At 44.0% G+C, this 57,671-nt stretch carries 43 protein-coding genes (2 of these 43 cut by a window edge); 12 read left to right on the top strand and 31 right to left on the bottom strand.

The annotated features are described in order from the left end of the window. A protein-coding gene (locus OE749_RS05795) for an RNA polymerase sigma factor (protein WP_263711406.1) crosses the window boundary here: on the top strand, positions 1-827 show its 3' portion. 403 nt of this gene lie to the left of the window's left edge; the window shows 827 of its 1,230 coding nt (coding positions 404-1,230); its start codon lies beyond the left edge, outside the window; its stop codon occupies positions 825-827. Positions 828-1,083: 256 nt separating this feature from the next. Next, positions 1,084-1,827, top strand: a complete 744-nt coding sequence (locus OE749_RS05790) for a hypothetical protein (protein ID WP_263711405.1) — start codon at positions 1,084-1,086, stop codon at positions 1,825-1,827. A 181-nt stretch (positions 1,828-2,008) separates the two neighbouring features. Here the strand turns inward: OE749_RS05790 and OE749_RS05785 are convergent, their stop codons facing one another. From OE749_RS05785 to OE749_RS05775, 3 genes are all read right to left on the bottom strand, one after another. Beyond that, positions 2,009-2,512, bottom strand: a complete 504-nt coding sequence (locus tag OE749_RS05785; protein ID WP_263711404.1) for a hypothetical protein — start codon at positions 2,510-2,512, stop codon at positions 2,009-2,011. 177 nt (positions 2,513-2,689) lie between these two features. Continuing rightward, positions 2,690-5,128 carry an efflux RND transporter permease subunit gene (locus tag OE749_RS05780; protein ID WP_263711403.1) on the bottom strand — a complete coding sequence of 813 codons (2,439 nt, stop codon included), beginning with the start codon at positions 5,126-5,128 and terminating at the stop codon, positions 2,690-2,692. Then, positions 5,121-5,981, bottom strand: a complete 861-nt coding sequence (locus tag OE749_RS05775; protein ID WP_263711402.1) for an MlaA family lipoprotein — start codon at positions 5,979-5,981, stop codon at positions 5,121-5,123. The genes OE749_RS05780 and OE749_RS05775 overlap by 8 nt, the downstream gene beginning before the upstream one ends. A 174-nt stretch (positions 5,982-6,155) precedes the next feature. On the opposite strand from OE749_RS05775, the gene OE749_RS05770 reads away from it, so the two are divergent. The 4 genes from OE749_RS05770 to OE749_RS05755 all read left to right on the top strand — a co-directional run bounded on the left by OE749_RS05770 (position 6,156) and on the right by OE749_RS05755 (position 12,088). Further along, entirely contained in the window at positions 6,156-7,283 is a 1,128-nt protein-coding gene (locus OE749_RS05770) for an alkene reductase (protein ID WP_263711401.1), read from the top strand. Between the two features lie 80 nt (positions 7,284-7,363). Continuing rightward, the gene (locus OE749_RS05765) at positions 7,364-8,863 is read left to right on the top strand and encodes a catalase (RefSeq protein ID WP_263711400.1); all 1,500 of its coding nucleotides are present in this window, start codon (positions 7,364-7,366) and stop codon (positions 8,861-8,863) included. 160 nt (positions 8,864-9,023) lie between these two features. After that, the gene (locus tag OE749_RS05760) at positions 9,024-9,881 is read left to right on the top strand and encodes a ThiF family adenylyltransferase (protein WP_263711399.1); all 858 of its coding nucleotides are present in this window, start codon (positions 9,024-9,026) and stop codon (positions 9,879-9,881) included. Between the two features lie 392 nt (positions 9,882-10,273). Further along, positions 10,274-12,088, top strand: a complete 1,815-nt coding sequence (locus OE749_RS05755) for a C1 family peptidase (protein ID WP_263711398.1) — start codon at positions 10,274-10,276, stop codon at positions 12,086-12,088. A gap of 60 nt (positions 12,089-12,148) precedes the next feature. On the opposite strand, the gene OE749_RS05750 is transcribed toward OE749_RS05755, so the two are convergent. The 10 genes from OE749_RS05750 to OE749_RS05705 form a co-directional block, all read right to left on the bottom strand. Continuing rightward, positions 12,149-13,387 (bottom strand): tyrosine-type recombinase/integrase, encoded by a 1,239-nt coding sequence (locus tag OE749_RS05750; RefSeq protein WP_263711397.1) that lies wholly within the window; start codon positions 13,385-13,387, stop codon positions 12,149-12,151. A 238-nt stretch (positions 13,388-13,625) separates the two neighbouring features. After that, a complete protein-coding gene (locus tag OE749_RS05745) occupies positions 13,626-14,864 on the bottom strand; it encodes a tyrosine-type recombinase/integrase (protein ID WP_263711396.1) in 1,239 nt (412 codons plus the stop codon). Positions 14,865-14,990: 126 nt separating this feature from the next. Next, a complete protein-coding gene (locus tag OE749_RS05740) occupies positions 14,991-18,113 on the bottom strand; it encodes an efflux RND transporter permease subunit (RefSeq protein WP_263711395.1) in 3,123 nt (1,040 codons plus the stop codon). Positions 18,114-18,173: 60 nt separating this feature from the next. Then, positions 18,174-19,145, bottom strand: a complete 972-nt coding sequence (locus OE749_RS05735) for an efflux RND transporter periplasmic adaptor subunit (protein ID WP_263711394.1) — start codon at positions 19,143-19,145, stop codon at positions 18,174-18,176. 20 nt (positions 19,146-19,165) lie between these two features. Further along, positions 19,166-20,488 (bottom strand): TolC family protein, encoded by a 1,323-nt coding sequence (locus OE749_RS05730; protein ID WP_263711393.1) that lies wholly within the window; start codon positions 20,486-20,488, stop codon positions 19,166-19,168. A gap of 76 nt (positions 20,489-20,564) precedes the next feature. After that, complete coding sequence (locus OE749_RS05725) at positions 20,565-20,987, bottom strand: hypothetical protein (RefSeq protein ID WP_263711392.1); 423 nt, start codon at positions 20,985-20,987, stop codon at positions 20,565-20,567. A gap of 19 nt (positions 20,988-21,006) precedes the next feature. After that, complete coding sequence (locus OE749_RS05720) at positions 21,007-21,906, bottom strand: cation diffusion facilitator family transporter (RefSeq protein WP_263711391.1); 900 nt, start codon at positions 21,904-21,906, stop codon at positions 21,007-21,009. After that, on the bottom strand, positions 21,899-22,270 hold the full coding sequence (locus OE749_RS05715; RefSeq protein ID WP_263711390.1) for a DUF3703 domain-containing protein: 372 nt from the start codon (positions 22,268-22,270) through the stop codon (positions 21,899-21,901). The genes OE749_RS05720 and OE749_RS05715 overlap by 8 nt, the downstream gene beginning before the upstream one ends. After that, positions 22,267-22,878, bottom strand: a complete 612-nt coding sequence (locus OE749_RS05710) for a cation transporter (protein WP_263711389.1) — start codon at positions 22,876-22,878, stop codon at positions 22,267-22,269. Before OE749_RS05710 ends, OE749_RS05715 begins: the two co-directional genes overlap by 4 nt. Before the next feature lie 68 nt (positions 22,879-22,946). Further along, the gene (locus tag OE749_RS05705) at positions 22,947-23,129 is read right to left on the bottom strand and encodes a hypothetical protein (protein WP_263711388.1); all 183 of its coding nucleotides are present in this window, start codon (positions 23,127-23,129) and stop codon (positions 22,947-22,949) included. Positions 23,130-23,217: 88 nt separating this feature from the next. Between OE749_RS05705 and cadR the strand changes: the two genes are divergently transcribed. After that, complete coding sequence (cadR, locus tag OE749_RS05700; protein ID WP_263711387.1) at positions 23,218-23,607, top strand: Cd(II)/Pb(II)-responsive transcriptional regulator; 390 nt, start codon at positions 23,218-23,220, stop codon at positions 23,605-23,607. A gap of 8 nt (positions 23,608-23,615) precedes the next feature. On the opposite strand, the gene OE749_RS05695 is transcribed toward cadR, so the two are convergent. Further along, positions 23,616-24,419, bottom strand: a complete 804-nt coding sequence (locus tag OE749_RS05695; RefSeq protein ID WP_263711386.1) for a SprT-like domain-containing protein — start codon at positions 24,417-24,419, stop codon at positions 23,616-23,618. 195 nt (positions 24,420-24,614) lie between these two features. Here OE749_RS05695 and OE749_RS05690 point away from each other — a divergent pair, with 195 nt between their 5' ends. After that, complete coding sequence (locus OE749_RS05690) at positions 24,615-27,674, top strand: Tn3 family transposase (RefSeq protein WP_263711385.1); 3,060 nt, start codon at positions 24,615-24,617, stop codon at positions 27,672-27,674. 97 nt (positions 27,675-27,771) lie between these two features. Here the strand turns inward: OE749_RS05690 and OE749_RS05685 are convergent, their stop codons facing one another. After that, positions 27,772-31,359 carry a hypothetical protein gene (locus tag OE749_RS05685; RefSeq protein ID WP_263711384.1) on the bottom strand — a complete coding sequence of 1,196 codons (3,588 nt, stop codon included), beginning with the start codon at positions 31,357-31,359 and terminating at the stop codon, positions 27,772-27,774. A gap of 459 nt (positions 31,360-31,818) precedes the next feature. Between OE749_RS05685 and OE749_RS05680 the strand changes: the two genes are divergently transcribed. Beyond that, complete coding sequence (locus OE749_RS05680; RefSeq protein WP_263711383.1) at positions 31,819-32,310, top strand: DUF3299 domain-containing protein; 492 nt, start codon at positions 31,819-31,821, stop codon at positions 32,308-32,310. Here OE749_RS05680 and folE2 read toward each other — a convergent pair. The 4 genes from folE2 to OE749_RS05660 all read right to left on the bottom strand — a co-directional run bounded on the left by folE2 (position 32,307) and on the right by OE749_RS05660 (position 34,531). Beyond that, complete coding sequence (gene folE2 / locus OE749_RS05675) at positions 32,307-33,260, bottom strand: GTP cyclohydrolase FolE2 (RefSeq protein WP_263711382.1); 954 nt, start codon at positions 33,258-33,260, stop codon at positions 32,307-32,309. The genes OE749_RS05680 and folE2 overlap by 4 nt on opposite strands. Positions 33,261-33,321: 61 nt before the next feature. Further along, positions 33,322-33,732 (bottom strand): MerC domain-containing protein, encoded by a 411-nt coding sequence (locus OE749_RS05670; RefSeq protein ID WP_263711381.1) that lies wholly within the window; start codon positions 33,730-33,732, stop codon positions 33,322-33,324. A 74-nt stretch (positions 33,733-33,806) separates the two neighbouring features. After that, positions 33,807-34,337 carry a Fur family transcriptional regulator gene (locus OE749_RS05665; protein WP_263711380.1) on the bottom strand — a complete coding sequence of 177 codons (531 nt, stop codon included), beginning with the start codon at positions 34,335-34,337 and terminating at the stop codon, positions 33,807-33,809. Between the two features lie 2 nt (positions 34,338-34,339). Then, positions 34,340-34,531, bottom strand: a complete 192-nt coding sequence (locus OE749_RS05660; protein WP_263711379.1) for a hypothetical protein — start codon at positions 34,529-34,531, stop codon at positions 34,340-34,342. Between the two features lie 133 nt (positions 34,532-34,664). Here OE749_RS05660 and OE749_RS05655 point away from each other — a divergent pair, with 133 nt between their 5' ends. Together OE749_RS05655 and OE749_RS05650 are read left to right on the top strand one after the other, a co-directional pair. After that, positions 34,665-37,094 carry a TonB-dependent receptor gene (locus OE749_RS05655; RefSeq protein WP_263711511.1) on the top strand — a complete coding sequence of 810 codons (2,430 nt, stop codon included), beginning with the start codon at positions 34,665-34,667 and terminating at the stop codon, positions 37,092-37,094. A gap of 31 nt (positions 37,095-37,125) precedes the next feature. After that, positions 37,126-38,505, top strand: coding sequence for a 5-methyltetrahydrofolate--homocysteine methyltransferase (locus OE749_RS05650; protein ID WP_263711378.1), 1,380 nt, complete (start codon positions 37,126-37,128; stop codon positions 38,503-38,505). A gap of 181 nt (positions 38,506-38,686) precedes the next feature. Here the strand turns inward: OE749_RS05650 and OE749_RS05645 are convergent, their stop codons facing one another. The 12 genes from OE749_RS05645 to OE749_RS05590 all read right to left on the bottom strand — a co-directional run bounded on the left by OE749_RS05645 (position 38,687) and on the right by OE749_RS05590 (position 57,243). Then, positions 38,687-39,817, bottom strand: a complete 1,131-nt coding sequence (locus OE749_RS05645; RefSeq protein ID WP_263711377.1) for a ComEC/Rec2 family competence protein — start codon at positions 39,815-39,817, stop codon at positions 38,687-38,689. After that, positions 39,814-40,689: a hypothetical protein gene (locus OE749_RS05640; protein ID WP_263711376.1), complete on the bottom strand. Its 876-nt coding sequence runs from the start codon at positions 40,687-40,689 to the stop codon at positions 39,814-39,816. The genes OE749_RS05645 and OE749_RS05640 overlap by 4 nt, the downstream gene beginning before the upstream one ends. Next, complete coding sequence (locus OE749_RS05635; RefSeq protein ID WP_263711375.1) at positions 40,686-42,332, bottom strand: endonuclease; 1,647 nt, start codon at positions 42,330-42,332, stop codon at positions 40,686-40,688. Before OE749_RS05635 ends, OE749_RS05640 begins: the two co-directional genes overlap by 4 nt. A 184-nt stretch (positions 42,333-42,516) precedes the next feature. Beyond that, the gene (locus OE749_RS05630; protein WP_263711374.1) at positions 42,517-42,990 is read right to left on the bottom strand and encodes a MarR family winged helix-turn-helix transcriptional regulator; all 474 of its coding nucleotides are present in this window, start codon (positions 42,988-42,990) and stop codon (positions 42,517-42,519) included. Between the two features lie 489 nt (positions 42,991-43,479). Beyond that, positions 43,480-46,137 (bottom strand): right-handed parallel beta-helix repeat-containing protein, encoded by a 2,658-nt coding sequence (locus OE749_RS05625; RefSeq protein WP_263711373.1) that lies wholly within the window; start codon positions 46,135-46,137, stop codon positions 43,480-43,482. A 388-nt stretch (positions 46,138-46,525) separates the two neighbouring features. Further along, entirely contained in the window at positions 46,526-49,132 is a 2,607-nt protein-coding gene (locus tag OE749_RS05620) for a glycosyl hydrolase family 18 protein (protein ID WP_263711372.1), read from the bottom strand. Positions 49,133-49,200: 68 nt separating this feature from the next. Continuing rightward, positions 49,201-51,831, bottom strand: coding sequence for a glycosyl hydrolase family 18 protein (locus OE749_RS05615; protein ID WP_263711371.1), 2,631 nt, complete (start codon positions 51,829-51,831; stop codon positions 49,201-49,203). A gap of 451 nt (positions 51,832-52,282) precedes the next feature. Continuing rightward, a complete protein-coding gene (locus OE749_RS05610; protein WP_263711370.1) occupies positions 52,283-53,206 on the bottom strand; it encodes a DUF6492 family protein in 924 nt (307 codons plus the stop codon). A 76-nt stretch (positions 53,207-53,282) separates the two neighbouring features. Further along, a complete protein-coding gene (gene glgC, locus OE749_RS05605) occupies positions 53,283-54,533 on the bottom strand; it encodes a glucose-1-phosphate adenylyltransferase (protein ID WP_263711369.1) in 1,251 nt (416 codons plus the stop codon). A gap of 24 nt (positions 54,534-54,557) precedes the next feature. After that, a complete protein-coding gene (locus OE749_RS05600; RefSeq protein ID WP_263711368.1) occupies positions 54,558-54,986 on the bottom strand; it encodes a universal stress protein in 429 nt (142 codons plus the stop codon). A 163-nt stretch (positions 54,987-55,149) separates the two neighbouring features. Continuing rightward, complete coding sequence (locus OE749_RS05595) at positions 55,150-56,838, bottom strand: S8 family serine peptidase (RefSeq protein ID WP_404828131.1); 1,689 nt, start codon at positions 56,836-56,838, stop codon at positions 55,150-55,152. 168 nt (positions 56,839-57,006) lie between these two features. Next, the gene (locus OE749_RS05590) at positions 57,007-57,243 is read right to left on the bottom strand and encodes a hypothetical protein (RefSeq protein ID WP_263711367.1); all 237 of its coding nucleotides are present in this window, start codon (positions 57,241-57,243) and stop codon (positions 57,007-57,009) included. Positions 57,244-57,417: 174 nt separating this feature from the next. Here OE749_RS05590 and OE749_RS05585 point away from each other — a divergent pair, with 174 nt between their 5' ends. After that, a protein-coding gene (locus OE749_RS05585) for a hypothetical protein (protein WP_263711366.1) crosses the window boundary here: on the top strand, positions 57,418-57,671 show its 5' portion. Its footprint extends 394 nt past the window's final position; 254 of the gene's 648 nt are visible here — the first part of the coding sequence; the start codon lies at positions 57,418-57,420; the stop codon falls past the right edge of the window.

The raw sequence follows: 57,671 nt of genomic DNA, 5'->3' as shown, positions 1-57,671 counted from the left end.
TACGTACAGTGTGCGGATTGACCACGAAGGACATCGCCAAGGCTTTTCTTGATAGTGAACACACCATGGGGCAGCGCTTATACCGTGCAAAGGCAAAGATAAAAACATTGGGGTTACGATTTGCAGTCCCTGAGCCTGAAATGTGGCAAGAGAGACTAAAAGCGGTGTTAACTTCAATCTACCTGATATTTACCACGGGTTATTTAACAGAAGATGAAGACTCACGAGTACTTAGTCATGAAGGGATCTTTTTGGCTCGGCTGTTAAATACGCTTCACCCGAATGCGCCTGAGATAGAGGGACTTCTCGCATTGATGCTACTAACAGAGGCAAGAAGCAATGCACGAATTGACACAACTGGCTGTCTAGTCACTGTTGAAGATCAGAATAGTCAGCGTTGGCGACAAGACCTTGTCGACGAAGCTCGACATATCCTGTCGAATGCAGTCAGAAATGCACAGCCTGGGCCGTTTCAAATCAAAGCCGCTATTACAGATTGTCACATGACAAAGCCACGCCCTGATTGGCAGCAAATGTCTTTACTTTATCAGGCGCTGTGGCAATTCGAACCAACGCCAGTCGTAGCCTTAAACTGGGCTGTTGTGAGCGCAGAAATAGGGCTTGTCGACATTGCTCTGCAAAAGATAAACGAATTGAAAAATGACCTGAAACATTACCAACCTTGGCATGCAACGCGTGCGCACATACAGACTAAGTTAGGAATGAAAGCCGAAGCGATTATGTCGTTTAAATTAGCAATTCAAATGGCACCTAACGCAGCTACGCGCAAATTTTTGCAGCAAAGATTGAACACGCTCGAACGCTGAGCGCACATTAGGCTATAACGTGCTGTGAAATTCAGGCTCACGTAACTCTTAAAAGTTAAAGGCCGATTGCATTGTGTCATTAACGGATTTTGGATTGTTGAACTACTATTAAGGTATCGCATCTTTAATACTAACAAGGCTTCATTCATCTTAGGAGAAAGACAACATTCTAGGAACTAAATAGTCACCTTTAAGCACATGTTGGCTATCAATTTAAATTACCCCTTAGACGGGCGTAAGATACAAGGAGGACAAAATGGATAAGAACTTCATTGGCAGTCTTTCAATAATGATGCTTCTATTTTTTTCACCCATGTCCTTTAGTACACCATCCAGTATCGGACTAGGCGTGACAACCATTACAGAAATTGATGTAGGTAGTGATGGAAATCTTTCAGTAACATATACCGATAACTCAGTGGAAACCTTTACTGATGGTGGGGCCAAAGACCTAGACGGAGAGAAAAATGGTACAATCTGTATTAGTTTGGGTAACAAAAAAATAAAAAGCTACATTAGAAAAGTAGCAGGGAAATACAAAGTTTATAAAAAGGTTTCAACTAGCTCTACCAATCTTGAAGATATTCTATACCAAGAACTCACTATTCCTGTGTTTGATTCACCTATTGCCTTATACGTTGAGTTAAATGTAGAGCTTCTTTCGCAGCAACCGTTTGACTTGTTTGGTTTAAACTTTAATATTGTAGATGGAATTTCCGCTGAACTCCCTTTCGCCGAGTTCTTCGATATGTCTTCTCTACCTCAAGAGCTAAGTGAACTTGCAGTCTTAGATGAGCAGGTTTTTAAATCATTACCCAGATACTCGGGTGCAGTCCAAGCGATCTCTTCTGATAATTTTACCAAGGTAAGTGAGCCAAACTCTGGATTAATTCTGGTTATTGGGTTGATTGCTCTTTTGTTACATTACTTCAACGTTAACAAAGGACGTCAGTCGTCCATGGATTCGACGATAACTGAGGTCGGTTACACTAAGACGTAGCCTAGGGAAGAAGACTACGTGAAAGCCTTTTGTTTTTTTGCAGGGTAGAGTGAGCCCAAACGTGCCTCATCTCATGATGCATGAATACATCTAGATAAGATATTGAATTCAATATTAGACGGTGTGATGTAACTAAGCCTCTTTACTGTTAATTTCGTCAGGTATATACGCCTACCATGCGCTATGTGACGTTTTCGAGCAGCTCCGACAATACAATTAATTCTTGCAGTAGTTCAGATTCTCGAATTTTAAGCGCACCGAGCTCATAGGTAATTTCCGCTTCACGCTTTTTAATTTCGGTGGGGGTTAATGTCACACCATCGGCCGTAAAGGGCACCTCTAAGCCGTTACGCGTAACCGTAAATGGCGGACTTTGTGATGACACGGCATTGGTAACCTGATTACTTGGCTCGTCTTCACTCAACACATCATCCACAGCACTGATTAAATCGTCTTTAACCGGAGTTGAGGCAAGGGGAGAAGACGTTGAATGCCGGTCTTTTTGCTGTGTGACCTGATCGATCAGTTTTAGCTTTTCAGCAAAACGTTTAAGCGCACTCATATTGACCGACATGCCAAGCGCAGTCACTTGCTGAAAGCATCGGTCAAGATGTTGATATTGGTTTTGCCGAATAATGTGCTTTACCAATTCAATTTTTTCTGATTTTTCTTGCTTTACAAACATAGCCTATAACTTGGCACAAATGCGCTGACGAGAACTGGATCTAGTATACCCAATTCCTCACAATTCACTATCAATTCCTTTGCGCCATATCAAGTGTGGAGAATGCGTTAGTATTACGCACCCTCACATTTTATTAACATTTTCACTCTCTCTGTAACGGCAGATATTCAAAAAGCTTTACACATCATGTGCTTGGCTTTTAAGCGCTTTACGGCCCACAAAGCGTTCGAGTAATACTGGCAGCAATGTGGTATCGACAATAAGTGCAAACACCATCGCAAATCCTGTTAGTAAGCCAAATAAAATGCTTGGCACAAAATCGGAAAAACTAAGCAACGAAAAACCGAGGGTAATCACCGAAGTGGTATAAAACAATGCATAACCCACACTGGAGAAGGTGTTATCCAATGCAGTAGATTGCCGCTGGCGTGCACCAGTGACTATTGCGTCGTTGCTCTCTAAGTATCGATGAACAAAATGAATGGTGTCATCAATCGCAATTCCCATCGCAATGGCCGCGATTGTTATTGTCATTAAATCTAGCGGAATGTTTAACCATCCCATTACACCTAATACCACTAACGTAGTCAAAATATTTGGGAGTAAAGCAATGGTGGCAATACTTAGCTGCTTGAAAATAAACAATAGCACCACAAAAAGCGCAATATATACGATGCCCAGTGTCATGATCTGCGACGTGAATAGCCGCTGTAAAATATCTTGATACAAGACAAAGAGGTTCGTAATGGTAACGTTCTCCTCTGGCAGCCCCATCTGTTTCATATCTGCGCTTAAGGTGTCCATAAACTGCTGGCGATCTAATCCTTCCGTGCTGTCTTGAATACGAGAGCTAATTCGCAATTGATTATGTTCTGGTGAAAAGTAAGAACCCAATAACTTATCGCGTAATGACTTATCTAACAGCGTATAAATCACAGTAAGTTCATATTCTGTTAGAGGCTGCCCTTGATTAATTTGTTTAGCTAATTCAGTAAAGTTAACAATAGACGTAATGTTTCCGGTCGCCTCATATTGAGATAATACATATTGAATTTTTTGCAGTGTCTGAATCGACTTTGCAGACAGAGTTACATCTTGTTTTTGAAACTCATCTGGCAATGTAACAACCACATCCATAGGAGTAGAGCCACCAAATTGACTATCTATAAAGGTCAGTTCTTTATGTACATTCGTTGAATCAGCAAAATAATCTAAAAAGCTATTCTCTACATCTAACCGCAGTAGGCCAACAACGCTGAACACAGTGATCACAACAGTGGTCAATACCACGGTATTCGGGGCGTTCATACTGATTTTGCGGGTCAACGATATAAACCCGCGACTTAATCCGCCGTCACTGCGCATATCTTTATGAGAAAACAAGGTGAGAATAGCAGGGAACAATACCAAACTGGTGACAATAGAGATTATCGTCGCGATAATCATCATCCAACCAAAGGTAACAACTGGCTGGATTCCACTGAAAATAAGTGAGCCAAAGCCCACAGAAGTGGTTAATCCAGCATAAAAACACGGAGCGAGCTTGCGCTGAAGTGTGGCGACTAATAATGGTTTTATGTCTTCTTCGTTAGACTGATTAGCACATTGACGAAACTCAACAATAAGGTGAATCACGATGGCTAATGTGAGAATAAGTTGCAGTGCAACAAAGTTAGCGCTGATCACGGTGGTGCGTAAGTCTAGGAAACCGAAAAGCCCCATGGTATACAGTACACTAAAGCCACAACATATAACGGGCAACATAACCCATCTGATACTTTTGAAAAATAGCAGCAGCAACACACAAATCGCTAAACCAATGGCGCTACCAAAGGTGACAAGGTCAGATTCAATGATATCGATAAGCTGCTGGCCCAACACATAACTGCCACCAAGGTATAGATCAGCCTGATCGTCATAACTAGCAATAATCTTATATAGCGCTTCAATCTCTTGTTTTCGTTGCTTGGTAAGCTCAGCTTCGATGGGTTCAGCCTGCGCTTTTAGTTCCTGAATGTCTGCTTCTTGTTTGTCTGACAACGCTCCCTCAAGCGCCTGGGCCTGTATATCTGTTATCTGATGATAAAGCGCTTGTAGTGCTTGATTGTGCTTAAATACAATTTGAATGGCCGTGGCAGACTGCGCTTTATTCACGAGCAAATCGGTGAAAAGTGGATGGTCACTGAAAATATCCTGCATAGTCTTGGGATCATATTGTTTCGCCTCCCACGTCCAGTCATCAGGATCAATTTCTCCTTGTAACGAATCAATCTGGGAAAGTAGCGGCACATTTAGCATGTGTGTCACGCTGTCAACACGAGGCAATTCGTTAATTTCTTCCGCCATGGCTTGCAACAATGAAAAAGTTTGCTGACTAAACAGCGGTGCATTTTTAGGCTCAACTGCCACCAAAATAAACTCTTGCGGCGCAAAGCGCTTATTCATCATTTGCGTTTGAATATAGAGTCGATTGTTTTTTACTAACAGCGTATCGGCTGACGCATCAATCTTAAAAAACTGCAAGCCGTACGCTGCGATTGCTGCCAAGAGTAGAAACAAAATGAGCAGCCATTGTGCCTGATTAACTAAGGCGTTCGCTATTCTGGATTTACTCATTAGCATCATCCTTTTTCTCTTTTCTTAGTTTATTGATGCTTGCAGGTGAGGTAGGGTATTGCTTGTCTCTGAGTAAATCCTGCATATAGAGATTTCTGAAAAAGGCGTATGGATCATCGGATTCGTTGCGTAACTTTTCGTATAACTCCGCACGACCAGAAAATGAATGAATAGCTTCCCACGAAAGGTAATACGTTGTTTGGGGCTCATCGGTTACATGCCTTATCGGTGCCAGTGGAGATTCAGCAACGGTCGAAAATAGGTTGCGAACGTCAGACTGTCCCAGTACCGGCAATACGAGAAACGCGCCGTACCCAACATCATAATGTCTTAGGGTTTTATCTAAATTTGTGTCTTCTTCCTCAATGTCAAACCAGTGTTTCGCGGGGTCGAAAAAACCCAGTAGTCCCACAGTTGAATTAATTAAGAAACGGCCAACATTTTTACCTGTTTTTTTTCCTTCGCCCTGTAAAGCGTGATTTAACGCACTCAAAGGCTCCCCCAAGTTATTGAAAAAATTAGACACATTATCTTTGGCAGCATCGGGCATAACCCAGTTGTAACCTTTGCCGATTGGAATCAGCGCATAACGATATAGGTAGTCATTGAACGTAAAGATAGGACGATTGATAAATTCCAACGGGTCGTCATAAGCGGTGTCTTCGTATCCAACAACGGTGGGCTCTATTACTGCTGTGCCATGGGACGATTCTACCACCAGAGGATCTGACAGATCACTTTGTTGCTGTGGGCTTATTTGCATGTCTGGCTGACTCGCACACCCTGTTATCAGCAAAACAAGACACAAAGAAAACAAAAAACGACATTGTGAGCGCCAAATGATATTCAACATACACTTTCCCAATTATTCACTATGCTTACTTCCAAACTGTTTTATTACTGTAGACCACAATTGTGCTAACTACTTGTAGTGACTGGTAAAAAGAAAAGATCAGCACAAACAGAACAAAATTCGAACTTCTACCGTACAAGCTTTTTTATGACGAGAAAAGGAGCAATTTTCATTATGAGTAAGCCAGACTCTCATTCATCTACTCACACGTCACTTTTTCAACCCATTCATGCTTTGGGAGGAGAATTGAAAAATCGCTGTGTACTTGCACCACTTACTCGCGCAAGAGCCGGCGAGAGCCGCGTTCCCAATGAATTAATGGGTACCTATTACGAACAACGCGCTCATGCAGGATTTCTGATTAGTGAGGCGACAGTTATATCTGAAGAAGCCATAGGTTGGGTGGATTCACCGGGCATATACACCGATGAAATGACCGAAGGGTGGCAACAAATTACCCGCCGCGTGCATGAAAAAGGCAGCAAAATGGTTCTGCAGTTATGGCACTGTGGGCGAGCATCTCATAGCGATTTTCACGATGGCAAACGGCCCTTTTCTGCATCAGAAGTGAAAATCGACGGTGATCACATCCATACGCCTAAGGGAAAGAAAGACTACGAAATCCCGCGAGCTATGGAAATCAGCGACATTAAACGTACCGTTGAAGACTACAAACAAGCCGCGCTGCGTGCAAAACAGGCCAATTTCGATGGTGTTGAAATCCACGCTGCAAACGGCTATCTGCTCAACCAATTTTTAGATGGGCGCAGCAATCAGCGTACCGATGACTACGGTGGTACTCTAGAAAACCGCTTTCGCTTTTTAGGCGAAGTTGTCGATGCCGTGCTGTCTGTTTGGGAGCCAGAAAACGTCGGAGTGCGCTTATCGCCAAATGGTGCATTTAACGACATGGGCTGTGATGATTATCGTCAGATTTTCACCTACACCGCGACCCAACTCAACATGCGAAAAGTCGGTTACTTGCATGTCATGGATGGGCTCGGCTTTGGTTTTCATGAGCGCGGTGAGCCGATGACATTAGACGAATTTAGACAGCACTACGACGGGCTTATCGTCGGCAATTGCGGTTATACCAAAGAAACTGCCGAGGCAGCGGTTGCGCAGAATCTGGCCGATTTTATTGCATTTGGACGCCCGTTTATTACCAATCCTGATTTGCCCGAACGGTTTAAACATAATTGGCCACTTGCCCCCTTTGATGACATGAGCCATTGGTATGGTGGCGGCGCTGAGGGCTATACCGATTATCCAGAATACCAAGAATCACATACGAACAAGTAAGAGGTTCACTTTTTCATGCCTTTCTCTGCGGTTAAGCGGTACGCAGAGCCAATACATTACGACATACGAACGGAGCAAGTATGAGCACGTCAAATCGAATCACAACGACAGCGGGAACGCCCGTTCCCACAAACGAAACCGCAAAAACCGCGGGTAAACGCGGCCCCACATTATTAGAAGACTACCAACTTATTGAAAAGCTAGCGCACCAGAATCGAGAGCGTATTCCAGAGCGTGTGGTGCATGCCAAAGGTTGGGGCGCGCAAGGCACCTTTACGGTTACCCACGATATTACCCAATACACCTGCGCGTCGCTGTTTAGTGAAGTGGGTAAAAAAACCGACGTTCTGAGTCGCTGGTCAACTGTCGCGGGGGAGTCAGGTGCTGCCGATGCAGAGCGCGATGTTAGGGGGTTTTCTCTTAAATTTTACACTGAGGAAGGAAACTGGGACATGGTCGGCAATAACACGCCGATCTTTTTTATCCGCGATGGGTACAAATTTCCTGATTTTATTCGCACGCAAAAACGGCACCCTAAAACGAACTTACGTTCGCCAGAAGCCATGTTTGATTTTTGGGCATCTCACCCAGAATCTGTTCATCAGGTAACTATTTTAATGTCTGACCGTGGTCTGCCCATTAATCCGATGCACATGAACGGCTATGGCAGTCATACCTTCAGCATGTGGAATAAAAAGGGGGAGCGCTTTTGGGTTAAATTCCATTTTAAAACCCAACAAGGACATAAACATTACACTAACGCTGAGGCAGAAACGTTAATCGGGAAAACCCGTGAGTCTTATCAAGAAGACTTATTCAACGCAATAGACAACGGACACTTTCCAAAGTGGACGATGTACATTCAAGTCATGCCTGAAGAAGAAGCTGGGCAACAATCCTACAATCCATTTGATTTAACGAAAGTGTGGCCTCATGATGATTATCCTCTCATCGAAGTCGGTGAGCTGGAAATGAACAAAAATCCCGATAACTATTTTCAGATGATAGAAAATGCGGCGTATAGCCCATCTAACGTAGTCCCGGGAATCGGTTTCAGCCCGGATAAAATGCTACAAGCAAGGATTTTCTCCTATGCTGATGCACATAGATACCGACTTGGTACACACTATGAGGCACTGCCAGCCAATGCCCCTAAAGCATCTGTGGTGAAGCATTATCACAAAGACGGTGCAATGCGGTTTTTCACTAACGATTTTGACAACGCCAATGCCTACTATGAGCCTAATCAGTATGAGGCTGCGCATACGGGGCTTGAGTACCCTGAACCGCCTCTTAAAATTGACGGTGATGCCAACCGCTACGACGTTGAAGATAAAGACATTGATTACGTGCAACCTCGCGCGTTGTTCGAATTAATGGATCAAGCACAACGTGAACGCATGTTTAACAACTACGCCGCCGCGATGGGGCCATGCTCAGATAGTGTTAAAAACCGCTGGTATAGCGTATTAGAAAAGGTTCATCCAGATTACGCACAAGGCGTGAAAGCTGCAGTTGAAGCCCTTGATACCGACGTGAATACCGTGCCTATTACTGACGATACACCCAAAGAGGTGTAAACAATAAAGAATCGCCAAGGTATATGTAGAATGTTAAATACCTTGGCGTTTTACAGAAAGCCATCGATCTTATTTTGCGTTGAATGCCCAAACTATGAGTACGCAAAGTGCAAAAACGTCCTCTATTCTAGGTAAACAATTTCAACATTAGTGAATTATTATGTTCGACTATTCAAGGGCATTTTCTCGCAATATCGGCTGGGTCACCACACAAGAGCAAGAGCGTTTACGTAATGCCAAAGTCGCGATAGGCGGGTTGGGCGGTGTGGGCGGCGATCATGCCATCGTGTGTTCTCGGCTTGGCATCGGGCATTTTCATATCGCAGATCTTGATACCTTCGACCTCTCTAACTTTAATCGGCAAGCCGGTGCGTCTATGAGTACCATCGGGAAAGATAAGTCAGCGGTTGTAGAAAACATTATCAAAGGCATTAACCCCACTGCTACCATCAACAATTGGGAAGAGGGCATACAGGTTTCTAACATTGATGACTTTCTTGATGGCGTTGACGTGTACATTGATAGCTTGGATATTTTTGCGATTGATATTCGTCGAAAGGTCTTTGCGGCATGCTACGACAAAGGTATTCCATGTATAACTGCCGCACCAATGGGAATGGGCACCTCCATGCTGATATTTATGCCCGGACAGATGAGTTTTGAGGAATATTTTCGCATTGACGGGTTATCCCACGAAGATCAGATCATTCACTTTATTATGGGGGTTTCCCCTTCGATGATGCAGGTTGAGTATTTAAAGGTGAATGACTCAGTAAACTTCAAAAATAAAGATGTGCCGTCTACGCCGATGGGAGTTTCTCTCGCCGCAGGGGTACTTGTATCGAACGTACTAAAACTCATTCTAAAACGTGGAGACGTTATTGCAGCGCCGTGGGGCCTGCATTTCGACGCCTATAAAAACCGCTTAGTCAAAACATGGCGTCCTTGGGGGAACGACAATCCTATTCAAAAATACCTCATCTATCCCAGACTGAAAAAGATGTTTAAGCGAGATTGACGCTGCTTTAAGTGTGACTACTTTTAATAGATTTTATCGAATAACATGAGCGATATTTTTCATTTTACTGATTAACTCGTACCGAGCACAATCACTCTCGTTAATCACTAATGAGGAATTTACATGAAACACGTTGTCTTAATGTTATCAAAGCGCTTTACACAATCTAAACCCCAACACACGCAGAGTCTACGTTGCAACTACACAAATAACTACTATGGTGATCAAATCTGTCGTCCAGAACCTACTGAATAATATTGACGCAGTGAATATTTCCCACTACACCTATACAAATGAGCAGGGACGCGATGTTTATTCAACCCATTAAACGCTTAACATAAACATGTTCCCTGATTAGTACGCGGCGCTTCGCATACGCCGCAAAGGGGAATATGATGACCACCGTAAATCCATCCACACTAAATGTGGTAGCTGACTCACCCGACCTGCGCGATCGATTGTATGAACCAAGCCTTGCGCCGCTAAAGCCAGTGATGCATCCACCTGGCAATCTTGATATTTTGAATCAGGGAACAGAAGGAGCATGCACAGGGTTTGGGTTAGCTGCAACCATTAATCTTTTGTATCGATTTCAAAATAACGATATCCAAGTAAGTCCGTGGATGCTGTATGCCATGGCGCGCAGATACGATGAGTGGGCTGGCGAAGATTACGATGGTTCGAGTTGCCGCGGGGCGATCAAAGGCTGGAAAAATACAGGAGTTTGCTTAAGTGAATTTACAAAACATCGCCAGTCGGCAACCAACTTTGCTATTACCTCTGACATTGCCGCAGACGCCAAAAAGCGAACATTGGGAGCCTATTTTCGATTACGCCCCGTCATCAGTGATTTTCATTCTGCACTAAACGAAGCGGGCGTAATTTATGCCTCAGCCCGTGTTCATTCTGGCTGGTTTGAAACACAAGACCACCAAGGCGAGCACATCATTCCCTTTCAACATGACCTACAAGGTGGTCACGCTTTTGCCATCGTTGGCTATAACGAACTCGGGTTTTGGGTGCAAAACTCGTGGGGAGAAAATGGCTGGGGCAAAGGTGGCCTTGCCATTTGGCTATACGAAGATTGGGCAAAAAACCATATGGACGCATGGGTGATTCAGCTGGCCTTACCTACGCCACAAATATTTAACACGCAACTGGTGGCCTCCGAATATCGTAGTGATCATGTGCCCGTTAGTAAAACAACGCCTAGGCAAGCCATTCAGGAGCACTTTATCCACCTCGATGACGGCAAATTCAGTGATACGGGCAAATATTGGTCAAACAAACAGCATGCAAAACTGGTGATTGAGTCTATGGCCAATGAAGACAATATTAAGCATGTCGTGCTTTATGCACACGGAGGCCTTAACAGCACCCGTGATTCAGCGCAGCGCATAGCGGCCATGAAATCGACATTTCTCGCAAACGGAATCTACCCGATACACTTTATGTACGACACCGGTTTATGTGAAGAGATTAAAGATGTGTTATTGGGTAAATTTGAGCGTGCAGCGGCAAAGTCTGCGGGCTTTTCAGATTGGTTAGATAACCGCCTAGAGTTTCTGACCGCCAGCGTGGGTAGGGCACTGTGGCGAGAAATGAAACAAGGTGCCGCCAGCCCGTTTAGCACTAAAAGCGCTGATGGCGCGTGGTTTTTACATACATTACAACAACAATTATTGGCCATGAGTAAGCCTCACAAACTGCATATTATCGGCCATTCCACGGGGGCGATTTTGCATGCAAATAGTCTCGTACAAGCTCACAAACTCAATAAAGAAATACAAGTTCAGAGCTGCCATTTACTGGCACCCGCGGCAACCAATAGCTTTTTTAATGAAACGCTTAAACCGCTCATAGAAAACGGATTCATTAAGCGTTGTCACATCTACAACCTAAGCGACAAGCTCGAATTAGATGACAACGTGGCAAAGGTGTATCAAAAATCGCTTCTTTATTTGGTTTCACGTGCGTTTGAAGAAAACAAACCGTCTCCTCTGCTTGGCATGCAAAAATATAACGCGCTCATCCCACCACTTAGCTCACTAAAATTTATTTACAGCAATGGGATCACAGGCGAGCGCACAGCCAGCACCACCCACGGCGGTTTTGATAACGATCCCGATACCATGAACGACGTGCTAAAAGGTATATTAGGCAGAGCGCCTGACACCCCATTTACTGAAAAGAGTTTGCGGTATTGATTCTCGCTTTGAGTATATGACCGCATATTCACCTTACTAGGAAGAACGCCAGCAATAAAACTACAACTCGCTCAGCTTTTTCTTTCTGCCCGTGGCATGCCTCTCTCTGGCATCACTTTCGATATATCTGTCGGTAGTTTCCATTGAGCCGTGGCCTGCGTCGTCTCTCACATGCTCTCTTGGGCGGATCTTTACATCCTCAGAAATAGCGGTGTGGCGCAGCCAGTGAACGGTGGCAACCCTGAGCTCTTCTGCGTCGTCAGACAGCCCATCTTCCATCATTTTTTGATAGGTTTTATCATAGCATAATTGCAGCAACGTTCTTATTTGGCGGGTACTGGTAACGGGACCTTTACCTAATAGCTTTGTTACTAGAGGTGTTCTTTCTCCCGCTAAGGGCAGGGGAGACAGGTCTAAATACCCTCTGTAACGCTTTAGCGCATCGAGCATTTCATCCGACACTGTCACGCTGCGGCTTTTATTGCCTTTACCGATAACGTGAAACCACCAGTTTTTGTCATTGTCTCGGCGAAAATCACCCATTACGGGAATGGATCGCTCATCTGCCACCAATTCAGAGATCCGTAAATACATTCCCAATAAGCATTTTAGTATAAATAATGTACGCTCATGAGTCTCGGGCTCTTCATCGGCCATTTTTTCTACCGTTTCGACCACGTAATCCCATTGTAAATTGCTGATACGGCGAACTGGCGCTTTCTGCTGCTTTTTAACCAAGAATTTGCTTTTTTGGCGAATTAACAGCACCGGATTCACTTCAGAAATATTTTCCTGAATAAGAAAGTTATAAAACGAAGACAACACCGAAAAAATAGATCGTATGGATGCCTGTGACATCGTGAAATCGGATGTTTTCGGCTTTTTTCCTTTACCAGCTTCAACCTTAGATATACTGGCAACAAAGGGCCGCCAATCTGGGTTGATTTCGCGTGTTCCATTTTTGTTTTTAAATCTAGCCACATTCTTTATGCCAATCCAGTCATCTGGCGGAGAGATGCAGAAGTTAACGTAGTCTTCAATGTCTTCGCGTTTAAGTTCTAACACCGATTTGCCAGAGATCATCCAAGACCATTGGATTAAACGTTCAACTTCACGCCGGTACACATTGTATGTGGCAGAACTGCCGTTGTAGCTGTAAATAAACTTCCAGGCAAATTCGTAATCTGTGAGAAACCCATATTGACGAAAATAAACAGGTAATGAAAAGTCATGGTGATGAAATGGGTTTTCTAAATAATCGATATTGTCGAAAATCGGCTTTACTGGTGGATTGTCCATAATGTTGTAAATTCAAATAATTAGACACATTGGGCAGTATAATAAGCTTAAATTGAACCTAATTCAATTATTCCGATAATCAGATTTATCGGAATAATTGTAGCCTATTGAATGCAGGAGATAGCCCCATTTAATATCTTTACTTGGCTAAATTACCGTTTAGGTCACTGATTTACGATGCATCCGTTTTATGTGTATGTTTTTTAACAATATTCAATCGCTAATTTTTACACGCCGACTACTCAACTTTTCGGTTTTTACCAGTCGACGCTCTCTTTCTACGTTCTACCTGCACATATACCGTGTCAGTTGTAGCACTGCTTGAATGCCCTAAGTCTTCTGATAAATCTTTCAATGGGCGGTCTCTCTCAATTTCCATACTAGCCCCAGTGTGTCTGAGATAATGTGTCGTGGCTTCATTCAATTTCTGCGCTGCATCAAGACCATGTTCTGACTTCATTTTGTCAAATGCTGCATCAAATACCTGCTGAATGAGTCTAGAAATCTGCCTACTGGTTAAGCCACCTCGACCACGTATTTTTTCAACCAAGATAGTTTGTTCACCTTTAGATGGTAAAGATGAAAGACCTCGCCATTCTCGGTAACGTTTAAGGAAAGGCAGATACCCTGATGGCACAGTAATATCTCGGATCTTTTTTCCTTTGCCATAAGCCTTAAACCACCAGTTATTATCCTCATCTGTCCAAAAGTGACTCATCATGGGTGTCCAATCCTGACGCTCTGACAACTCAGAAAGCCTTAAAAACAACGTTTTCATTGTCGCTACAATAAATAAATTGCGCTCAAGCAATGGATCGTTTTCAGCCAATTCCACTGCTGTATCTAACAAGTACTGCCATTGTTGCTCGGTCAAACGGCTAATTGTCTTTACCTGGCTATCTTTTATTAGATGCTTACAGTCACGTTTTGCTAAAGGTATGGGATTACCAAAGCAGATTTCTTCGTCGATTAAATGTCGAAAAAAAGAGTTCAATGCCACAAAGGTTGACTCAAGCGTTTGTAGAGATGGCTTGTATTTTTTGGGATCAAGCACACGTTCTTTGTCGTACTTCGGGGGTGTTTGTCTGAATGGTGTCCACTTAGGGTTTGAAGCAAAGTATCCATTCTCTATAGAAAACCGGTCATGCAATTGGGTGCTGATCCAATTAACCGGTGGCGCCACGCAAAAGTCGATATAGCGTAAAATGTCAGCTTTGCGTAAATCATCAACCGGTTGTTTGTCGACTAAAAACACCCACAGTAGAAACTTTTCGATATCGTTTCTGAAACGTGTATAGGTATGCTGTGATTTGTTTCGGCCAATATATAGTAAGTAGTCTTTGGCCCAACTCCAATGTTGCATTACCCATGCAGGTGACTGTTCAAGAAACTTTGTTAATTGTGGATGGTCTGCTGACTCATGCTCGGTCAGTTCGATATAGGTAGGAAACAAAGGCGTTGGTTTTTTCGCAGCCACGGCAATGATTACGTAATTCTTTAATGTCGCCTACTATAATACGCCTAATCCCTTATGTCTAATACTGAACCGTATTAGACATAAGAGTTTGAGTTCTTCTTTCAATTATGTCGCGGTCGTTTTGAATTACTCCACTCGTTTAACCATACCTAAGCCATAAATCAGCCGAACCAAAACAGGTAGAATGAGCAAGGTCAACATAGTGGATGACATGATCCCTCCTATCACTACTGTTGCCAATGGTCTTTGTACTTCTGCGCCTATACCAACATTGAAAGCCATTGGTACAAAGCCAAGGCTGGCCACCAATGCGGTCATTAGTACCGGTCTTAATCGAGTCAACGCTCCGTCGGTTATACTGAATAAGAGATCTCCTGTCTCTGCCAAGCGTTGCTTGATAAAAGACAACATTACCAATCCATTTAATACTGCTATGCCAGATAATGCGATAAAGCCTACCGCAGCTGATATCGACAGTGGCATATCCCGAAGCCATAGCGACAATACGCCTCCCGTTAACGCAAGCGGTACACCTGTAAAAATAATGAGTGCATCTTTTAAAGAACCAAATGCGATGACCAGCAAAGTGATTATCACAAAAAGCGTGGCTGGTACGACAATCATTAATCGCTGGCTAGCACTTTCTAGTTGCTCAAACGTACCGCCATATTCCAACCAGTATCCACTAGGCAGTGACACCTGCTGCGCAATCGCATCTTTCGCCTCAACAACGAACGATCCTAAATCACGCTCACGAACGTTTGCGGTTACAACGATGCGTCGTTTGCCATTTTCCCGACTAATTTGACTGGGTGCATCAACGTATTGCAGCGTTGCTACTTCTCTTAAAGGTACAAAATCGCCCGAGGGTGTTATTAAAGGGATATCTTTTAGACTGTCTAAATTATTTCGAATGTCTTCACTATAACGGATGGCTATTTCGAAACGTCTATCGCCTTCATATAGTAAACCAACGGACTGACCTCCAATTGTTGCATTCAACCACTGTTGTAAATCAGCGGTATCTAACCCATATCGCGCGAGTTGAATAGGTTTGGGGTCGACAGTAAAAATAGGCACATCATCAACTTGCTCGATTCGCGCATCAGCAACGCCATCAATGCGATTGATGACTTGTAAAATGTCGCTTGCAGAGGAATACAGTGTATCCAAATCATCGCCGAACAATTTGATACCCAAGTCTGCCCTCACCCCACTGATAAGCTCGTTAAAACGCATTTGAATGGGCTGAGTAAACTCGTAATTGTTGCCCGGTAAAGTTTGCAAGCGCGCTTCTAACTTTTCGACCAAAGCCTGTTTTGACATGGTCGGATCGGGCCATTCACTCTGCGGTTTCAGGATCACAAATCCGTCTGTCACATTAGGCGGCATTGCATCGGTTGCAACCTCCGCAGTGCCAGTTTTTGAAAATACTGTTTTGATTTCTTTAAATTCCATAACAGTGTCTTCAAGCAACTTTTGCATACTTATGGCCTGTTCGATGCCTGTTCCAGGTATGCGCATCGCGTGAAGTGCAATATCGCCCTCATTGAGCTGAGGGATAAATTCAGTACCGAGCTTCGTGCCAATCCATAGCGATGTCGTCACCAAAGCGCCTGCTATAATCACCACCCCCCAACGCATTTTAAGCGCAAAGTGTAAAATTGGGCGGTACACGTTTTTAGCGCCAACGATAATAGGACTTTCTTTTTCACTGATCTTGCCTTTCATAAATAATGCAACCGCCGCAGGTACCAAGGTAAAGCAAAACACCATTGCAGCTAATAAAGCCATGATCACTGTAGCCGCCATCGGATGGAACATTTTGCCTTCTACGCCGGTAAGCGTGAAGAGAGGTACATACACAATGGTAATAATAAGCACGCCAAACAGACTCGGGCGTATAACTTCATTGGTAGCCTCATACACCAATCTCAGCCTCGTCTGAAGTGATAAAATATCCGTCCTGCCCTTTTGTGCTTCGGACAGTCGTCTTATACAGTTTTCAACGATTATCACGGCGCCATCCACAATGAGTCCAAAATCCAGCGCGCCCAAGCTCATCAAATTCGCCGACACGCCGCTTTGTACCATTCCGGTGATAGTGGCGAGCATTGCAAGTGGAATAACAGCGGCTGTGATAAGCGCCGCTCTTATATTCCCCAGCAAAACAAATAGCACTACAATTACAAGTAGTGCCCCTTCAACTAGATTTTTTTGCACCGTCGCAATAGCTTCATCGACAAGCGTTGTGCGGTCGTAGACGGTTTCGAGCAACACGCCTTCTGGAAGACTGGTTTGGATTTGCTCAAGCTTTTTGCCCACCGCAATGGCGACTTCACGTGAGTTCTCACCTACAAGCATCATTGCAGTGCCAATTACGGTTTCTTTACCTTCCCGAGTGGCAGCACCCGTTCGAAGCTCTTTTCCAATAACAACGCTCGCGATGTCTTTTATTTTTACTGGCACGGTATCAGGCGCAGACACCACTACCTGTTCGATATCACCAATATTAGCCACCTGTCCCTGTGAACGAACTAATATTTCTTGGCCATTGCGTTCGATAAAACCTGCGCCTTGATTGGCGTTGTTTCGCTCAACCGCCTCAATGAGTTGCTGCATCGACACGCCGAACTGGAGTAACCTTTGAGGGTTAGGGTTAATGTGATACTGCTTGGTGTAGCCGCCGATGGCATTGACTTCCGTAACACCACTTACCAATGCTAACTGTGGTTTTACTACCCAATCATGAAGCTCACGCAGTACCATCGCATCATAAGGTAGACCATCTTTTTGGACAGTACCTTGCTCGGCACGCAAGGTATACATGTAAATCTCACCTAGCCCCGTTGCAATGGGGCCCATTTCCGGCTCTACCCCTTGCGGCAACTGACTTTTTATAACGCCCAAACGCTCATTGATAAGCGTGCGCGCAAAATACAAGTCAGTCCCCTCCTCAAATACAACGGTCACTTGCGACAAGCCATAACGCGATAAAGACCGGGTGTAGGCTAAATTGGGGATCCCGGCCAATGCGGTTTCTACAACAAAGGTGATCCGCTGTTCGGTTTCCAGAGGCGAATAACCCGGTGCTTGCGTATTAATTTGAACTTGTACATTAGTAATATCGGGTACAGCATCAATGGGCAGTTTTTGATAACTATAAATCCCTAGTGCCGCGACAAAAAGGGCGAAGAGCATCATTATCCCTCGCCGCTCTATCGACAGCTTGAGTATTGAATTAATCATAAGCAATACTCCCAATGAACAAACTGCATATTGCCAAATAGCGGAATCAGATTTACTTGTTTAATGATCATGACCAGCCTCCGATTTTTGCAAATCGGCTTTCAGTAGAAAGCTGTTTTCAACGACGATTAAATCTCCATGCGATATACCACCGAGGATTTCCACGTTGACCTCATCCATACGCCCAACTTCAACAGGTTCTGCATGAAATTCACCTCCCTCCCTGACAAACACCACCGTTTCATTTTCAAAACGTTGCAATGCTGAGCGAGGAATAAGAAGGTCAACATCAAACTCCGACGTCGTAACAAGTCCTTCCACTAACGTGCCAACAGGCCACCGCGCGTTAGCATTATTGACAGAAACAAACACCGCAGAGTGCGTCACATTTTCGGCAGTTGCCGTGATATGACTTATACTAGATTGCTGTGTTGCGTCAGCATAAAAAAGCGTAACATCTTGCCCTGTCTTTATGGTGTCGATTTGACTGGGGAAAAGCGCAAGCTCTGCCCATACGCGTTCGTAATTCGCAATGGAAAAAAGCACTTGTCCATTAGAAAGCTCTCCCGCATTTGCGTGTCTGGCAATCACTTCGCCATCAAAGGGGGCGGCAATGGTGTAGCGCTTTAAGCTTTCATTGGATTCAATCGTCGCCAGCACGCTACCTTTTTTAACGCGCATACCGATATTGGCATTGGCTTCTATGATCATGCCATCAAAGCGCGCTCGTACATGACTTAATGAAGCTGGGTCGGTAACAAGTCTGCCGTAAAGCTTGGTTGTTTGACGGAGTATTCCGCCCTCAGCTTGGCGTGTAATGATCCCATTCGCTTGCACCATCGCTTCAGACATTGCAATCACACTCTCCTCTTCAGTCTTGTGCTCATGTTGAGAGCTATCGTGATCATGTTCGGACTCTTCGCTTTGACTGTGTTGCTGTGAAGCCCACACGGGTTCTAAGGCGTCTATAGCTAGCAGTGCGAAGCATAAAAATAGAACCATTAAAAATTTCATTGATAATATTGATTTCATTGTCATGGCCTTTCTCATGCTTATTGGGAAAACGTGGATGACGCGGGACTCTGAACAGAGTGTCCCGTCAGTGATTCAATGTCGGCATTTCTTAGATGTACACGACTCGCTGCTTGAATTAAGGCATAACGTTTATTCAGTAATTCTTGTTGGATGGTCATCCATTCTAAATAGCTGAAACGCCCGTCTTCATAGGCTTGCTTCACTTGCTCTAAAGCCTTTTCAAGCGGCGGAATAATATGCTGCCTAAGGGTTTGCAGTTCGAGTACGGCTTGGTCTCGCCCGTAAAAAAGCATGTTAACTTGACTGAATAGGCTCTGGCGGGCCGCTAGACGCTCTTGCTCAATCGCGTCAAGCTGGGCTTTTTGGGCAATGTACTGGCCTTGATTTCTACTTTTTTGAAATAAAGGCACGCTGATACCTGCAACCAAAGTGGTCTCATCAATACCTTGCATGCGACGGATACCCGCGCTCCAGGAAACATCAAATTGATTGTTGGCCTGAATCAAGCGTAAATTGGTTTCCGCAGTACGGGATTGCGTGGCGTAGATATCTAAAAACGGACTCGATTCCAGGACTCGTAAGAGGTTTTCTCGTGTTTGAGTGTCTGGTGTACTAAAAAAATCCCCTGTAACATTCACGAATGGCGGTGACATATCTCCCCACATCATCGATAGGTGAGTGTTAGCTTGAATTACCCGTTTTTCAACCAGTAACACATCCATGCGGGCTTGGGATAATGAAGATTCTGCACGATGTAGTTCAAACTCAGCAGTTGCGCCTGCCTCTACTCGTTGTTTTACGGCTTGATACGCATATTTCGCCAATTCGAGGCCTTGTTGTGCCAGAGCAAGATTAGCCTGCTCGGCAAGGGCATTGATGTAACGGCGATTGACCTCTCCTAAAATATCCAAGCTTGCCGCTCGCTTCTCAGCTTCGACTAAGCTTCGTTTCGCATCAACAATAGCTAATCGTGCATTCACTTTATCGCCAAGCTCAATAACAGATGAAAGTGTTAGTGTTGCCTCCGCTTCTTTAATCCCTGAGACCTCGCCGGTCCCAAGCACATTCTCCAACTCAACCCCCAATGTATACGCGGGATTAAGTGCAGCAGATTGAGCCTCACCGTCAAGCGCTAGTGTCTTAAAATCAAATGATGCTATTTGCGGGCTATAGGCCAATGTGCGCTTGACGGCATCTTCTAAAGTAATACTGGTTATTTTGCTCTCTTCAGCCAAAACTGTTATCGAGTAGAGTAAGCCAATCGTCAGGGCGAAAAGCACACGCTTATTGTGCCCAGGCATTCGGGCTCGTTGGGCATATCCCAAGTTAAATAAATACATAAAAATCCTAACAAGATTAATTTCATTGAGTGACGTAACGGATGCGGTTTCGTCGGACTAAATTAAAAATGAAGGATTAAATTTTAGGTGGGCGTAGCAGTCTTTCTGGCAGCGCGTTGAGCACTTTGCTTAGATAATGAAAAGTGTGTAATTGGCTAAATTCGATAACATCGGAAGTCACGCTTTGACTCAGCCATTGCACATGAGAGCCGTGGCAGTGACCGCAATGATGACAATCGGCAGGATTATGTGTGTTATCCCCTTTATCACTGGCAACCGTTTCAGCCTGGTGTAAGTGTGTGTGCTCAGTATGTGTATGTTCGTGTTGGTGCTCAACGTTATGACTTAACGAGGCGACATCGTGTGAATCAAGTGCTTTGCCCATTGATAAAAATGACTGACAAATCAACAATGCAACCAACGCATAGCCAAGGTGCGTGGTCCACACATTGATATGATGCTTAGTGCCGCAGTGCAGCTTCTGAGTCATAGTTTTCATAATTCTAATCATACATCGCTTATATCACTTCGTCACGGCATCTTTCATCCGCAAATTCAAACTCTATAGTGGTATGCGCAAAACCATAATCGCTCAACACGTTGGAAAAGTCGGTCTTAAGACTTTTGATATTTTTTAGCTCAATGCCTTCAACCAGCACGATATGAACAGTCAACACATGTTGTTCACCATCGAGGGACCAAACATGGAGGTGATGCACTTCACTAACCGAATCATGCCCTGTAAATCGTTGTCGTATCTCAACTAACTGCGCGTCATCGGGAGTGGCTTGTAAAAACAATAAAAGGGTCGCTTTCAGATTTCTAACAACATTAAACAGAATAAACAAGGTGAAACCGATTGAAAGCAGTGGGTCCAGAATAGGCCAATCAACAAACACCAGCACGATGGAAACGATCAATACAGCCACCCAGCCCAGCACGTCTTCTAACAAGTGCCAGTTAAGTACACGCTCGTTGAGACTATCACCTTTACTAAGTTTAAAAGCAGCGAAACCGTTTACCACAACACCAAAGATGGCTAACAATAACATCCCTTCTACTTGCGGCATTTCAGGCGCTGACAAACGAGGTATGGCTTCAAACAGGATCCAGACTGATCCCACAGTCAACACTAAGCCATTGATAAGCGCCCCAAATAAAGAAAAGCGGCGGTACCCATAGGAAAAGGTTTGATTGGCTTCTTTTCGGCTTAGCTTATTTAGCGCCCAAGCGGTGCCGATTGACAAGCTATCCCCCAAATCATGGACAGCATCTGCCATAATCGCCGTACTATTGGTTAGCCAGCCTCCGATGAATTCGATGATGGTGAACATCACATTGAGAAAAAATGCCCAACCAATCCGTTTTGAGGCGGCCTCTTCATCACCGTCATGGTGATGGTGTGAATGATTATGCATTATTGGCTTTATCCAAAATCGCTTGGTTCTCTTTTGATATAGGCATGGGTTTAAATGCACTGACATTACTACCGCCGGTGTTACCCGCTGGTAAAAGACCGAAAAAAGTTTTAGTTAATGCGCCTACCATGCGCAAAATTTGCCCTAACATTTCTTTAATTGAGCGCCGCCGCCACCCGAATACAAACATTCGCCAATGCCCCAAGGTGTGAAAATACGTCGATTGTTGACCTAACACATGCGCATCCTCCAGATACTTGAATTCTGTTTCAAAGTCGCCTTGCAAGCGGGCACGCTCTGCTGAAGCTAATTTTTCATTTATGAAAGGTGTAATTTTTCTTCTAAAGCGTTTATTCGTTTTCATTTAGTTTGCGCCTCTCGAATTTCATTATTAGCGTCAGCTAGTATCATTTTGGCGCCTCTAAGCACCACACAGGCCACAATAAAACCAACCGCAATATCCGGCCAACGGGTATCGGTTAACATAACAAGTATACCGGCGCAGATTACGCCTAAATTAGCGATGACGTCGTTGGCTGAAAATATCCAACTGGCTCGCATGTGCACTTCATCGTTTTTATGATTGCGAATGATGACAAGGCATATCACATTGGCAATGAGTGCCACGCCGCCCATCGACATCATTAAAAATGAGACGGGCTCACTGCCATAAATGCTGCGCCTTACAATATCAATGAGAATGAGCAATCCTAAAACCAATTGAAAATAGCCACTCACCTTCGCTGCATTGGCTTTATGAATAATGGACTTGCCTATTGCATAGAGTCCAATGCCATATACAATCGCATCTGCAAGCATATCCATTGAATCGGCAATCAATGCTGTTGAGTCTGCGAGCAATCCGACGCTCAACTCAATGACAAACATAAAGGCATTGATGCCCAAGAGCCAAACGAGTACACGCTTTTGTGACTCATCATTAATGGTGACTTCGCAACCACAACCACTCATGTGCATCTCCAAAAAATAGTTCCAATGTTGGCATCGTAAAGCCTATACCAGGTATAGAGTCAAGTGCATCACTGTTTAGTTGTTTTATTGAAATCCCACTCGCCTAAACCAATAGCGATGAATACAAAGCTCAATAGTATGATCAGGGGATGCAGTAATAGGCTGTGCACGATACTTTGGTCAGTAATAAAGCCATGAGATAGTGAGACAGCCAACGTGATAACGCCAGTCCACAACAAAAGTGTTTTCATTTTTCGTCTCCTGATAGAGCGTGTTATCTAGACTGAGTAAAACTATAATGTCTATACTTCGTATAGGGTCAAGAACTTAGGTGAAATTATGCAAATTGGTGAGTTAGCTAAGCAAACAGGGTGCAGTATTCAAACAATCAGGTTTTATGAACGCAAAGGTTTGCTGGATAAACCGTCACGGACTGAGGGAAATTATAGGCTTTATAACAAAGCCGCCGCGGACAAACTTACCTTTATTAAACAGTGTCGCGCACTGGATATTTCGATGAAAGAAATCGAGCTATTACTTGCTCAAAAGGCAGAACCAAAACAAAGTTGCGCGAGTGTAAATCAGCTTATTGATAAACACATTGAAAGTGTTGATGAAAAAATATATGAGTTGAGCCAGCTAAAAAATATACTTCAATCAATGTCCGCAAAATGCTCAGACAATAAAACCATCAAAGATTGCGGTATTTTGAATGCACTTGAACGTTGAAGCACTCTCTAACCTTCACGAATAAAGGGTAATTCGCAATCGCCACAAATCACGTTAAGTGAAGACTTGCCGTATATTTTGGTATCACACCCTGGGCACACATGCTTAGACCTTGTTTGACGTTTAGCGACCTCTGGAAGAAAAAACGATTCAGGCATAGAAGAAAATGCAGCATCTTGCGTAGGCTCAGACGTCAATTGGGCACTATCGGTAATAGGGATAACGTCAGCAGACAACAAATCGGGATGGTGAGCGCATTGCTCTACCTGCCTATTTGCACCTAGCGCAGGGTTGTCAACAATGACTGGCTCATACAGTTTGGGTAAGGCCAACCGATCAACCCATTGCAAAGTGAAGGTTTCGTCTTTAAGTAATGCCTCAGCCGCTTTCATAAACAAGCCTTGTTTCATGATGAAGTCACTCATATTTCTGCCGACAATGGCGCCCCCGGGCTCACCCGTATCAGACGGCATCAAGCCAATATCCATCATCTTTTGTGCCCACTCCCTGTTGTGATAATGGCCCTCACTCGGATGGCCAAAATGATACTGCCAAGCATGAACCATTTCGTGTACGAGCGTCTGAAAAATTTCGATGAGCCGGCAGTTTGCAAAATAGGACGGATTGATACTGATTTCACTACAGAGTTCCCCTCTCACATTTCCCCAGCGTTTAGCAGCGAAAAAGCCCATCACATTTTTCTTTCTCTGTAAGGTAAAAATCACTGGCGGTAAATCACCGCCAAATAGCGTTTTATTGAAATGATTAAACGCGTTAATCAACGGCGTGTAGAGTTCGTGTGTGGGTGACATAAATTTTGTGTTATGCAGTAAATCCATGCATTTACTGTAATGTACAGAGCATATATTTCAACCCATTGTTAGTCGATAAGCGTCTAATTAATAGATTTTTAATAACGTAATGGTTTGTTTTATGCAGTGTACACTGTATAAAAATCAAATTATGGTAATTAAACAGAGGTCGTTAATAACTAAAAGGAATCGAAAATGGCTAAGATGAAGGTGCTTTCTTCAGCTCGAAAACGAGCCTTTGAAAGCGTACCAAAGTTAACGAAAGAAGCAACCATTGGCTATTTTACGATCGACATTGAAACCAAAAAAGTACTGAATAAAATGCAATCTGATGTGGCAAAAGTCGGATACTTGGTCTCTAAAGCATATTTTCAAGCAAAGGGGCGATTCTTTGAGAAAAGCCGTTTTATTGAAGCTGATGTCAGACGCGCATGCAAAGTCCTGTCTATCAAAAAGAATATCGATATGTCGACCTATTCGCCAGAAATGGCCTCTCGGCATAAAAAACAGATATTAGCTCAGTATAATTGGCAACCTTACACCTCAGATACATCGTTGCTACTCGCGATGCATGCAGATAGCTTAGTGGCGATTCGTATGAATAAAGAGGATATTCTATTTTCACTCGTTTCCTTTTGTTGGATGCGACGTGTTGAGATCCCCTCCTACAATCAATTTGTTGATCTCATTTCAACCGCCTTTCAGACTTACGAAAAGCGGATGCTCTCCCTTGTCGACACTTCATTATCAGATAAGAAGAAACGTGCATTGTTGGTATTTTTTACTCAACACTCTCATCTCTACAGTATCAGGGAGCTTAAAAGAATAGACCAAGGGCTCGGGCAGCGTAGCCTTAATCAGAATGCCGAGATCTTGCAAATGTATAGCGACTACTTTTTTACATTGTCAGCGGTTTACAAAAAAATAGCATTGACAGATGAGGCCATTAAGCACTTTTCTGATGCTATCTATCTTGGCAATAATGATGAAATCAGACGACTTAAAAACGACAATAAGCAATCGCTTTACTACCTGTCTTTTGTATACGACCAAATGCACAAACGTCATGACTTTGCTGCTGATGCCATTATAAAAGTAGTCAAACAGTTTACGAATAAAGCTAGAGGCGATGAACGTAAAACAAGAGATGACCAACGCGTCAGCACATTAGAGGCAAATAGGACCGTGCTTAATAGCGCAAAAGATGCCAAACGGGTGTTAGAGCTGGTCTTTTCGATTACAAAAGACCATAGTTTATCTTATGAAGAGCGTAATGAGCGTGCTCATCAATTAATCAGCGCCTTTTTCAATGCTGAAAACCCCGACTTTGAAAAACACATAGAACGGGTGGGTAAAAGCATAACAACACAAGCCTCTCAAGCAGATTTCTACCGTTCGTTATTCATAAACAGTATCAAACTCCAGCGTATGTTAGGGCCGATGATCAGCGCTATGAGCTTTGATAAGCATAGCCAAAACCAAGCTCTAATCGAAGCTATCAATTTTTATCGCTCGCAGCCAAAAAGTATAAATGAAGACGCCCCGACTTCATTTTTATCTAAAATAGAATTGGAACACTTAACGACAGATGATGACATTAATCCGGTCAGTAAATATCGCGTCTATTTGTTTATGGCATTAGCTAAAGGCTTAAAAGACAAGTCATTGACCCTTAATTACTCATATCGTTATAGAAGTACGCCAAGTTACATGATCAGTCCACAAGAGTGGAAAAATCACAAAGCACGATTACTCGCAGCAGCTTCACTAGATAAATTTGTTGATGGTAAAGCGATTCTGGAGAGCATTGGTCAATGTGTGACAGAAAAATTCAAAGAGGTTTCTCTTTCAATAAAACAAAAAGAAAACCCGCATTTTAGCGTTAAAGACGATGGTACTTGGCGTATTAGCTATCCAGATCCAGAGTTTTCGATAGCCAAGTACATTCCGACGTTGTTGGGGCCAACGCGCTCAATTACGATACAAGATGTGATGTTTGAGATAGATCGCCATGCGGAGTTTTCTAGCTGCTTTAGAAATAGAATGCCAAGAGCCGGCAATTCCAAAGTCGATATACGATTGTTGTTTGCGACCATATTAAGTTTGGGAACTAATTTAGGGCATACTGAACTTGCTAGAGCGAGTAAATTATTTTCTGAAAAAGCGCTAAAAGACACAGAAAACACATGGGTTTCCACGTCAAATTTACAAAGAGCGAACGATTGTTTGGTTAAGCTGATCCAATCGTTATCTCTCCCTACAATATTTAATGAAAACAATGGCCGATTGCATTCCAGCAGCGACGGCAAAAAAGTCGTGGTGAATGTCAACTCTTTGTTAGCAAACTACTCCTACAAATATTACGGTAAAGAGCAAGGAATCAGTGTTAATAGCTTCCTTGATGAAAAACAATCATTTTTTCATGTCAACGTGTTAACGTCGTCCGACCGGGAGGCGCCTTATGTGCTGGAAGGATTGGTTTCGTCAAAACACACTCTAGATCATGACGATATTGAAGAGCATTATCACAGTACTGATACTCATGGTTATACAGAGGCGGTGTTTGCTGGTTTGCACTTTATGGATGTTGCGTTTGCACCTCGAATAAAGAACGTCCATAGACAAACGCTTTATGCCTATGATTCCAAAACCACCCAGAAGAGTTTTGATTCTCCATTGGCGCCCAAAACACAAATCAATAAAAAACTAATATTGGAAAATTGGGACGACATTTTACGACTTATGACATCAATGAAGTTAAAACGTTGTAGCGCATCGCAAATGCTGAAAATGTTGTCCAGTAGCGAACGTGACAATGCTTTGTACAAAGCATTTAAGGAATTTGGAAGGCTACTGAAAACCCACTTTATCTTGAATTACATTGATGATGAAGAGCTTAGACAGAATATACAAAAGCAGCTGAATAGAGTCGAGCTTGGGCAGAAATTGGCGGACAAGGTAATGTTCGGTAGGAATGGAAAGCTTCAAGTAGGCCTGCAAGATGAAATACAGCTGGTTATGGCGAGCAACACGTTGCTACGCAACATCATCATATTATGGAACTACCTGTTTTTATCGGACTACTGCGTGTCGCTCGACAAACAAGATGAACGCGCTGAAGTTATTGAATCAATTTCTACTGGTTCAGTCATTTCGTGGGCGCACATTAATTTTATGGGTATTTATGAATTTAACCCTGATAGCAGGAGTCGATTTGCGGCAAGTTTAAAACAAATGAAAAACGTAGCTATATAGCACTATAAAACAGTAGGTTACGGGAACTTGTCGTAAATTAGAGACCTAAACGGTAATTTAGCCTCTTACGATTTACATCGTTGAATTTATTACTTACTTATCTTGATTCAGCAATAAAGTCACAGGCTTGGTTTTGGCAGTCAGATTCTCGCACAATCTGTAAGCCGTTATTATCACTGGCCTTGGCTAATGCAAACCCATCTTGAAAGCGCAATCTAAACTGATTCGGCTTATCCTGTAATGGCGACAACGTAAACTCGCATGCATGATTTGGGCAGTTACTAAGTAACCTGAGATTATGTCGAAGTCTGAAACCACTGACATCATCCTCAATACTTATATCGTTGAATCTAAACTCAAGAACACCCAGTGCTCCACGGCCACCATTGTCAGCAGCCTCAGGGTTATCAGAGGTAATAATGGCAAACGTATTGTCGTTTACACGTTTAAACCTAAACGAACAATCAAAGTCTGTACAACTATTGATATCTGTAAGAGTGACAAGTTGTCCCTGCTGACCAGAACTACGCCAATTGGGAATGTTTATCGCTTCTTTGCTAGTTGCATGGATAACTCTATACAGCTGATCTTCTGAGATAGCTGACGCCTTCTCAAGCGCTTCACTGCTTAATAATTGACAGAAGTCTACCCAAAACTGACCATGCTCGTGAATAATTTCACTTGCATTGCAATCGTCCCAATCAAGGTTGTTAATACTACCCAATAGTTTACTCTCTGGCTGTAGCGGTTGTCTGCGCGCATCGAATGGCGCATTTATACTCGTATCAACTCCCAGTGCATCATGTATTGAAAGTGTTCGGGCAATAACATTACCACTATTGGCGTGGCTATCAGTATGACAAGATAAGCAGAACGCATTCTGCGTAGAGTCTGGTCGTGGTTTGTCTGACAGCAATGGCCCTTCAGGGAATTGGAGCGCTTGTCTGACAGAACGAGCGACTAAATCAGGATACGCAAGCTTCTCATGCGCCAGCCCATTTTTGCGTTCATAATTGTGTAAACATGCGTATCTGGAATAAACATATTGATTCTGCTTGTCTAATTGCTCAGATAGCCTGACATGGCTCTCGTCGGGATAATTTTTGCTATAATCTACCCACTTTTTGTTATTCTCAGACGCACTTACGCTCACCATAGTGCCATGCGCTTGATTACATGCGCTTTCATAGTCAAGCTTCTGTCCAATGACTTTAAATTCATCAACCCACGCGGCCACGCCGTTATTCTGCGCGCCTAAAACGATATTTCCTGACGTTAACGGATGCTGTGAAATATGGATGCGTTTAAAGAGAAACCCATTAATAAACACGTCTACAGGATAGCCTTGTTGTTCGGGCTGAGCGTAAAATTGAAAGCCAAAGTGACGCCACTCAATGTCTCTAAAATCGAATCCGTTGTCGTTACTCTGTTTAAAATCCATTCTAGTGCCTGCAAGCACCAAATGATCGTCAGACAGCATTAATTGCGTTTCATTCGGAAATTCAATGAGTTGTGAATTCTGTTGTGGTCCTCTTGGGTCTACAAACACACCAACGTACACATCTTGTTGGTTCAAGGGCGCATTTAGTTCAAAGGTTACGCCGGATTCCCCGTCTAACCATAAGCCCTTACCCACAATGCCGCCTTTTGCTACTGGCTCAATTCGGATATTGCCAAACGTTTTCCCGTAAGCTGGAACTCCTGAATTCGTGGCTGCATTTTGAATACGTGGTTTAAGATAGCCGAACCCGAGCCCTGTTCTCGCGGACATATGAGGATTCAAAAACCCGTCATTGTGTCGCATGCGGCTATAGCCACGGTCTCTGTTTACGGTGTTAATTAAGTGAGTGACAGGATAACCGTCAACCACCCAATCACCAGACGTGTATTGTGCCCTGTCAGTGGCTTCATATTCTCCAAAATCTTCCTCTGTGTTGTGGGTCAGTGACGCGTTCATATTCGCAACGATAACACTGTGTTTATTTAAGTAATCATCAAAGGCAACATCCCCTGTGCCCCGCCCCGTGCTCATACGCCAAACAACATCGTTGGGGGTATCTGGGAACATATATGGGTTGTAATTGAAGATATGTTCTAGCGAATCAATAAATGTCGTGTTTGTGGCGCCTTTTTCAGGGAAATGGGCAGCATTGGTGTCTCTTGAAGCACCAATTTTTTCCCAAATATCTGCACCTCCATCCCTATACAAACGAATTTCTTTATGTGATCCCTGATTCGCACCAATTGTATAATCAGTGTCAACAAAGCTACTATCTAAGAGTACCATTTTTCCTTGCGTCCATGCGCCCATGGCCACCACGCCTTGCACGCTGTTGTCATCGCCAGGGCCTTGGCAGTGATCGGTTTGGTCTTCGCACCTAATCAAATAACGTGAAAAATTTTGATATTGCCGTTCATGAGTCGTTTTTGAACGCATACGTGTTGTAAAATACAAACGGCTATTTATCGCAGTAAAGAAAAGGTTTCGACCCTCTCTATCAATCCAAGGATAGGTGCCTTTTAGTTCTTCACCATCTTCAATGACGTGACCCTCTGTATCTCTAAATTGCTGCGCAGCAAAGCCATATTTCTGATTAATATTGCTATCGAATGGCGCATGAGCAACAGGAAACGGCTTTTTCACATTCTTAATATCACACGCATTAGGGAGATAGCTGTATACTGTATCGTATTGACCATACACACTATCTCCATTTTCTTTCTGCCAATGATATAAAGGAGTTCGTCCGCCTTCAGAAACACGATACACAAGTAGCTGACCGTCGCTCGTCATCATAGGTTCTAGAAAGCGAGATACGTTGGGTAATACCGCATCACTAATCACTGCATCACCGATCACTTGTATATGTTCAATCTCAGCCTCCACTGACTTCGGGTTGCTCACAGTGATTTCAACTTCATTACTGTATAATTGCATGCCCGTTCCAGGCTCGTATACTGGGACAGGTTGGTTATTGACTAAAATCAGATTCCCTTCATTATCACGACGGTACACGGCTTCTCCGCCTACCTCTCTAGTAAGTGGTTCTCCGCTATGATCAGTGCGATAAATACGATTGCCATTCTCGTCGATAGGATAACGAAAGTAGACGGGTTGCCATTCATCGTTGACTAAGTTGTGGGTGACCAGCACATCTTCCCACGGGCTATACTTAGCACTAATGACATGCACGTTATAGACATCTTTGCCATCGATATTAACAGGCCCCGAATTGTCAGCTTCACATAGTGCAACGTGGTGTGAGACGCCATGACTAAATCCGATGTTCTTCATCTTAATTTCGCTAACAAAGGGCTGTCCAGATGATGATGACGGAATACCAGGAGGTAAGGTGTCAAAGGGTTTATCAAGGACTTCTGGGCGCAAAACTGCGAACTTTCTCAAGTTCCCGCCGCCGGGGCGCTTTATATACAGCCCGATTCGACCATCACGGGTAGTTCTTACCGCTGGAATGTGTGGGGCCGTGTAATCACCTTGATTAATATGCTTTACAGTGATGTCTAACGCGGGTGGCGGCGGAAGAACAATGGGTTCGTGCAACTCGCCTTCGTACGCTGACACGCCACAAGAAAGAGAGGATATAGCAAAAGACGTTAAAAAGGTTTTTAGTTTGTATCGCTTGTATCTACCGATATTAGGTTTATCACAAAACGTGTTACTCATATTTGAGTTCCTCTATAAAAATGTTAAACCATAGCCCTAAACTACAGGATATTTTGCTTTGTTACAGCACAGCCGCAATGGGAACTTGTCTTCTAACCGCAAACAATCCGTCGGTTCTATGGTCGTTAACATTTTACGAGAGGTCTTTTTTATACCTGCATAAATTTTGTTCATACCAGATATAGCAAACAACTATATAAACTCTCGACATTTGGTTAGTCATCGATCAAACACTAGCTTTTATGGTTTCATGTGAGAACATAAAAGCTAAATAACCCCAAAACTATTACACATTACTCATTCATAAAAATGCGCACGTTACGGTATACCTTCTCTTTCTTATTCATCGTCTTACTAGCGGGCTTAATTACCAAAAAAGTCCATGAACAGCTGACTCACACACTTCCTTCATCTTTATATCAAACTCATGATCAGCAATTACTTGAACTGGTATCAAAAATGGAACAGCGCAGATTAGGCTGGGACGAACTGATTCCAGCTAAAGAAAAAGCATTAATAACCCAATACCAACTCAATCAACCTGAAACGTTCAACGAACAATTAGATCTCGCTCTACGTGGGAGCGCTGATGCTGATTATCAAGCTGCTTTGATCTCTACCAACACAGTGGATGAGCTCTTAGATTTGTCGGTCTCCATTTCAGGGTTTATTGTTCCAATCGACGTAAATGATGAAGGAAGCACCCAAAGCTTTTTACTCGTTCCTTACTTTGGTGCGTGTATCCACTACCCGCCTCCACCGCCGAACCAAATAATTTATGTTCGATTAAGCGGCAGTATTTCCGATTACGATATGGAACACGCCTACACTGTCGAAGGTATTCTCAGTAAAGGCATGTTCGAAGACCCGCTTGGCACAGCTGCGTATATTTTAGATGCCACCCAGGTTCGCGCGTATGAAGAAGCGCCGGATACATTCAGACAGCACTAAATACCTTTACTAATTCGCGATTCACTGACCTTGTTGTTACTTGCAGGAAATTTTTGGTCAATCACAACCGCATTGTGCGCGTGTAAGCTTTCCTGATGTTCAACTTTAAACCAGTAATCTGTGTAGTGTGAATTCGCTTCTAGCGCAAATTTCAATCGCCTTGCAGCGTCTTCACAGAACATTAAGTTTTCTGCATTTAGCCTGGCAAAGGCTTGCTCATCTTCACGTTTAACAGCCGTTTGAACTGGTGTACCGATTATCTCTTCGAACTCTTTAATTAACGAAGAAATATTGGGAAGGTCGCTATCACCCAGAACGAGCGAAATATAGGCATAAGATCGTTGGCTATGTGGCGTGGCAATGGAGCCCTGCTCTGACACAATCCACTGAGTTAACGCATCTAGAGAAAGTGTCTCTTCAGTGAATTGAAGTTCAATCGCTTCTTTTAATACTTGGCGCGATAGTGCGGCAGAACATGGACACGTACTTGAATATGGAATAGTTAATGACAGTGAATAGGTGGTTTTACCCTCTACGCGTTCACAGGTTAAAGAGACTGGGTAGACTTGAAACCCAAATTCGGTACTTTTCATTGCTGGCTTTCGTAATGTCAGATCAAACTGCAAACTTAACTTTGCTGAACGGCTCAAACCTTGTTGGGACACGATTAATGCATCTAAAAGCGTGTCCAATATGTCTGAATTTAACGGCTGCACTGGCAGCGTGTTCTTTAACAGCAAGTACAACCGAGACATATGAATGCCCTTCGCACTTTCGTCATCTAAGCTGACAAACACATCTGCGCTTGCAGTCAACGCCACCCGTTCTTCTTCAGATAAAAGCAATTGTATTGGTACAGCAATTTTCTCCATTCCCACCCATTGTAGTGGTGATGCGACAGGAGATAACAATCCTGAGGTAATATCAGGCATGTGTGAATAATTAGACATGGTTCAGTAGCGATCCTTTCGGGTTAATTGATAGTTCAGTCGAAAATTTGATTGGATACATTTAACATGCATCAGACTGTGCGCAGTGGTGATGGTGGGCATAACACAAACGAATATTCGCCCAATGACTCAGCGCAACGAGCAAAGCTCCCACTAAGGTAAGCGTTTTTTCACCCGCCTCACCTATCAGTGATTCTCCTAACATCAACGCCACCAAAAGAAGTAACAAACCCGCGCCTCCTGCTACTACTAAATGGAAGCGTTGATGGAGTTTACACCCCGTTGCCAAGGCAAAAACGCTCGTGGGTACCACCGTCAAGACCATCCAAAAGTGAAACGCTTCGTTCTCAAGTTGCATTGCAGCTAAGCTTGGAAGGAGCAGAAGAAGAGAAGGTACGGCAAGGCAATGAATTGCGCATAAAGCAGATAGTCCTATTGCGAGTTTATCAGTCATATTCTGGGGAGTACTCATAGTGATTCCTTTGCTAAGCCTCAAGAATGAGGCAATTATTGGGTTTGACGTAAAGTAGAAAAGTGCATGGATGTTCAGCTTGACTCATTGGTTGTATCAGGGGCTAGCCTGCTACAACGGATTGAATCGTTTGTGCCCTCTGTTCGCTTTTGTTGGCACTGGCGGCACAGCCCTGTTAACTCAAACTGTGAGTTCATCAGTGAAAATTGCGTGTTATCGATATGTTGACGCAGCGCATCTACAATATTTTGCGATGCTTCTGTTTCCTCGACGCGTTGGCAACATGTGCAAATTAGAAAAAATGACAATTGGTGTATGTGTGACCCATGAGTGAGGTTACACGCCATAAATTTATTCGCAGATCGCAGATGATGCACCAGCTGTACAGACACCAAAAAATCCAAAATTCGATAAACCGACATGGCCTTAATCGGGTGTTCGGCCACGTCATTATATGCATCCGTCAATTCATACGCGGACATTGGACGAGAACCTTCTAACAGTACCTCTAATATTTGCATGCGCTTTTGAGTGAGCTTTTTACTCATCTCATCACACCGATGCTTTGCTGCACTTAACGCTTGGCGCATTTTCTCTTGCTTCATGGTTAACACGTTAATATCGCGTTTTCAGATGGCTGGCGATTCACAACTTGGCGAATCGAGTCAGTCCAATCGGCATGATTGTCTTCTGGCAATGCATAAAGCGCTCTTTGAACCTGCGTGTGTATTTGTACGGTGGTGTTTTCAGCTGTGCTAAGCTTTCCTCTACAAAACACCCCTTTAATTCTTAAATCCATCGCCCAATCCCCTTAATAAATAGTCTCTTACATTTTCCACGAAACAGATTTGATCTTTCAATTGATACAATATAACATCACACCGAAATTGATACAATATAACATTACAATGGAGAGGGAGATGTACAAAGCTTTGCCAAATGTTTCGCCCATCGCGGCGATCGTATCGGTGCTTTTATCCACAAGTACATTGGCACAAACAATTGAAGGTGTGGTACTTAACCAAAAAGGTGAAGGCATTGCTGGCGCCCACATTGAAGTTGAGGGAACAAGTAGCAAAATAAAAACGGATCGTCGTGGTAAATTCGTAATAACAGATTTGCAGGCAGGTAATACTGAACTTCATTTTTCAGCACAAGGATTTGCTCACCAACACCGTGACCTGACGCTAGGTGCTAACGAACGTAAACACGTCAACATTACACTTTTGCGCTCGCCCATTGAGGTAGTCGATGTTGTTGCAACACCGATACACATGTCCGTCATGGAATCGGCTGCTCCCGTTAGTGTAATCAGTGGAGATTCTCTTCGCCGGCAGCAAGCTGCCACATTAGGCGACAGTTTAGAAAAAATTGCTGGCGTTAACACAAATTTTCACGCGAATGTTGCCAGTACCCCGATTATTCGAGGCCTTAGTGGCCCTCGCGTCATGATCGCTCAAAATGGGCTTGATACCAGCGATGTTTCACGCGTTGGTCCCGACCACGCGGTAGCCACAGAAGCATCGACAGCGCGTCAAATCGAAGTGCTAAGAGGGCCTGCAACGTTGTTTTATGGCAGTGGCGCTGTAGGTGGTGTCGTGAACGTAGTAGATGAACGGGTACCCACAGATAACACCACCCGTGGTGAGTGGTCGTTAGGCACTACGCCAGTGAATTCACGAAATCAGGCCTCATTCAACATAACAACAGGCATATCTGACATCGCCCTATATGCAGACGGCCATTGGCGAGAAACGGGCGACTACAAAGTGCCAGTCTCACCCGAAGCTGAGCATAACGAGCAAAATGACAATCACCAATTCATTGTCAAAAACAGCGCAGAGGAAGCAAAAGGCGTCACCCTCGGTTCGAGCTACCTGCTTGAAAATGGTTATGTTGGGGCATCAATCGAATTATTTAATCGTCAATATGGGATACCAGGCCATAGTCATGGCAACGAAGGCATTCCGGTTTTCGCTGATTTAGAACAATCCCGCATACAGGTGCAGGGAGAATTTGAACTGGATAACACGTGGATTAGTAAAGTCAATCTGCGAGGCGGAATGACGCACTACGAACATGCCGAATTAGAAAACAATGAAGTGGGAACGTTATTTGAAAACGATACGCATGAATTAAAAGTCGATCTCCTGCATTCTCCTTTTTTGCATTGGAATGGTGGCGTAAGTGTTCATCTTAAGCACAGCGAGATTGCAGCTCAAGGTGAAGAGGCCTTTACCCCGCCCTCGGAAGCAAAAACGCTAGCACTCGCCCTAATGGAAGAGAAACACTTTGATAAAGTATTGGTACAAGTAGGTGCGCGTATAGAACGCGTTTCTCTCACCGCAGACAATGTGTTACTGCCTGACATTGACGCACACGATCATAATGAATCCACTTCACAGAATCATGACCAACATGGTCATTCTGACGAAAACACCATAACCCGCGTTTTTAGCGTAGACCAAACATTTACACCCGTTACCTTCTCGGCGGGCTTAGTTTGGGACTATTTGCCTGGTTACAATTTGGGCTTATCGATATCGCGATCTGAGCGTGCGCCAACGGCCTCTGAGCTATTATCTTTTGGTCCACATATCGGCACAGGAAGTTATGAAGTGGGTGCCATGTTTGCTATTCATAACGATGAAGAGCACGCCCATTTTGGTCTGACCGACAGTGTGATTAACTTAGAAACAGCCAACAATATAGATCTGACCTTTCGTAAGACCCAAGGAGACTTTGGGTTTGTTTTAAACGCATTCTATAATCGCATCGACAATTACTACTATCAGTCAGCTACAGGCTTATTTGCAGAAAGTGGACACGACCATTCTCACGCACATTCTGCCGAGCTTTCAGCCGAGCCTTCTGCCGAGCCTTCCTCAGACCACGATTCACACAGTGACGAACTACCCATCTACCTTTTCCATACAGATGATGTCATTTTACATGGGTTTGAAGCGCAATTCGGCTGGCAAGTAACAGATACAATAAAAGCCACACTGTTTTCAGACTTCGTTCGCGCCAGACGTCAAGACGGTGGAAATCTGCCACGCACACCGCCACTGCGTTTTGGTAGCCAGTTCAGCTATGAAGACACACAACTTAGTGCGCACATTGATGTTACTCGATATCAAAATCAATCACGCACGGCAGCCGAAGAATCAACAACAGACGGTTATACCCTTGTCGATGCGGTCATCGCCTATCAGCTTGCCATATCAGATCAGGACATCTCTATTTACCTCAAGGGTGAAAACCTTACCGATACAGAAGCACGTGTACATAGCTCCTTCTTAAAAGACATCGCTCCAAGACCCGGAAGACGACTCTCGCTCGGCATCCGCGGTTACTTTTAATGAATAGAATAACAATAGTTAGGAACACCAAATGAAACACCCATTTTCACTCAACCTCATTGCTGTTACCGTAGGAACACTGCTGCTTTCTGGTTGCGGTGATGCAGAAACCAACATTGTAGAAAAAGCCCCTATCGAAACACCGCAAAACGATCATAATCACGATCATCATGACCATGGTGATGAAGGATTTACCATTGAGTCGTTAGGCCGACTTGCGGTTTTATCGGGAGAAAGCGCGGAACTTAGCATGGTTAATTTAGACAACCGTGCGGTCATAGACTCATTTTCTCTCATGCATGAGTCGAATTCACTGACGGCATCAGCAGATTATCGTTTTGCTGTGCTTACCAGTCGTAGCCAAGACTATGTCGGTTTTATTGACGGTGGCCTGTGGCGCGAAGACCACGTCGCACATTTACATGATTACGAACAAGCCCCTAGCATGAGTCCATTTGAGCTGGCCGGAAGCCAGCCTACTCACGTTGTCAAGCATGAAGGACAAATGGCCATCTTTTATGACGGCGATGCCGAATCAAATACACCTGCCTCTGTTCAAGTGATTACAGATACAAATATCGCGAATGAAGTCAGTGTATTGCCTTCCATTATGTACTCAATCAACATGCATGGCGTGGCAGAGCCGAGAGGAGAATATCTTCTTGCTACCCTACGACGAGATGATGCTGAAAATACGTCGGTAAATAAAATACTCCCAGACCAAGTCGGTGTCTTTCATCAACATAATGGTGAGTACGAATTAGAGCACACACTCGATGTGACTTGCCCTAACCTTCACGGTGCGGCGCAAAATAAAACCTATGTAGCATTTGGTTGCGGTGATGGTGTTCTAATCGCCCATCAACACGGTAACAGCTTCGACGCAGAAAAAATTGCCAACATTGAATCACTCGGCGATTTGAGAATTGGCAATCTTTACGGTCACGAGCACAGCACGTCGTTCTTCGGTATTGCATCTGCACACGGTGGCAGCCAATCAATATTACTCCATGTTGCTCCCCAAACGAAGAGTATGACGCAGCTTGAATGGCAACCCACTTCACGTGTTGTTTCTTACGGATTCTCATACGACGGCAAGTACTTTTTAGTGCTGGAAAGCACTGGGGTGCTGTCAATGCTCGCAGCCCATCAACATGACAATGAAGTCCATTGGGAAGTAGAAAGAACTTTGGCAGTCAGTGAACAAGATACGTCAGCGATGCCTGAAGGCATGAGATTTTCTATGACAGTGGCGCAAAATGGCCCATATGCCTATGTAGCAGATCCTATCGCAAACCACGTGCTGGAAATTCATCTAGACGACTTGGAAGTCGAAGGTCACATTGAATTGAGTTTTTCACCGTCAGCACTTAGTTGGTTGGGTATAGCGAAGCCCCATCAACACGACTAACCCTTTTCTCCTGGACCTGATGCTGCCTTCGGGCGGCTCGGGTCTTTTCAATGTTCATCTTGTTGGAAACAAACACACTAGCCTGTTTTTTCTCACCTAAATACCCAATTGTTTACACCTGAAGCGTTACGCGTAACCATGACAATCAGGTTTAATCTTAAGGTGAATCACGCTACACAGCCTATTCTATCTGGGATTCGACTTCATCCAACGAAAATTTGTATGACGCTGGCGCATTCACTTGTTTACGCTTGTTGTTCTGCCACAATACGCCCGTAGTCGAGATGGTATAGTCAGTTTGACCGTCTGTTTTGATGATAATATCGCCACCAATTATGCCCGTATTATGAGCACTGCCTTTGGTGCAGGATTCACTACCCACATCAGTTTGAAATACCGCCTTCAATGGTTTAAACGATTCACACTGATGAGCATCGGGCTCTCCCATTAATACGTCCATCACGTTTTGGTGAGGGTGACGATAAGCGCAATTCGGGTTGCCCACACTTACAATAGCCACTTCGGGCTTAATGGCTGCCACATACGAAACAGCCGAGCTGCTTTCACTGCCATGATGAGATACATGCATGATATCGACACCAAACTCAGGATCAATTCGACCAGCTGTTAGCAGCGCGCTTGCCACTTTTTGCTGCACGGCTTTTTGGTGTGTGTTGTGGCTACTGCACGGCTCATTACCTGCTCCCATATCACCGTCGAGTATCAATTGAAAGTGACCATAGCTTAGCAACACAGAAATTGAGAAATCATTTTCATTTTTGACATGGATTTCCTCGCCCGTAAACAAGATGCCAGCAGCGGCAACCACAAATAGACTCGCGCCATTTCCCAATGACAAATCCAGCCCCGGTTTTATTGCTACCGCTTCGCCAGCCGTCGTTTGTTTGGTGATGTTTCGCCAATGGGTTTTTAGCTTAAGGCCTTTTTTCAACGTGGAGCTGGGTTTGTAATTGAAGATAGTGAAATCATATCCCTGCTCAATAATGCCCTTGTAACCATAAAAATGATCTTTATCCCGATGGCTTAAAATACTGTATTCCAATGATTTTTTTGCCCAATTGAGGGAATCCAAATACGGCACAACAGATACATCGCCCTTCTTATTACCAAAATCGTAAAGTATTCGCGTGCCATTGGGCCCAATAATTAACGTGCTCGCACCCTGACCAACATTGATGTAGTGGATCTCTAATGGATTACTCGTCGCGTGTGCCACAGCATGCGCGGTTAATACCCATCCCAAGCCGCTTGCAAAGGTGGTGGTTAAAAGAAAACATAATAATACCTTCATAATTTATCAGGCTTATGTTTGTCATAAATTTCAAGCACAGACAGCACGGTTTTACGCTCTTCATCACTCAGAGATGGCTGAGTAACGAACGATGCAATTGCCTCTGCAATATTCTTTTGTTTGGGCTTGCCGCTTCGGACTGCATCGAGATTAAACTTCTCAACTAAGGTATCGACCGTTTTTTCCACTGCGCCGTATACCACTTTTACTGACAACCCCACCAGCAATGCCAGCGCGTTATCGTCAATTCCGCTTGATGAAATCACATCAGTATCGAAAACATACTGAATTACCCCGCCTAACACTGCACCCAAGGTAATCCGCGTTCCCCAGCCCTGTAGCTTGTCTCTGGAAAACGTTTTTGCTTTTTTAAAATCGGAGATACGTTTGAGCAAATAAATACAGCTACCTATCGCTCCCCAAAACAGAGGCGATAACGTGTTAAGCACGTATTCCTGAAACCATACGATATCAGCGAGTTCAGATTCTTCAGGTACATCAATATCGCCAAAGTACAACGCCATGATTTCATTTGTGATTGCCAACCCAAAGAAGAGTACGGTGAAAACAATAATGGCAGCAACAGAGAGTTTGGTAGCATTCGAATCCACCACTGTTTGCCCAGACACAGGATACGTAAGGGAGCAAAGGTTGGCATACGCACGATGAACCTCACCAAAGTTCAGTACCTGCTCCTGTAGCGTGTGTTCTCTTTGCGTATCTGATTCGACAATATGTGTTTGCAGCACGATAAGATCATGCTCTGGAACCAAAATTTTGTTCTCTGCCGCATACTTGAGCAACGCTTTGACTTCTGTCGGGTTAATTTCATACTGATGCCGATCTCTGTCGAGAAAATCAAACACTTTCATTGCGAACATCCGTCTAATTCCCATGCCCTACACATCAGTGTAGCATCCCAAATGTATGGGTTACTGTTTCCTTGGTGATGCTCGATCGCTGCATCTCGTCGTTTCTCTGCATCGTCAACAGGATCAGCTTTATGCCACGCGTTAAGCAAAGACAGATCACCGTCTAACACAATGCGTTTGATATCGCCTGCTCGTCCCGGATACATAGTGTAAAAGTACGCTATTGCTCTGGCAGTGTTGCCTTTTTGGTGTTCTGGCGGTTCAAATGCCTTATTTTTAAGTAGCTCTGAGAATCCGCCTATTCCCACGATGGGAGTATTCGCTTGTGTGACTAACCGTCCTTGCTCGTCACTTCCAAACCACGTATCTGTGCTTGCATCATTTACATCAGCAAAGGGAAAGCTTCCACGTCGATTATTGGGTAATTCATGGGTAGGAAAGAGATGATGAATATCACTTCTCATGGGCTCACGTTTACGAAACCAACTTTGAGGAACGGTATGCTCGGCATTGATTGGATTAAGAAATGTGGTATCTCTTGAAGGCTGACTAAAACCAGAGTACACACCCACTACACGTTCATTGTTTACATCAATCTCACGGTACATCAGCCTACGAGCCAATGAATAGCCTAGTTCACGATGTTTGCCGTTGTAATACTCTGCTTTTAAAAAGTTTCGTAATGCTTGGCCTCGTAATCCGATGCCAATGCCTGAATCAGGTGCATCTGCGTCACCACTGCCGTTATCATCATCGCGCGATTCCGATGTAAATAACGTTACTCCCACTGGGCAATGATCTGAGAGCATAGAATCAGGAAAATCCGCAGTTCTGGGATGGCGAATACGAGCAGCCGAGTATTGATCTACAACGATATGATCAATCAATTCATCAAAATTAGGATGGCAGTTACGTGCCGAGATGGTCGGCTTTTCCAATTCAGCATAGTCATTCGGATCAGCATCATCAATCTCTTGCCAAACGGTATCATTAGGTACATTTAACCGACGATTAAAGTCGCCTAGCACCATCAAACCGTGTCGATGGCGTGCGTGAGCATCAATCCACTGCTCAAGCAACGTAACTTGTTCAGCCAATGTACCGCATGCGCCATTTCCGCCCAAACTACCCGTAAAGCAACCTGATTTGAGATGAACGGCCAACACGTGTAAGAGATGTTCGCCATGTTGCAATTCAATTTCTACCCCACGACGCATTCGTTCAGAGGTTTGCAAGGCAACGTAGTCATCTACACGTCGATATTGCACGCCTTTTTTAATGGCAAAACCAACATGTTGATCCGTAAATACATTATTCGTCCCTCGACAGCGACTATTGCTCTGAGACGGTGGCCGAAAAGACATTTCAATATGCCAATGATTTTCAGGAAAAATCCTCGCAAGCGCGGCGCTATTTTCAACCTCTTGAACAGCGACAATATGCGCATCTAATGTTTCAGCAAAGGCCTTTAATGCATCATAATCTTGTTGGGTACGAGGTCGACAACCTTGACCGTTTTGTAGCGCGAGGTGCTCAATATTCCATGTGTAAATATGAAGTGGCACGGCATCTTCACCACTAGCAAGAGCGGTTTTACATAACAGTAGAATCAGAGTTAGCACAATAGCGAGGAAATAACGCATAGGACGCTCCTTTGTCAAAACGTGACAGATCTCGCGCTACTATGACGGCGTTGACCACTTCCTGAAGTAAAACGCTATTTACATCTTCACGAAACAACCAAGCAGGTCAGTCTGTGTTCGTACTTGTAAAGTGCTATGTCTCTGGCTGTTCTCCCATATTTATGCGTAGATTGACGTAAATCTTTTAAGACATTCCCGACATTTCCAGAACGAAACTCAGCTTTTTCAGCGTTTCATTAGTCGCAAACAGGTGTTTACTTCCCAACGATTGCGACAAGGTTTTATCGATCACAGCCAAGACTTGCTTAGCATCGTTAAGAACCTGATCACCTTGCTGAGTTAAGAGTATTTCTTTTTGTTTACCAAACGCATTTTGTTGTGCAATGTAGCCCGCACTTTTCAACTCTTTCACTGTTTTCGCCACCATTTGTCGCGAAACGCCTAAATGTCGGGCTATATCAGAGCCACACGTCACACCGCCTTCTAATACGCTCAAAAATGCTAGCGCAGACGATGTCATCGTACTGTGACCTTTTTCTTGCAAATGCTTAGACACCTCTGATTGCACGGCTTGCGACACCTGATTGGCATGCTGCACCAATTGTAATGTTTGCGACGCCATCAATGGCGCTGCGCCCCGTGTGAACTCAGTTGACATATCAAATCAACCTCCCAGTGAAACTCATGTCAACCAAGTATACATGAAGTAATAACCGAAGCTAACTAGTATTTTTGGCAGGGCGTTCTCCTCTCCTTCATGCATGAAACGCAACACGTAACACCCAAAACACACCTCAGCGACAAAGCAAAAAAGTAAGCGATGCAGCGAGCAGCTGGCGATAGAAAGCCTAAAGAGGTGATAAGAATGGAATAGCGCGTTGTGCTGCAACGTAAAGACTTTAAGAGGTAACGCGAAAATACGTATAAAGAGAATCGTAGCGTTTCCGCTATGCGAGCTGTAAGGCGAGCCATCAGATATGACGCCGCATAACGAATAAATGAAAGGCTATTTAAATATGATTTTGCAGGCGGTGTTTGAATAGTGACGGAAAAGTATCAACCTAGCTATCGCCCTTTGATTTCAGTAATAAAAAAAGAGCCCGCAAAAGGGCTCTTTAAATGACAAGATGATGACTCCTCACATTGTTTAGTGATAAATCAACACATCCGTTTTACCGTCGCCGTTAATATCTGCAAACATCAAATCGGAGAAGGGTTCGGAACGGTTAGTGGCCAGTTCACGTATCCAATCACGTCTTACATCATAAAAATACCAGTTTGTTCCTTGTTTATAAAACACGTCATCAACACCATCTCCATCAAAATCACCAACGGCCATCTGGTTTGAAGGAACACTGGAAGTCCGCAATGCTACCGGAGTTGAAGTACCAGCATTCGACAGATACCAAGTGCCGTTATGACTATAAAAAACATCAGAAATTGCCCCAACATCAAATTTACCCACTTTGATATAGTTGGCCGTGATGTTTGACGCTCTCAAAGTAGACCAGTTCTTGGCGCTTACATCGAACACGTCCCAACGGCTACCGTTAGCACGCAGTACTTCATCAATTCCGTCGCCATCGAAATCGCCAATATGCATTTGACTGAAATCCTGCGAGCCTACCTCAGTTTTATCAACAGTACTGTCTATAAAGCTTCGGTCATAGGTTGTGCTATAACCCATTTTAAATATCTGAAATTCGCGGTAAGTGATACCATTACTCGTCTTCACGTTATAGCGGAACAGATCTTCATAACTGCCTGCCCCCCCAAACTGGCCTGTCAGGAATGCCGGGCTTGTAGTTGGTGTTTTATAAACGCTACCGCATTGCAACTTATCTTCGCCTGACGCTGCGCGAAAACCTAAAACTCGCCAATAGTTATCCCTATCAAAGAAGAAGATTTCATCTCCAGTGGTCCCGTCAAATTCACCAAAGTTAGTGGGTTTATTCGGGAGCTGTCTGGAAATGACCTGTTTGCTTCCAAACCCACTTGTACCTGAAAGCCAGGCATAAAGCGTTTTTCCGCCACTGATGGTCGAGCCTGCATCATCGCACCTACCGATAAAATCGGCATTGGGTTTCTTCGCATCAAAGTCGGCTTGCAGAGCGTTAGACTTGGTTACTGTCGCCGGATAAGTATTGCTACGGATAATGGCACGATTAGAGGGAATCCCCCTAACACGAATGGCAGGTTTGTCAGATTGAAAGATATTGTTGCTTATCTCAACCGTTGAGCCGGATTTACAGATGCCAGTCAAACAATCGTCGCCATGGATATCAAAACTATGGGATAGTTTGGCTTTTAGCGCCGTACTCAAGGTGGAAGCCCTTACCTTATTGCGAGTTGCTGTATAACTTTGGCTGCCTTCACCATTTGCGGCTATGGCGTGGCGGTTATTCCTGAACTCATTGTCTGTGATATTGACATGGGCTTGTGCGCCCGAAACATGGACACCGTAACCAAGGTTAGTTCCAAAATTGTTATAAATATAGCTATTCGAAACAGTCATATTACTGCTTCCTGCAGCGGTAATACCGTAGGTAAAGCCTTGAATGGTACTGTTGGTCACGGATATGTTCGCGTCAGACCAGACACCATGGAGATGGCTGTCGTCAACCACAGCCTTTTTGTTGCCATCATCATCGATAATCTCTTTGTAAGGATTAGAACCGTTAGCAAAATAAGGTCCTGTCAAGGTTATATTATTAACCGATGCGTTATTCATCGCTTCAAACAAGGCAAGCTTTTGGCCCGTGCTGGTACCAGTTAAGGTGATTGTTCTTCCATTGCCTTCCAAACTCACGCCAGCGGGAATAATCAAGGGTATATTGCTTACCGATATAGAGAAATTGGCTGCAATATTTACCGTATCGCCGTGACTGGCTGTATTCAGCATATTTAGTAATGTGCTGTAGCTGGTAGCTCCAGCAGGGGGCCGTTCTTCAAGTAAGATGCTCTTGATGGCACTGTAGTTACTGCATCCGACAGCATTACATGCGCGGACTTTATAGCGGTACTCACCTTTCACTGATTTATTTCGATCCGAGTAGGTTGTCAGGCCGCGCTGCAGGTAGCCACTTCCTTCACCCACCAGTTCATAACGGTCAACAAATCCGGATACGGCATCCCAGCTTACCCGGTAGCGTTCATTGATATATCCGTTACTCGGTACATTAAAGTTACCCGGGACCTGCGGTTTTGCAATAACGTTTGTACACTTTGTGCTGGAATAATTGCTGCAACTATTCCCATTGCAAGCACGCACTTTATAACAGTATTCCCCCTCTACAGACTTATTCCGTGTGGAGGAGGTGGCAAGCGTCCGTTGCAGGTAGCTGCTTTTTTCACCCACCAGATCATACTGGGTTACCGTACCACTGACCGAATTCCAACTTACGGTGTAGTTTTCACCCAGTTCGTTATACGTGGCAACAGACAACCCAGTAGGGATAGACGGCGTTGTCGGAGGGGGCGGCGTGTTGGCAACGACATTGACACACTTGGTACTGGTATAAGCACTACAGCTGTTGCCGTTACAACCTCGAACTTTGTAACAGTATCGCCCTTCGGGGTTGTTACGACTAGATGAGCGTGACAGGTTTTGTTGCAAGTAACCGCTTTGTTCGCCCACAAAATCATAGCGAGTGACTGTACCAGAGGATGCCCCCCAGCTCACTGTATAACTTTGGTTTTCTAGCGCTGTAGAAGGTACAGTTAACGAGCTTGGTACTGACGGCGTGGCGGCAAAAACCGTATGGGCAAACGTCATAAGAAACAAAAGTAATAAATGAGATTTCACATCAACTCCTTTTATAAAGTGTTCAGAGAAGCACAAAGGAGCCCATTAATGGAATGCATAATCCTTTATGCCAGGTTAAGATCCTGCTTATTCAGGCGCGACACGTCGCTAAAGCCACGACCTAATAATATGTTGTAGATATTTAAGGGCTAAATGTTCTCAACATCAAGCATATGCTAACATTATTTTCCATTTGACAATCTGCAAAAACTTCAAATCAACAGTATTATTATCCCTTCGTTTATGCGAACTGCTGTAATTCTTAAGTGGACCGAGTCATCGGCTTATTCTCATGTAATCAGAGTCCAAAATTGCACATGAAATCAAGTTAGAAGAATTATGTTCGCGAGCCGCTACAACTATTCGCAGCGACTCATGGGCGTGCGTGTTAATCGTTAAGCGCTTGCCAAACCGATGCTACGCCAGGCTCTTCTCCTTGTGTCCACCAGTTCGCTTGATAACGCATACCGTTGTGAATCACTTTATCGCCACCAACATAAACCGTGCTTGGTTGCCAAACAGGCGTGTCTGACGGGGCTGAAATGCGCTCCCATGGCCCACCCTCATCTGGCTGTTCGCCCTGCGTCCACCATTTCGCTCGGTAGTCCAATCCTTCATATAACACCTCATCTCCGGTGGTATAAATCCGATCAGGCTGCCAAAGATTATCAGGCAAAGAGACATTGTTTACCGTGACAGTAAATGCAATATCAGTTAGCAATTGCCCATCTGATACCTGCAACTGAATGGTATATTGTGTTGTTTCGTTTACTTCGCTGGCGAGTATCTGAACCTGCTCCCCTTGCCCCTGCAAGGTTAAGCCTGTAGGAACAGACCACGCAAAGGTTAAGGGATCATTTTCTGCATCAGTTGCTATTGCCTGAATAGAAATTTGCTCGCGCTCATTCAGTGAAATGTCTTCAATAGGTGCAATCACCGGCGCGGTATTAGGAGGCGTACCTTCAGCTAACACCGTAACGGTGATTGATTTAGTTACACTAAGCTCGCCATCCGACACCGTTACCGTCCCCACGCTTTGCGTTTCAATATCCAGTAATGGAGCGCTAATCGTCACTGCATTGCTCATCTCATCGGCTATCATCAGCGGGCTGTCGAATTGCCACAAATAAGTCAATGCATCACCATCTGGATCAGTAGCATTTGCGTTAACAATGGTTGACTGACCACTCGCTAAAGTAAGGGTTTGCGTCACATTTACTATGGGCGCTCGGTTTTGTGTGGGAACGCCATTGAGCCCTTCGTGCATAGCATTTAAAATGTCTCCATTATCAGCGTCGATTTCCCATGCAAATATCCCCGCCAATCCTCGCTCTTTGACGTATTCTCCTTTTAATTTTACGGTGTCAGGACTGTCATAGGTAATGAGCTTTCCACTCGTTTTATTCCATACATAAGCCGCTTTAGCCTGCTGATCATAGCCAGTTTCAAATCCGTTAATGCCAGTATTGTTTGCGCCTAACATGAACGCCTTGATGCCTTTATAATCAATGACACCATTTTCCCACACACCTTGTTCGGTTGTTCCTCTAAGTGGTCCGTTCCCAATCGCTGTCATAGGGTTATTGGGATCAGTCGCGTTATCCGGAAATACTCCCTCCCAGCCCCTGCCATACATAGCGGCACCGAGCACAATTTTATCTGCTGGTACATTTTGCGCGAGTAACAAATTAACGCCATTGTGCGCAGTGTATGCAGGGCCTTTGTAAGGAACACCATTTTCATCAATGCCGCTTCCATCACACTGACCCGCTCGAAAATGTTGTGCACAATACAGTGCGGTTTGGTGGCCTGTGACGTTGCTCCACGCACCATAAAAGTCGTATGTCATCAGAAATAAATAGTCCATGTGCTGTACAGCCTGCGCGTAGTTAACGTCTTCAATTTTGTCATAACCTGCGCCAATAGCCGACGTCAACTCGTAGGTTCGCCCGGTCTCAGCTTCAAGATCATCAAGCATCGCGCGTAATTCTTGCATTAGCGCAACATATGCAGCGCCGTCATTAACGGGGTCGCCTAAATTGGGATTCGCACCTTGTCCACCGGGATATTCCCAATCAATATCAACGCCATCGTAAAACTTCCACGTTTGTAGGAACGTTTTCACTGAGGCGACGAAAGTGTCACGATTGTCTTTGTTGGTAAACCCATAAAATGGATCAGATAGCGTCCACCCACCTATAGAGGGGAGAATTTTCAGTTCTGGGTAGCGCTGTTTTAATGCCATCAATTGCGCATAGGTGCCGCGAATCGGATCGCTGGCATCAATACCAGGTAAAGACGTTTGAATGGCCGCCCACGGGTCGTGGATCACGACTTCATATTGCTGAGAACCTTGGCATGCGCGCACTAACGCCTGTTTTGGACCGCCAGTGAGAGAATCATTTGGACCGCAAATAGGAATGAACCCGTATATGATATGGCTTAGATTTTGGGCGGGAATTTTTGTAACATCAAAATCACGCCCGTAGATTCCCCATTCTACAAAGTATGCAGCGGTGACCACGCCATCTTTTAATCCGTAGTTATTGTTGTTTGGGTCGTAATTCATCTCAAGCGGAGCCAAATGCGCCCCATCTGTATCGGCGATTACAATGGGTTTACCTTCGCTCTTTACACACTCATCCCCCTCACAAAGCGCGACGTACAAAGTATGACGACCCGCTTCAGAGTAAGAAAATTGGATTTCACCCGTTTTCGAGCCAGGTGCTAACGTGCCACTATTCACCACGTTATCATCAAAATACACTTTGTAATTATCCCCTCCATCCCCACTCCACGCGTTCCATTTAATGTTAATGGTCACATTATCAACCCGTGTGACGATAGAGGTATAACCACCTGTGCCTTCTAGGTCGACATTAACGAACGCATAATTTTGTGGTGCCCAATCAAGGATAGGCACCGAAGGAACAGCGTGTACTAAAGCCGGAACAAATGCACATGCGGCCACGCCAGTAAGCAATAAATTTTTCATAGCAATCTCTTTATTCATCAGTGAGATTAAGGAAACGACAGCGCACTGTTGCCTTAGATCAATTAACATTAAAGCGAACAAACTTCCGCCCAGGCATTAGATGTGCTGGGCATTGCATTGGTCCACCATTTGGCTCGGTAAATCGTGTTCGTATGGCGCAGTAAATCACCAGTAATCGCATGACTAGGGTTGCCTTGCCAATCTAAGCGTGGCCAGTTGGGATACTCGGAAACAGCAGATGCATCAATGTCATCACATTCGCTGTTTGGCGGATTCCCATCATCACTTGGAGGCACTGCGTCAGGTAAAGTGGGATACTCAGCTTTCAAGGCATAACTATGTTCATCAACCTCAACAGTAAAATTAATCGGCCCTGAAACCGGTAAGTAATACATGGGTTGAATGTGAATAGTCTCACCTGACTTAAATGATTTGATTTGTCCGCCCCATTCATTCACTAGCGAAATCGAAAATCGATGAAAGCTTTGATGAAACCCGCCTATGTTATTGCCGCTTGTATTGCCGCCATCAATCACTACGTTAAACCCTAACTTCTCATTTGCATTCCAGTTGGCGCGAAACACGGCCGATGTGGATACCGGCATATCGAAGGAGATCGTTCCACCAGATAAATCAATATCTGAATGATTCGTGAACACAAACGTGGGAGCTATGGGATAATTAGCATCACCTACAGGCATATCATTGACGGAAAACGAAACATCAACGGCAGAATCGGGCACAGGAAAATCTTGCCGACCGGGTTTAACTGAATACGCCGAATCACGCTGTGCAAATTGACTGTGAATTAACGTCGTTAAGGTATCACCGAAAAAATACTCCTGTTTGTCAGGGTAATAATCATAATCACCGGCCAACTCCCATATCATGACACCACCAATGCCTTGATCGATCACGTAATCAACTTTTGTAGACACGCTTTGCTCCGTTTCTCGTGACAGAAACACGTTTTTTTGCGGATTCCAAAGCCAGCTAGCGACAGAGACCGGATCGTAATGCGCCTGATACTGACCGATCAATTGATCATTGGGATCGGTGTCTGGTGTGAGCCCATATCGCGGTGCGTAGGAGGGAAAAATCTGAGCTTCAAGATTTTTAGTATGCCAAAGTGGGTTCGACCCCGCGGCTACTTCGTTACCCAGTAGATCATTATCATGCCAAAGATTATCGATACCTATCGCACCATTTCCACATGGATTATTCTCTCCTATCCCCGTTCCCTTTGGGCACTGATTTTGGTCAGGTAACGGAGCTTGACCCCACAACCCATGCTCACCGCCCTGAACATCGCGAAAACCACGCGTGTAATAAGGAATACCGATATTTATTCGGCCTGCGGCAACGGCACCGCGAAAATAGGCAACGGCCCAATCCGTATTGAGGTAACCAATTCCCTGAAACTCTGGCGTGTTATATACGTTCCACCGAGCTAATTCAGAATCGTTGCCTGAATCATATAGTGCAGCCTGATGACCGACATGCGCGTTCCATGCACCGTGAAGGTCGTATGACATGATATTGATAAAATCTAAATATTGAGCAACCTGAAAGGTCTCCATGCCCCGCAGTAAATAACCAGAAGAAGGCGCAGCAATGGTGAGTAAATAATGGGTATCATCTTCTTGGCCCGCTTTATCCAGCCCTTCACGCAGCGCTTTCATTAATGCTTGGTAAGAGCGATTTAAATAAGGCCGAAGTGGATTCGCTATGTCAAAATCATCTGGGTGGCCAGCATTTTCCATTGATGTCGGATATTCATAGTCAATGTCGACGCCATCGAACCCATATTGGCGAATAAACGTCACTGCACTATCAACAAATGTAGTAATACCTTGTTGGTTAATACTGCCATCAGGGTTTGTTGTCATGGTGTAGAAGCCACCACTGCTGATCCTCACACCCGATTCATTAATGTATCCCCCTGTCTCTGCCCAGCCACCAACAGAAATCAGCGATTTAACGTGTGGATACTGTTTTTTATATTTATTCAATAGATTGAAGTGGCCTTGATAAGAGTATGCGGGATCCATTTCTGCGCCATCAACATTAGGCCAATGTATTCTAGTAGCAGCGTTAGTTGGACTTTGTGTATCGCCTACCGAAAGCTGGTTATTCTCATTAATATGAGCAAACGCATAGTTGATATGCGTCACTTTCTCCCATGGGATATCTGATACCAAGTAGGCAGGTTGTTGGTTTTTGCCTGTTCGCCAGCTTGTGAAATAGCCAATGATACGACGGGAATGTCCAGCGCCTAACCTTTCCCTTCCGTGCGCATTATACACATCACAATAATTGGAATGTGTGCCTATCGATTGGGTTAAACCAACGGGTTTGCAGGCAGATTGCACGCTACGAGGTTTACCGTCTGTATCATCCAGCTTCGTTTTATCACCACCTATGACAACGCTGTCATATCTTTCCATGCGAGGTCTAGAAAAACGAGGGGAAATACCGGACGTTTCGGACAATAAGCCATCATCAACTAACTGCGTATCAGATAGCTTGTCATTTACTCGATATCGTTCTTTGCCTATGACAACGCTGTCATTTGTAGTTAAAACTTGATTCTCGAATGCCATAGTATTTGCTGCAACAAGCAATGTCATTGCAAGCGTCGCCCTGCTCACAGCCAGCGACTTTGAAGCGCTCATGGTTTGTGTGTTTAAAACAATCATTCTGTTCTCCTGTTTACTCAGCCCTTCGTGCAGTTACCGACAAACTTTCTCTGATAGGCTGACTGTATGTGGTGATGTAATTATCACCTTCGTCACCATCACCCTCCTAATCAATTAATAACATTTATTTAACATAATCAAGTGCGCATTGTCGGAATGGCGCAACAAGTTTGATTAATATTTATTTTTGTGAATATTAAGGGAAGTAAGTAAAACTGCGCTACTCATCTCTGATTTATTCATGTTAATAGCCGAAAAGTAACATGAAAATACAGGTAAAATATTTTCTTATATCGATAGATGCAACTCGAATATGAAACGAGAAAAGAAATGGGATTGGCAAAACGTTCCAGTGTTAAAAAATCGACACGAATCAGCATAAAACATTGATATATATTATTTTTTATCAATAAGGAAACACTTCACGAAAAGTTACGCATAACCCATCATATCAAGATTTTCGGAGCACATCGCTTTCATCGAACGGTATAAAGGGAGAAATCGTCTGCCACACTGTCTCTGGCGATAAAAAGGACTTGCTCCCCACCACACAAAACATGCCAGGACAAGACTGACTAAAGTTTTTTTCTGGCTTCCATTGCTCAAAAGGATGTGAATCATGCACTATTAACAATTGGGTTACATCTCTTCCTGCAATGATATGGTAATCCTGAAAGCGCCCTTGCTTTAACGCATTCATGTAATACAGCGAATATTCCGTCCATTTATTTTTGAGATAGCGACCAATCGTCCAGTTTTTAGGATTTTTGGGGTAATGTAATGAACATAAAGCATGCACCCAGTTTTGTCCTTCAAGCTTAGAAATTTCTTGTGTGACAGATAAAGCCAAATCGCGAGATAAAACAGCTGGCGTAATATGCATTCCCACATCAGGCTCACCCACCAGAGGATCCATCTGTAATATACGCGCCGAAGATTTCCACCATTTGGGATGCTGGGCTCGGGCCTCGTATTGAAGAACTGCTCTCCCATTAATAATAAGTTTATCCAACGTTAGCGGTTTTAGGCAGATTACATCAGCATCAAAAGTAATATAAAAAGGGTTATCCAATCGTCTGGGTGCCGCCAATTTTATAAGCTGCTGTTTACGCCAACCTCGCACCGATTGATGAGAGGCCAATTCTGGAACTAGCGCTTCTTCAGATACCACTTCTACATGCAAGTGCGCCCATTTATCACCATAAAATGATTTGACAATATTCACTTCATGTTCAGGCACCACCACAAGAAATGGATTAAACATGCCTTTTTCGGCAAAAACAGAAAGTGATTTGAATAAAATCTCTGAACGATTAAGATCGTCGACACCGTAACTGCCCGAAATGCACAAAGGCATAATTGCACCGATTGCCATGTCATATTCCCTAAATGACTGTTAGGCGTTTTTACCTTACTTTCATCGATTTTTCAAACTCTTACTGAAACCAGCGTCACTCAAACATGTCTTGTGTCACTAACACCACACCGTGTTGTGAAATACGAAAACCTCGCGCGCGATCTTGTTCAACGTCGATCCCTATCGATGTATTTGCTGGTATGTGGCAATGACTATCAACAATCACCTTATGCAAGCGACAATGCCTGCCAATTTCAGCACGCGGTAACACAACCGATTGATGGATATCAGAATAAGAATGGATTCTTACCCCGTTAAACAAAACGGATTGATCAATTTTACTCCCTGAGATAATACACCCAGCAGATATCATCGAATCTACCGCGTATCCCCGACGTTGTTCGTCGTTAAACACAAATTTAGCTGGTGGTAGCTGTTGTTGGTACGTCCAAATGGGCCACTTTTCATCATACAAATTTAAACTGGGTAAAGGGGAAATCAGTTCTAAATTGGCTTGCCAAAATGTATCCAGTGTTCCCACGTCTCGCCAATAGGCTTGTTGGCCTGTGGCGTCATCGGTATACCGAAACGCATACACATCATTGCTCGGAATGCACGAAGGAATAATGTTTTTTCCAAAGTCATGATCAGAATCCCCTCGCCCTGCATCGTTACACAAGCAACGAATAAGAAAATCTTTGTTAAACACATAAATACCCATAGAAGCGAGGCATTGTGTCGGATCGTCTGGCACAGGTTTAGGATGTAATGGTTTTTCTTCAAAATCGACAATTTGATTGCATTGATTCACCCCAACTACACCTAACTGCCCTGCCGCAATCGATTTATCAACTTGCAAACACGCGACGGTAAGGTTCGCATCATTTTCCACGTGTTCTGCCAGAATAGAACCGTAATCCATACGATAAACCTGATCGCCCGCTAACACGACAACGTATTTCGGATTAACGGCTTCGATAAAGGGAATGTTTTGATAAAATGCATCAGCAGTGCCTTGATACCAATTTTCAGACTGTTGCTGGGATGCAGGAAGCAAATCAACAAACTCGCCTAGATCCCGATTGAAGTTTCCCCATCCACGCATGATATGGCGCATTAGCGAGTGCGACTTATACTGTGTTAACACACCAATTCGACGTATACCCGAGTTAATACTATTTGACAGTGGGAAATCGATTAATCTAAATTTCCCACCAAAGTGGAGTGCAGGTTTAGCACGCTTTCTCGTTAGTTCATGAAGGCGTTGACCTTTCCCTCCCGCCAATACGATTGCCAATGTTTCTTTCGTCAACTGACTCACATACCGAGACTGAAAATCAACCATTACCTTCTCCTGCGTTATTCCTCGTTAAATTTTAATGGAAAGCACATCACACTTTGCTCCATGTAAGACAGCCGTGGCAGTCGATCCTAGCAACAGCTTTAAACCACTTCGTCCGTGTGTTCCAAGTATAATTAAATCAGCATGGAGTGAGGCTGCAAGTTCATGAATTTCATCTGCTGCGTTGCCGATCCGGCTATGAATCTGTGATGGGCCGAATTCGTGTTCCTGTGCGATGTCTTTTAATTTGGCTTCGGCTTTTTCTTGAATTTCTAGCGTAAAATCATTACCCGCTTCAATTGCGTAAGGTTCAAAAAACGTTTGTGGAATTGTTACGTGAATAAGATGGTATTTTGATTTATCTGGATCTAATGCCAAGGCTTTGTTTAGCACTTGCTCATATTCTGAAAACACATCTAATGCAACAACGATGGTTCGGTAAGTATAATCTGTCATAACATTTTCCTTGCTAACTATTGATATCTTTATCCTAGCTAAGTTTTACTGTGTGTCCCATGACATAGCGCAATAATTCATCACTTAACAAGTAAAATAGGCAATATAAAAAAACAGCACCCGAAGGTGCTGTGTCGATTACTGCAAAAAATCGCGTTGAGGTTTACTGATAGCTGTAATACAAGGTTACGCCGCTATAAGACGTGTAGCCCCGAATACCAATATGCCAAGTACCTGCTTGTGGATTACTGAACGTACACTCTTCTGCATTGCCGTAAAGATATGGACGACAGTTCCAATTGCTGGTTGTGGTTTGCGAACCGAAGTTTGTATACAAGTCGGCATCTCCCGTACCACCGGCGATGCGCAACGTCATAGTTTGAACGTTTGCGGGAATATCCCACGTGTAGCGTGTCCAGCTCCCTGTTCCACCTGATAAATTAGGTACTGAACCATTCACGGGCTCTACTTCACCACCACCATTATCTCCACCGTCGCCGTCACAACCGTATTGTGTTAGGTAATCAAATGCATCTTTTGCCTGAACAATACCATGACCATAGAAGTTGTCGCGACCTGCTGCGCCTTTGTCTTTCGCGGAATCATTCAATGCATTACGAATTTGCTCGTTGGTACATTGTGGGAAGAAACTCCACACAAGCGCCGCAGCTCCTACAACATGAGGGGTAGCCATTGAAGTACCGCTGATTGTGTTGTAAGTATTCGTAGGCCAAGTAGATTCAACCGCTGAGCCTGGGCCAGCAATTTCAACCTGACTGTTGTACTGTGAATACGAAGCGCGACTCTCGCTAGATGTTACCGCTGCCACCGAAATGACCGCATCATAAGATGCAGGATAAGAGAACGAGCTATTGCCGCCATTACCCGCAGCTGCAACGAGCATTACACCTTGATTCACAAAGTTTTGCATCGCATTCGCTTCAGCAGTTGAAGAGCTGCCTCCACCTAAGCTCATGTTCACCACGTCTGCACCAGCATCAGCACACTGCTGAATACCGTCAATCAAGTCTGAAGCAAACGTCCACTGACCATTGTCGTTAAAGATTTTTACAATGTGCAGATCCACGCCAGGGTACACGCCTACAACACCTTCATTATTCGATAACGCCGCAATAGTACCTGCTACGTGCGTACCGTGACCATTACCATCGTTATACCAGTTTCCAACTTGGTTGTTGTTTGCGTTTCCTGATACACCGCCACTTTGGTTAGGTAAATCAGGGTGACCAAGGTTGTATCCAGTGTCGATAACACAGGCTGTACGTGCCGCTGTGTTACTTTGGTTCAACAGAGGTGCTTGAACCATCGTAATACCATAAGGTGTTGATTGTGCTTGTAAGTAACGTTTCGGATCGAGGGAAACGCTCTCAACAAAAGGGTTGGATTTAAGCATGTTGATGGCGAGCTTGTTCATGGTGACAGCCATCATTTTCTGCTTTTTAATGGTTTTTATATGCTTAGCACCTACTGCCGACATCAAACGGCTTGCGTTAACTTCATTAAGCTCACCATTTGTGACAACATTGTCGATGCTTGCCGCAGCATTTGGCAATAAGAAGGAGTTGTTTAGCGCATCCTGCGCGCCTTCAGATTGCATAGAAGACTTACCATTTATTGCACTGTGACCTCCTTTGGAGCCTCTGTCCTTAAAGGTTACAATGTAACGCTCTTGCTGAAAGTCTTTACCAAAGTCAATTGTGACTTTTTGGTCATCTGCACTAGCCACTGCATCCAAAACCGGATGAGATGCTGCTACCTGCATACTTGCCGCAATAAGCGTCAGTGCCGAAACACTGATTCCTGCCTTCAACTTTACTTGTTTTGATTTCATGATTTTATCCTAATGATTATTGTGCAATAGCGGAAATATATTTACCCGCACAAATTGTTTAGGAGATAAAATTCAAGTATTCAAGTTGAAAGAGGTAATTTTAGTTTCCTTGTGTAAAATTATCGTTACAAATAATTTACCATAATTAGGTTGAAATCCCTAAAATGCTTATTTTTCATTCTCTTTCAACCAAGCATTTAGGAGCTTAATCTGGCCGCACCGATAAGCCGCATACGTTATTCTTAGTGAGTTTGAGAGGATTTCATTGTCTGACCATCCCGTTTTTTCACGTAATTCCTCATAGCACTCAATCGCCTTGGGTTCGATGTAACCTCTGACTTGTTTTTTTCCAATTTCTTTTTGTCTTAATCTGTAACGCTTCTGTTTTTCTGCGTTTTTGTTCATTTATTTTACCATTTATTTTTTATTGCTTAAAAAATGCGCTTTGCACCTCTGCATAAGTTTTGAAGCTTGGCATCAATCATGCTTAGTTTTTGACAGGTAGTTCGTTTATATAAAAGCAATACGTTATTTTGATGTGCGCTAAAGCAAACATCAGCACCCACAAGGTCAAAGATCATGATTCAATCCAATATTAACCGTCCAACTCTACTCCAATATATCGATAACTATCGAAACGGAAAGAATGACCTTGACGATATTGTACAGAAATCTAAATCTAACCCAACCAACGATATTTCATCGGTCAACACAAGCTTAAGTAGCCTGAAAAGTATGGAAGAGCTGGTCGCGCAAGTCACCGAAGGAAAAACGAATGTCAGCGCCACGACAATATCCAATATGACCGAGTTCTACATGAAGCAGGTCTCTGG

It is taken from the genome of Fluctibacter corallii (assembly GCF_025751585.1).
GTDB lineage: Bacteria > Pseudomonadota > Gammaproteobacteria > Enterobacterales > Alteromonadaceae > Fluctibacter_A > Fluctibacter_A corallii.
Note: the sequence above shows the minus strand (reverse complement) of the source record. Positions and strands in the feature narration are given on the sequence as shown.

Excerpts from the sequence above, each read along its gene's own strand:
- OE749_RS05715 (WP_263711390.1), bottom strand. The coding sequence starts at position 22,270 with ATGAAAACGAATAAACGCTTTAGAAGAAAAATTACACCTTTCATAAAT.
- cadR (WP_263711387.1), top strand. The coding sequence starts at position 23,218 with ATGCAAATTGGTGAGTTAGCTAAGCAAACAGGGTGCAGTATTCAAACA.
- OE749_RS05755 (WP_263711398.1), top strand. The coding sequence starts at position 10,274 with ATGATGACCACCGTAAATCCATCCACACTAAATGTGGTAGCTGACTCA.
- OE749_RS05665 (WP_263711380.1), bottom strand. The coding sequence starts at position 34,337 with ATGAAGCAAGAGAAAATGCGCCAAGCGTTAAGTGCAGCAAAGCATCGG.
- OE749_RS05610 (WP_263711370.1), bottom strand. The coding sequence starts at position 53,206 with ATGGCAATCGGTGCAATTATGCCTTTGTGCATTTCGGGCAGTTACGGT.
- OE749_RS05690 (WP_263711385.1), top strand. The coding sequence starts at position 24,615 with ATGGCTAAGATGAAGGTGCTTTCTTCAGCTCGAAAACGAGCCTTTGAA.
- glgC (WP_263711369.1), bottom strand. The coding sequence starts at position 54,533 with ATGGTTGATTTTCAGTCTCGGTATGTGAGTCAGTTGACGAAAGAAACA.
- OE749_RS05710 (WP_263711389.1), bottom strand. The coding sequence starts at position 22,878 with ATGAGTGGTTGTGGTTGCGAAGTCACCATTAATGATGAGTCACAAAAG.
- OE749_RS05640 (WP_263711376.1), bottom strand. The coding sequence starts at position 40,689 with ATGAAAGTGTTTGATTTTCTCGACAGAGATCGGCATCAGTATGAAATT.
- OE749_RS05635 (WP_263711375.1), bottom strand. The coding sequence starts at position 42,332 with ATGCGTTATTTCCTCGCTATTGTGCTAACTCTGATTCTACTGTTATGT.
- OE749_RS05645 (WP_263711377.1), bottom strand. The coding sequence starts at position 39,817 with ATGAAGGTATTATTATGTTTTCTTTTAACCACCACCTTTGCAAGCGGC.
- OE749_RS05790 (WP_263711405.1), top strand. The coding sequence starts at position 1,084 with ATGGATAAGAACTTCATTGGCAGTCTTTCAATAATGATGCTTCTATTT.
- folE2 (WP_263711382.1), bottom strand. The coding sequence starts at position 33,260 with ATGTCTAATTATTCACACATGCCTGATATTACCTCAGGATTGTTATCT.
- OE749_RS05725 (WP_263711392.1), bottom strand. The coding sequence starts at position 20,987 with ATGAAAACTATGACTCAGAAGCTGCACTGCGGCACTAAGCATCATATC.
- OE749_RS05615 (WP_263711371.1), bottom strand. The coding sequence starts at position 51,831 with ATGATTGTTTTAAACACACAAACCATGAGCGCTTCAAAGTCGCTGGCT.
- OE749_RS05785 (WP_263711404.1), bottom strand. The coding sequence starts at position 2,512 with ATGTTTGTAAAGCAAGAAAAATCAGAAAAAATTGAATTGGTAAAGCAC.
- OE749_RS05650 (WP_263711378.1), top strand. The coding sequence starts at position 37,126 with ATGAAACACCCATTTTCACTCAACCTCATTGCTGTTACCGTAGGAACA.
- OE749_RS05750 (WP_263711397.1), bottom strand. The coding sequence starts at position 13,387 with ATGGACAATCCACCAGTAAAGCCGATTTTCGACAATATCGATTATTTA.
- OE749_RS05775 (WP_263711402.1), bottom strand. The coding sequence starts at position 5,981 with ATGTTGAATATCATTTGGCGCTCACAATGTCGTTTTTTGTTTTCTTTG.
- OE749_RS05685 (WP_263711384.1), bottom strand. The coding sequence starts at position 31,359 with ATGAGTAACACGTTTTGTGATAAACCTAATATCGGTAGATACAAGCGA.
- OE749_RS05770 (WP_263711401.1), top strand. The coding sequence starts at position 6,156 with ATGAGTAAGCCAGACTCTCATTCATCTACTCACACGTCACTTTTTCAA.
- OE749_RS05735 (WP_263711394.1), bottom strand. The coding sequence starts at position 19,145 with ATGAAATCAATATTATCAATGAAATTTTTAATGGTTCTATTTTTATGC.
- OE749_RS05765 (WP_263711400.1), top strand. The coding sequence starts at position 7,364 with ATGAGCACGTCAAATCGAATCACAACGACAGCGGGAACGCCCGTTCCC.
- OE749_RS05740 (WP_263711395.1), bottom strand. The coding sequence starts at position 18,113 with ATGATTAATTCAATACTCAAGCTGTCGATAGAGCGGCGAGGGATAATG.
- OE749_RS05630 (WP_263711374.1), bottom strand. The coding sequence starts at position 42,990 with ATGTCAACTGAGTTCACACGGGGCGCAGCGCCATTGATGGCGTCGCAA.
- OE749_RS05680 (WP_263711383.1), top strand. The coding sequence starts at position 31,819 with ATGGAACAGCGCAGATTAGGCTGGGACGAACTGATTCCAGCTAAAGAA.
- OE749_RS05670 (WP_263711381.1), bottom strand. The coding sequence starts at position 33,732 with ATGAGTACTCCCCAGAATATGACTGATAAACTCGCAATAGGACTATCT.
- OE749_RS05620 (WP_263711372.1), bottom strand. The coding sequence starts at position 49,132 with ATGAAAAATTTATTGCTTACTGGCGTGGCCGCATGTGCATTTGTTCCG.
- OE749_RS05660 (WP_263711379.1), bottom strand. The coding sequence starts at position 34,531 with ATGGATTTAAGAATTAAAGGGGTGTTTTGTAGAGGAAAGCTTAGCACA.
- OE749_RS05600 (WP_263711368.1), bottom strand. The coding sequence starts at position 54,986 with ATGACAGATTATACTTACCGAACCATCGTTGTTGCATTAGATGTGTTT.
- OE749_RS05760 (WP_263711399.1), top strand. The coding sequence starts at position 9,024 with ATGTTCGACTATTCAAGGGCATTTTCTCGCAATATCGGCTGGGTCACC.
- OE749_RS05730 (WP_263711393.1), bottom strand. The coding sequence starts at position 20,488 with ATGTATTTATTTAACTTGGGATATGCCCAACGAGCCCGAATGCCTGGG.
- OE749_RS05695 (WP_263711386.1), bottom strand. The coding sequence starts at position 24,419 with ATGTCACCCACACACGAACTCTACACGCCGTTGATTAACGCGTTTAAT.
- OE749_RS05590 (WP_263711367.1), bottom strand. The coding sequence starts at position 57,243 with ATGAACAAAAACGCAGAAAAACAGAAGCGTTACAGATTAAGACAAAAA.
- OE749_RS05705 (WP_263711388.1), bottom strand. The coding sequence starts at position 23,129 with ATGAAAACACTTTTGTTGTGGACTGGCGTTATCACGTTGGCTGTCTCA.
- OE749_RS05780 (WP_263711403.1), bottom strand. The coding sequence starts at position 5,128 with ATGAGTAAATCCAGAATAGCGAACGCCTTAGTTAATCAGGCACAATGG.
- OE749_RS05720 (WP_263711391.1), bottom strand. The coding sequence starts at position 21,906 with ATGCATAATCATTCACACCATCACCATGACGGTGATGAAGAGGCCGCC.
- OE749_RS05595 (WP_404828131.1), bottom strand. The coding sequence starts at position 56,838 with ATGAAATCAAAACAAGTAAAGTTGAAGGCAGGAATCAGTGTTTCGGCA.